A 55,854-nucleotide genomic window follows, 5' to 3' on the forward strand; every position below is an offset into this window, starting at 1 on the left:
AAACACAGCTGCGCCGATGGTAGTGTGGCTCTAGCCATGCAAGAGTAGGTCATCGCCAGGGTCTTTATCCCGCAAAACCCCGGACCTTCTGGTCCGGGGTTTTGTCTTTGTCGGATCGTGGTTCGCGATGGCGGGGGGTAGCCGGGTTTTTATGCCGTGCGGCTTTCGCACAGGCTAGAATCCATGCCTTCCACCCAAGGGTCCGAATATGTCCGCAGCGTTGCACGTGGTGATCCTGGCTGCCGGGGAAGGCAAGCGCATGCGGTCTTCGCTGCCCAAGGTGCTGCAGCGGATCGCCGGCAAACCCATGCTGGCGCATGTCATTGCGGCATCCCGCGTCCTGTCCCCCGCCGGCATCCACGTGGTGTACGGCCATGGCGGCGCGCAGGTGCGGGCCGCGTTCGTCGACGAGGGCGACGTGCACTGGGCCGAGCAGGCGCAGCAGCTGGGGACCGGGCACGCGGTGCAGCAGGCGATGCCCGCGATTCCGGGTGATGCCCGCGTGCTGGTGCTGTATGGCGACGTGCCGCTGATCCAGCCGCAGACCTTGCAGCGGCTGTTGGAGTCCCGCCGGTCGCTGGCGGTGTTGGCGGCCGAGCTGAAAGACCCGACCGGCTATGGGCGCATCGTGCGGGATGCCGAGGGGCATGTCGCGGCGATCGTCGAGCAGAAGGATGCCGATGAGGCGCAGCGACGGATCGGCCTGGTCAACACCGGGGTGATCGCGGCCGATGCCGCTGAGCTGCGGCGCTGGCTGGAGCAACTGCGCAACGACAATGCGCAGGGCGAGTACTACCTCACCGACGTGTTCGCCTCCGCTGCGCGGGAATTTGCCGCCGCCGCGGTGGTGACGGTGGTGGATGCGGTTGAAACGGAAGGGGCCAACGACCCTTGGCAGCTTGCGCAACTGGAGCGTGCTTACCAGCTGCGGCAGGCCCGGGCGCTGTGCATGCAAGGTGCACGGATCATGGACCCGCAGCGCATCGACATCCGTGGATGCGTGCGGGTGGGCCGGGATGTCGAGATCGATGCGGATGTCGTGTTCGAAGGCGAGGTCGTGCTGGGTGATGGCGTGCGTGTCGGGCCGTTCTGCCGCATCAAGGATGCCCGGATCGGGGCCGGTACGCAGGTATTGGCGCATTGCGACATCGATGGCGCGCACATCGAGGACGATGTGCACGTCGGCCCCTATGCGCGCCTGCGTCCCGGGACGGTGTTGGCGCAGGGCGCACACGTCGGCAATTTCGTGGAAACCAAGAAGGCCACGCTGGGACGTGGCAGCAAGGCCAATCACCTGAGCTATCTGGGGGATGCGGTGATCGGCAGCGGCGTCAACATCGGTGCCGGCACCATCACCTGCAACTACGATGGGGTGAACAAGTCCACCACCACGATTGGCGATGGCGCCTTCATCGGTTCCAACAGCGCCTTGGTGGCACCGGTCACGATCGGCGCCGGGGCGACGATCGGTGCCGGCTCCACCATCGGCAAGCCGGCACCCGAGGGAAAGCTGACCTTGACGCGCGCACCGCAGGTCACGCTGGACGGCTGGAAGCGTCCGTTGAAGAAGCTGCCATGAATCCGGCACGCGTACGCCGCGCCACCGTGCGCACGCTGACCGACCTGCCCAATGTGGGGACGGCAACGGCGGCGGATCTGCGTTTGCTGGGGATCAACGAACCGCGGCAGCTGGCCGGGCGCGATGCGTGGGAAATGTATGAGGCATTGTGCCGGCTGACGGGCGCGCGGCATGACCCCTGCGTCATCGACGTGTTCCTGTCGCTGGTGGATTTCGCCAAGGGTGGCGAACCACGGCCGTGGTGGTATTACACGGGCCGGCGCAAGGCCGAGCAGGCGCACAGGTCGGCGGCAGAAAGATGAATGGATTGGTGATGTTCCGGCACGCGCCGGAGCATCACGCAGGGCGGTGGGCAGCACGCTGCAAGGCGGTCATCCCGGCAGCACCATCGCCACACACAGCCCGCCGCCATCGCGGTTGAGCAAGGCGATGCGCCCGCCGTGGGCTTCCGTGATTTCGCGTGCCAGCGCCAGCCCCAGGCCGGTGCCGTGGCGTTTGGTGGAATAGAACGGCAGCAGTGCGTTGGCCAGCACCGCTTCGTTCATGCCGCTGCCGCGGTCGAGCACTTCGATGCGCCAGCCTTCCGGGAGTTTGCGCACGGTGAGCCGGACATCCCCCGGTGCGGAGCCGGATTCGTGTGCATTCTTGAGCAGATTGATCAATGTTTGCTCCATCTGCGCGGCGTCGAAGCGGGCGATGCCATCCTGCGGATGCAACTCGCCGATGAACTCCACTTGCGTGCGCAGCTGAGCAAGGAACCGTTGCCAGTTCACCGGTTCCAGCCGGGGCGCCGGCAATTTCGCGAAGCGGGCGTAGTCGCGGATGAAGCCTTCCAGGTGGCGTGCACGCTCTTCGATCGTGGCCAGCGCCGTCGGCAGGCGCTCGTGCTGGCCACGGCGCAACAGTTCGCTGCCGGAATGGGCAAGCGAGGCGATGGGGGCCAGTGAATTGTTGAGCTCGTGGCTGATGACGCGAATGACTTTTTTCCAGGTCTGCACTTCCTGCCGCCGCAACTCGGCGGTGAGTTGGCGCAGCATCACCAGTTCGTGCACGCGGCCGTTGAGATGGAAGCTGCGGCGCGACAGATGGTAGATGTCCTCGTCGTCCTCGCTGCCAACGCTGAACATGCCATCGCCGCCACGTGCAAAGGCATCACGCAGGGCCGGATCGGCGTTGGCCAGAACCTCGTCGAAGGCGCGACCTTCCAAACGTCGCCCGTCGCCGAGCATGCGGCGTGCCGACAGGTTGCCCAGCACCACGCGGCGCACGGGATCCACCAGCAGCATGGCCACCGGCGTGTTCTGCACCATCGTGTCCAGCAACAGTTCGCGCTGCACCAGCGCAAGCCGCTGGTCGCGCAGGGTGTCGCCCAAGGCATTGTGCGCGGCCACCAGGTCGCCCAGGTCGCCGCCGCCTTCCCAGGCGATGCCGAAGCTGTAGTCGCCATCGCGGTAACTGCCCACGGTGCCGGCCAGGGCCCGGAACAGGGCGCGCACCGGGGACAACGCTTGGCGAACCAGCAGGAGCGTGAGCATGCTGGCGGCCAGTGCGGCGATGCCGGCCGCAGGCCATGGCAACAGCCAGCGCGACAGCAGCAGCTGGGTGATGACCGCCAGCACGATGCCGCAGACGGCCATTCCGCCGATGCGTACCACGACCGGAAGGCGGCGCAGCCAGTGCATCTCAGCTCCGCGCGATGCCGAGCCGGTCCAGCCGGCGATACAGGGCTTGGCGCGACATGCCCAGCTCGGATGCGGCCTGTGCAAGCACGCCACCGCTGCGTGCGAGCGCGGCTTCGATGGCGGCGCGGTCCGGTTCATCGCCAACGGGAGGGGCGGTGTCTGCGGTGACGGGCAGGGCAAGGTGGGCGCTGCCGATGACATCCCCCGGCGCCAGCAACGCCGCCCGCTGCATCACGTTGCGCAACTCGCGCACATTGCCCGGCCACGGATGGCGCAGCAGCGTGCGTTCGGCATCTTCATCCAGGCGTTTGCCAGCGGGAAGGAAGTGCCGCGCCAGTGGCAGGATGTCGCGCGGGCGTGCCGCCAGTGCCGGCACTTTCAGTTCGATGCCATTGAGCCGGTAGAACAAATCTTCGCGGAACCTGCCACCGGCGATCAACGCGGGAAGATCGGCATTGGTGGCACTGACCACGCGCACCTTGACGCTGCGTTCGCGGTTGCCGCCAAGGCGCTGGAAGCGCCCGGTTTCCAGTACCCGCAGCAGCTTCACCTGCCCGGCCAGCGGCAGGGTGCCGATTTCATCGAGGAACAAGGTGCCGCCATCGGCCACCTCGAACTTGCCCTCGCGGGATTTGACGGCACCGGTGTAGGCGCCGGCGTCCGCACCGAACAATTCCGCCTCGATCAACTCGCTGGGCAACGCCCCGCAATTGAGCGCCACGAACGGCCCCGCCTTCACCGGTGAATTGGCGTGCAGGATGTCCGCATAACGCTCCTTGCCGGCACCGTTGGGGCCGGTGATCAGCACGGGGATGTCGGCGCGTGCGATTTGGCAGGCCAGCGCGAGCGTGGCCTCGCTGGCGGGGTCGGCATAGACCAGGCCACGCAGGTCGAAATCGCGTTGCAGCGTGCTGCGGCGCTGACGTTCGCTGGAGCGTGTCTGCGCCAGTTGGCGGCGCGACTCGCCCAGCTCCAGCAGGTTGTTGACCGTGGCCAGCAGCTTGCGGTCGTCCCACGGCTTGGCCAGATAGTCGGCGGCACCGGCCTTGACCAGCTCCACGGCGGCCTCCAGGTGCGTCCATGCGGTCAGCAGGATCACCGGCAAGTCGGGATGGGCTTGCCGGATCTGGTGGAACAAAGCCACGCCCTCCTCGCCGGAGGTGGTGTCGGCGACGAAGTTCATGTCCTGGATCACCAGGTCCACCGGCTCGCGCGCAAGCACCGCCAGTCCGTCCTCGGGCGACGTGGCATGCAGGGTGCGCAGGTCGTGCAGCGAGAACAGCAGTTCCAGTGCGGTGCCGACCGCGAGGTTGTCGTCGATGATCAGGAGGGTGGACATGCGCTGATTGTAGTGGCGGGCTCAGGCCGAGCGCGTGGCGATGGCAGGCGAGACACGGGCGGCACGGCGGGCGGGGCCCAGCACCGCGAGTTGCCCCAGCAACCACAGCGCCAGCGCGCCCACCGGCAGGTATTGCCACGGCAGCCGCGGCAACTCGTACTTGCCCATCAGCAGTTGGTTGATGGCGTAGGCCAGCAACATCCCCAAGCCGATGCCGATGCTGGCCAGCAGGAAATTTTCCAGCTGGAAGTAGCGCAGGATCTGGCCACGGGTGGCCCCCAGCGCGCGACGGATGCCGATCTGCTTGGTGCGTTGTTGCACCCAGAAGCTGGCCAGGCCGACGATGCCCAGGGCGGTGACCAGCAGCAACAGCACGCTGACGATCAACAGCAGGCCGATCATGTCGCGGTCGGTGGCGAAGTATTCGTTGCGGCTGTCCTCGTAGGTGATGGCGGGCTGGATGACGCGATTGGCATCCACCTTGGCCAGCGTGCTTTCAATCGCCTTGGCCACGTCGGTGCGGCGGGCTGGATCGGACACGCGCACCAGATACCTGCCGCCATTGGCGAAATTCATGGCGGCGGGAAACACCACGGAATAGGTGCGATTACCGTTCATCTGGCCCGGGCGCATCAGGGTCTGCACCACGCCCACCACGGTCAGCTGGACGTCGGCCATGTAGATGGTCTTGCCGATGGGGCTGCTGCCGGGAAACAGCTTGCTGGCGGCGGGGGCGCTGAGGATGACCGAGGATTTCAATGCCGACATGTCGTTGGCCTTGTTGATGGCATCCACGCTCTTGAATTCGGTCGGCAGGAAATCACGCCCGGCCACCAGCTTCAGGCCCATGGTCTTCAGGGCACCCTCGCCGACCATGTACTGGGCGGCGGTCAGGGTGGGGACATCCTGGTCCGGTCGGGTGGACAGCGATGTATTCCACGAGTTGTTGCGGAATGGCACCTGGTTGACCACCGCCGCGGCGGTGACGCCGGGAATCGCGCGCAGGGCCACCAGGTCATCGCGGGTGCGCGCATCGCCATCGGCGGGCGTGCCGATGGCGCCGACTTGCGCGAGCAGCAGGTTGCGCTCGTCGATGCCGCTGGGCAGGTGCAGGGTGTCCAGCCGTTGCATGACCAGGAACATGGCGTTGCAGAGGATGGCGCAACTGAGCGCGATCTCCAGTGCGATCAGTGCGGCGGCGGTCTTGTGGCGCGCCAGCGTGGACAGGATCGGGCGGATTTCCATGGTGTGCTCCGGGAGATGAGGGGGCCCCTCCTTCCGCACGGTGCGCGGCAAGGAGGGGCAAAGCGCTCATTGCGATTTGAGTTGGATGGCCGGTGGTACGCGCATCGCGCGCCAGGCAGGCAGCAGGCCGGCCAGCAGGCTGGCGGCGATGGCCAGCGCGAAGGTGAGCAGCAGCATGCTGCCGTCCAGGTGCGCCAACGCGGCGTATTCATTCGGGCGATGGCGTACCGCCCACAGCCCCAACAGGGCCAGCAGCAGGCCGATGCCGCCACCGGCCAGGCCCACCACGCCGGATTCGATCATGCACTGCTTGAAGATGTCCATGCGCGATGCGCCCAGCGCGCGGCGCACGCCGATTTCGCCGCTGCGGCGCAGGAACTTCGCCAGCAGCAGGCCCACGGTATTGACCAGGCACACCGCCAGGAAGCCCAGTGCCAGCCACAGCTGCAAGCGCACGTCATTGGGCATCACCTGGCGGAACGCCATCAGTTCCGGCACGTTGCGCAGGCGCGTGTTGGCGGGGCGCTCGAAGCGGCCGGCGCGGCGTTGCTGCTCGGAATAGTTGTCCAGGTAACGCTTGTAGGCGGGGGCATCGCCGGCGCTGTCCAGCTCCACCCAATATTGGATCCATGCGCATGGCACGTTCTCGGCTTCGGGATCGTTGACCAGGGTGCGGCCGAAGCAGTTCATGTTGCCATTGCGCCCCAACTTCAACTCCAGCGCCGTGGCCATCGGCACGAAGGCTTGTTCGTCACTGTCATAGCTGCCGGTGTAGAGATCGTAGAAATGCGGAGTGGGCTTCCAGTGGTCGAGGACGCCGACGATACGCAGGTCGTGGCCGTCGATGCGCAGGTTGCGGCCCATCGGATTGGTGTTTCCGAACAGCTTTTCCCCCAGCGCGCGGGTGACGACCGCCACGCGTGCATGTGCCTGGTCGTCGCCTGCGGTCCATGGCCGCCCGTGCCGGAAGGGGACGTCGAACATGGGGAAGAAGTCGGATGAGGTATAGCGCAGCCCGGCGGCAAACGGCTTGAGCGTGCTGCCTTCCGGCTCGATGATGCCGCCGCCGCCGGTCATCATCGCTTGCCGCTTGGCCTGCTTCTGGCGCAGCAGTTCCTCGGCATCGAAGCGGGTGAGCTGGTCTTGCGGTTCACGGCCCGACTTGTAGCCTTCGCGCGTTTCCGGGTCCAACTGGACGTAGAACAGCCGATCGCTCTTCTGCGGGATGGGGTCGCCGGACAGCACGTGGAACACGGTCAGCGTGGTCATCGATGCGCCGATGCCCAGCGCGATCGCCAGCACCATCAGTGCGGTCAGCGCCTTGTTGCGCTTGAAACTGCGCAGGGCGAGGTTGAAGTAATACCCGAACATGGCGTGGCCTCAGGCGGTGGCGGGGCTGGTTGGGGTGGCGTGCAGCGCGCGGGTGAGCGGCACCGCCACGCGGATATCGGTGGCCACGCCGTCGACGATGTGCACGTTGCGCTGCGCGCGCGCGGCCAGCTCGGGGTCGTGGGTGACCATGACGATCGTGGTGCCTTGTTCGTTGATGTCCTCCAGCAGCTCCATCACGCTGCGCGCCATCTGCGAATCGAGGTTGCCGGTGGGTTCGTCCGCCAGCAGCAGGCGCGGGCTGCCGGCCAGCGCGCGGGCGATCGCGGCGCGCTGCTGCTGGCCGCCGGAGAGCTCGGCCGGGTAGTGCTTCATGCGCGAGCCCAGGCCCACCATGCCCAGCGCGTCCTCGATGCGCAGCTTGCGTTCGCCCGCCGACATGCCGCGGTAGCGCAGCGGCACGTCGCAGTTGTCGAACAGGTTGAGGTCGGGGATCAGGTTGAAGCCCTGGAAGATGAAGCCGATCTTCTCGTTGCGCAGCCTGCTGCGGGCGTTGTCGGACAAGCCTTTCACGTTGACGCCGTCGAGCATGTAATCGCCGCCGGTGAATTCCTCCAGCAGGCCGGCGATGTTGAGGAAGGTGGTCTTGCCCGAACCCGACGGGCCGGTGACGGCGACGAATTCGCCCTCCGCAACCTGCAAGTCGAGCGAGCGCAGGGCATGGGTTTCCACCAGCTCGGTGCGGTAGACCTTGGTGACTTGGTGCATGTTCAACATGGCGGGGTGTCCTTGGGAGTCGCTGGTCGGAAGTGCGGAGGCGGGTCGCCGGAGGCGCGCGGTGGCGCGGCCTCAGTTGCCGGAGATGCGGACGCGGTCCGCGTTGTTGAAGAGGTCGGTGCCGGAGACCACGATGCGGTCGCCCGCTTGCAGGCCGGACACGATTTCGACCGAGGCCAGGCTGGAGGCGCCGGTGCGGATGGCGCGGCGCACCGCGCTGCTGCCCGTCACCACGTAGGCCACGTTGCCGCCGTCCTGCTCGACGAACGGGCCACGCTCCACCATCAGCACGTCGTGGCGGGTGTCCATCACGATGCGCACGGACAGCCGCTGGTTCTGGCGCAGGCCCGGCGGCTGCCTGCCCTTGGCAAACCGCACGCGGGCGGTGACCTCGCCATTGACCACCTCCGGCGATACCGCCGCGATCTCGCCGGCGTATTGCGCGTTGTTGGCGGTGATCTGCGCCGGCATGCCCAGGCCAAGGTCACGGGCGAAGCTTTCCGGTACCTTGATCTCGACCTCGAAGCGGCTCAGGTCCACCACGCTGAGCACCGGCCCGTTGGCGATGACCTGGGTGCCCTGCGGCACCTGCACCTGCCCCACCTGGCCATCGAATGGCGCGCGCAGGGTCAGGGCGTCCACCTGCCGACGGGCTTCGTCCACCACCGCGCGCTGGCGTTGTGCCTGCAATTGCTTGTTGCGCGCATCCAGCCCGGCCCCGGCGCTTTGCAATTGGAAATCCCGCTGCGCGGCGAGCAGGCCGATCTCGGCCTTCTTCAGCATGTCCTGCGCGCGGTTCAAATCGTTCTTCGGCACCGCGCCGCCCTCGAACGCGCGCTGGTAACGCTCCAGATCCCGCGCCGCCGCAGTGCGGTCCACGGTGGCCTGGTCCAGCGCACGCTGGGCATTGGCGCGGGTGATCTGCGCATCCAGCTGGGCGCGGCTGGCGGCGGCATCGAAACTTGCCAACGTGGATTCTTCCTGCACCAGTTTGCTGCGCAGTTCGGGGCTGTCGATGCTGGCCAGCGGTTGGCCCTGCGCGACCTTGTCGCCGGCGACCACGGTGAGGTGCACGGTACCGGCAGCCACGGCATACAGGGTGGGGCTGTTGGCAGCGATCACCCGGCCTTCGGCGTTGAGGTCGCGCACCAGGTCGCCACGGGTGACGGTGGCGATGCGCAGACGCGCGGCGTCATAGGAGTTCGCGCCGCCCAGCCAGCCGCTGGCCACCCAGCCGACCAGCGCCAGCACGGCGATGCCGGTGGCCGCCAGGCCCAGTTGGCGGCCACGGTGCTTGCCGGTACCGACCGGCGTGCTCATGCGCAGGTCTTGCCCGGCGGTATCGCGGATGCGGCCACGGGTGGGGCTGGAAGTGTTGGGCGATGAGGTGTCCATGCCGGTGCATAAGCAACCGGCGTGCCAACTCGCAACATGTTGATTTTGAAGTGAAAAAATATCTTGCGGCAGTGTCCGTCCGGACGGTTGCGATGTCCGCCCGGACACGCCGGCCTGCGGCCCCGTTACACTTCCACCCTCGAGTCAGGAGGTGGGTTGCATGTGTGGAATCGTCGGTGCCATTGCCCAGCGTGATGTCGTTCCCTTGTTGGTGGATGGCCTGAAGCGGCTGGAATACCGTGGCTACGATTCGGCCGGCATCGCGGTGCTGTCCGGTGGGGACGTGCGCCGGGTGCGCCGCACCGGCCGCGTCGCCGAGATGGAGGCCGCCGCGCAAGCGGAAGGCTTCGACGCCAACCTCGGCATCGGCCACACCCGCTGGGCCACCCACGGCGGTGTTACCGAGTCCAACGCGCATCCGCACATCAGCCACGGCGAGCTGGCGCTGGTGCACAACGGCATCATCGAGAACCACGAAGCGCAGCGGCAGCGCCTGCAGGCGCTGGGCTACGAATTCACCTCGCAGACCGATACCGAAGTGGTCGCCCACCTGATCCACCATCATCGTGCGCAGGGCAAATCGCTGTTGGCGGCATTGCAGGCGGCGGTGAAGGAACTGCACGGCGCCTATGCGCTGGCGGTGATCGACAAGCGCGATCCGTCCACGCTGGTGGCCGCGCGCATGGGCTGCCCGCTGCTGGTCGGCCTGGGCGAAGGCGAGAATTTCGTCGCCTCCGACGTGTCCGCGATCGTCTCCGCCACCCGCCGGGTGATCTTCCTCGAAGAGGGCGATACCGCCGAACTCACCCGCGATGGCGTGCAGGTGTTCGACGCCAGCGATGCGCCGGTGGCGCGCGAAGTGCACGTGTCCGACGTGTCGCTGGCCTCGCTGGAATTGGGGCCGTACCGCCACTTCATGCAGAAGGAAATCCACGAGCAGCCGCGCGCGATCGGCGATACCGTGGAAGGCATCCTCGATGCCGGTGGCTTCGACCCCGCGCTGTTCGGCAAGGACGCGGCCAGCGTGCTGGCGGACGTCGAGTCGGTACAGATCCTCGCCTGCGGCACCAGCTACTACGCCGGGTTGACCGCGCGCTACTGGATCGAGGAACTCGCCGGCCTGCCCTGCGCGGTCGATATCGCCAGCGAGTACCGCTACCGCACCGTGGTGGGCAACCCGAAGCAGTTGGTCGTCACCATCTCCCAGTCCGGCGAAACCCTGGACACGATGGAAGCGCTGAAGTACGCCAAGGCGCAGGAACAAGACAAGACACTTTCCATTTGCAACGTGCCGGAGTCGGCCATCCCGCGCGCCAGCAAGCTGGTGTTCCTGACCCGCGCCGGCGCCGAGATCGGGGTGGCGTCGACCAAGGCCTTCACCACCCAGCTGGTGGCGCTGTTCGCGCTGGCGGTCACGTTGGGCAAGTTGCGCGGAAAGATGGGCGAGGCACGCGAAGGCGAGCTGCTGGAGGCCCTGCGCCACCTGCCCGGCAGCGTGCAGCACGCACTCAACCTGGAACCGCAGGTGGCCTCGTGGGCCGAGAAGTTCGCGCCGCGCCAGCACGCGCTGTTCCTCGGTCGCGGCACCCACTATCCGATCGCGCTGGAAGGCGCGCTCAAGCTCAAGGAAATCTCCTACATCCACGCCGAGGGCTACCCGGCCGGCGAGCTCAAGCACGGCCCGCTGGCGCTGGTGGACACGCAGATGCCGGTGGTGGTGATCGCGCCCAACGACGCGCTGCTGGAGAAGGTGAAGTCGAACATTCAGGAAGTGCGCGCGCGCGGCGGCGAGATGTTCGTGTTCGCCGACGCCGACAGCAGCTTCAGCGAATCCGAAGGCGTGCACGTGATCCGCACGCCGCGCCACGTCGGCATCCTCTCGCCGATCGTGCATGCCATCCCGGTGCAGTTGCTGGCCTACCACACCGCGCTGGCACGCGGCACCGACGTCGACAAGCCGCGCAACCTGGCCAAGTCGGTCACGGTGGAATAAGCGGCGATCAAAGATTGTCCTGGATCAAGGCCGCCGCGCGCCGCCGCGCCTAGGCTGGCGTCGCCGGTCGTCGGCTGCCTGCGGTGATTCCGATGTCGCTTCGCCTTCTTTCGCGCGGCCCGCACCGCGCGCGCTCCGCATGAACACCTGGCCCGCCACCGCGCTGATCCGCGCCAAGCGCGAGGGGCGCAGGCTCGACGCCGCGCAGTGGCAGGCGCTGGCCGAGGGCATCGCCAGTGAGGCGTGGAGCGAGGGGCAGGTCGGCGCGTTCGCGATGGCGGTGGCATGGCGTGGGCTGGATGCCGGCGAGTGCCGCGCCTTCACCTTCGCGCTGCGCGATTCCGGCCGCCGGCTGGACTGGCGCGACCTGCCCGGCCCGGTGCTGGACAAGCATTCCACCGGCGGCGTCGGCGACTGCGTGAGCCTGGCGCTGGCGCCGCTGCTGGCGGCCTGCGGCGGCTTCGTGCCGATGATCTCCGGGCGCGGCCTGGGCCATACCGGCGGCACCTTGGACAAGCTGGAAAGCCTGCCGGGCTATGACGTGAATCCCGACCCCACGCGGCTGGCGTGGGTGGTGCGCGAGGCCGGCTGCGCCATCGTCGGCCAGAGCGCCGACCTGGTGCCGGCCGACCGCCGCCTGTACGCGGTGCGTGACGTCACCGCCACGGTCGACGTGCCCGAGTTGATCGTGGCCTCGATCCTGTCGAAAAAGCTGGCCGGCGGCGCGCAGGCGCTGGTGTTGGACATCAAGACCGGCAGTGGCGCGCAGACGCCCGCCGAAGCCGATGCGCAGGCGCTGGCCGCGCGCATGCAGGCAGTGGCCGCCGGCAGCGGCCTGCAATTGGCGGCGATGCTCAGCGACATGGGGCAGGTGCTGGGGCGCACCGCGGGCAACGCGCTGGAGGTGCAGGGCGTGCTGGACCTGCTGGCGGGCCGGCCGCATTGCCTGCGCCTGCAGGCGCTGGTACTCGCGCAGGCGGCGCGCCTGCTGCACATGGCGGGGCTGGCGGAGAGCGAGGACGCGGCATTGTTGCGCGCGCACCAGGCGCTGGACAGCGGCGCGGCGGCGGAGCGCTTCGCGCGGATGGTGGCGGCGCTGGGTGGGCCGGCCGACGTGTTCACGCACGCGCTGCCGCAGGCGCCGGTGCAGCGGGAGGTCACTGTGCAGGCCGCCGGCGTGGTGCAGGCCATCGACGTGCGCGCGCTGGGCGAATGCGTGGTCGATTTGGGCGGCGGGCGGCGCGTGCCCGGCGCGGCCATCGACCCGGCGGTGGGGCTGTCCGAGGTGGCCGAACGCGGCCAGTGGCTGGAAGCTGGCGCGGCCTTGGCCATCGTGCATGCGCGCACCGCCGCTGCTGCCGAACGTGCGGCGGCACAGGTGCGCGCGGCATTCACGCTGGGCGAGGATGCACCGGCAGCAGTGCCGGCGTGGCGCTGGCTTTAGCCGGCGGGAAAGCTGAAGCGGTGCGGCAGTAGCTGGCTTGCGGTCACCTCCAGCCAGTGCCCATCCGGTTGCCGGAAACTCACCGTCGCCTCTTCGCCGAATTCCACCAGGGCTTGCCGGCAGGCGCCGCACGGAGTCACCGGAAGCGGCTCACCGGCGCGATTGAACGCCGCCACCGCGATGGCCACCAATGCGAACTGCGCGCCTTCGCCCTGCACGGCCGTGGCAATGGCCCCGCGTTCGGCGCAGCTGCCGATGGGGAACGAGGCGTTTTCGACATTGCAGCCGGTGTAGATCTTGCCGCTGGCGGCGCGCAACGCGGTACCGACCAGCAGGTTGGAATAGGGCGCATAGGCGTGCCGGGCGGCGTGCACGGCCAGCGTGCGCAGGGCGTCGATCTCGTGCATCGCGGGAATTCCGTGGCGGCGGGCGGGCATGGTGGCATGGTGGGTGCCGGTCCGCATAGGCCGGAGGTTGCAACGTCCGTGGCAGGTTTCCGTTATAGGATGCAGGCGCCTGCCGACGATCCGGCCCATCAGCGGAGGGGAACGATGCCGAAGCCAGCCCCGCACCGTGCCGTCGGCTACCTGTTGCTGGCACTCGCACTGCCCTTGCTGGCCTGGCAGGTGTTGCCGGTCCATCAGTGGGTGCTGCCGCAGGCGGATTTCCTGGCCCTGCATTCGTTGCTGGAAGTGTTCACCGTGGTGGTGTCGGCGCTGGTGTTCTTCACTGGGCTGGGGGCGGTGGAGGCCGCGCGTTCCAGCCGCACCATGGAACTGGGCGGCGCGTTCCTGGCGGTGGGATTGTTCGACATGCTGCATCTGCTGGCCTATGCCGGCATGCCGGACCTGATCAGCCCCAATACCCCGCACAAGGCGATCCTGTTCTGGCTGTTGGCGCGGGCGGTGGCCGGCATCGGCCTGCTGGCGTACGTGCTGCTGGCCGATCGCCCGGTCAGCAACGTGCCGATGGTGCGTCGGCTGTGGTTCCTGGCGGTGCTGCTGCTGGTGCTGGCGGTGGCGTGGCTGCCGTTGACCGCGCCGGAACGCATCCTGCCGATGTACCACGAAGGCGTGGGCCTGACCCGGTTGAAGGTGGCGCTGGAATGGGGCATCTGCGGGCTCTACCTGCTGGCGGCGCTGGTGGCGGTGTGGCGACGGCGACGGATCTCCGAATGCGAGTTCGGCAGCCTGCTGCTGGCGCTGCTGCTGATGGCGGCCAGCGAGGTGTTCCTTGCCATCTACGTGCAAGTGTCCAGCACCGCCAACCTGCTGGGCCACGTCTACAAGCTGGTGGCCTATTACTTCCTGTACCGCGCGATCTATGCCGAGGCGGTGAACCGGCCGTTCCGGCAGATGCGGCACGTGCTCACCCACGATGCCCTGACCGGGTTGCCCAATCGTGCCGCCTTCGGCGAGGCATTGGGCCGGGTGCTGGCGCGCGGCGGTGCCACCCGCGCGCCATGCGCGGTGCTGCTGCTGGACCTGGATCACTTCCAGAACGTCAACGACACCCTGGGCCATGAACAGGGCGACCGCTTGCTGGTGGCCATCGTCGCGCGCCTGCGCGAGAACCTGCCCGCCGCCAGCGACGTGGCCCGCTTCAGTGGCGACGAGTTCGTGATCCTGCTCGAGGATGCGCAGCCGGCGCAGGCCCGGCAACTGGGCGACACCCTGCTGCTGGCGCTGGCGCGCGAATTCGAGATCGGCGAAGACCGCGTGGGCATCAGTGCCAGCATCGGCATGGCCACCTTTCCGCAGGATGGCGATACGGTCAGCGCGCTGCTACGCCACGCCGACCTGGCCCTGCACCAGGCCAAGCTGGCCGGACGCAACTGCGTGGTGGGCTTCAGCACCGAACTCGATCGTGGATTCCAGCGCCGCATGCAACTGGAAGCGGGGCTCCGGCACGCACTGGAGCGTGGCGAGCTGGCATTGCACTACCAGCCGAAATGGGAGATCGAATCCGGTCGCCTGGCCGGTTGGGAAGCGCTGCTGCGCTGGCATTCGCCGGAGCTGGGGCAGGTGCGGCCCGATGAGTTCATCCCGCTGGCCGAGCGCACCGGGCTGATCCTGCAAGTGGGCGATTGGGTGCTGCGCGAAGCCTGTCGGCAGTTGCGGGAGTGGCGTGCCCAGGGGCTGCCCACGGGCACCATGGCGGTGAATTTGTCGGCACGCCAGTTCCGCCAGCGCGACATCGCCGAGGAAGTCAGCAAGGTGCTGCGCGAAACCGGCCTTGCGCCGGCCGACCTGGAGCTGGAGATCACCGAATCGGTGCTGATGGACGACATCGCCGCCGCCACCGTGGTGCTGACCGACCTCGAACGGCTGGGCGTGCGCATCGCCATCGACGATTTCGGTACCGGCTACTCATCGCTGGCCTACCTGAAATCCTTCCCCATCCATTGCCTGAAGATCGACCGATCCTTCATCACCGACATCCCGCGTGGCGGCAACGACGCGGTGATCGTGCGCTCCATCATCGCGCTGTCGCGCAGCCTTGGCTTGCAGGTGGTGGCCGAGGGCGTGGAGACGCAGGAGCAGTTCACCTACCTGCGCAACAATGCGTGCGACCAGGCGCAGGGCTATTTGTTCTTCCCGCCGCTGCCGCCGGCGGACTGCCACGACCTGCTGCGTGCCTGCCGGCGACTGGCGGAGGGCAACCTGCCCGGACAGGCGGCCGGTGCCGCCTGAGGGCGATGCCGTGCATCAGCCGAAGGCCCGGCCTTCGCCGGCCTCCTCGAAGGTCACGCCGTCGCGGATGTGGTAGATGCGCTTGAAGGTGGGGATGATCTTCTCGTCGTGAGTCACCACGATGACCGCGGTCTGGAAGCGCTGGGCCATGTCGTTGAGCAGCCGGATCACCGCCAGCGCGCGCTCCGAATCCAGCGGCGCGGTGGGTTCGTCGGCGAGGATCACCGGCGGCCGGTTGACCAGCCCGCGTGCAATGGCGACGCGTTGCTGCTCGCCGCCGGACAGCTGCGCCGGCATCGCCCTGGCACGATGCTGCACGTCCAGCGCGGTGAGCAGTTCCAGCGCGCGCGCGCGCGCCTCGGCGTTGCGCGCGCCGGCCAGCATCGGCAGCAGGGCGACGTTGTCGATGACGTCGAGGAACGGGATCAGGTAGGGCGCCTGGAACACGAAGCCGATCTTGTCGCGGCGCAGCGCGCGCAGGTCGCGCACCTTCCAGCCGTCGTCGAAGATCACCTCATCGCCCAGCTGCATGCGCCCGGCGGTGGGGTCGATCACCGCGCCCAGGCATTTCAGCAGGGTGCTCTTGCCGGAGCCAGAGGGGCCGATCAGCCCGACCACTTCGCCGGGTGCGACCTGCATGTTGACGTCCTTCAGCGCCAGCACCGCGGTGTCGCCGCTGCCGTAGCGCTTGCTCAATCCTTCGATGCGGATGCCGGTGGCGGCCATGTTCAACCCCCGATCGCTTCGGCCGGATCGACCTTCAGCGCCATCCGGATGGCGACCACGCTGGACGCCACGCACAGCAGCAGCACCGCGAAGAAGCCCAGCACCGAATCGCCGGGCACCAGCAGCACGTACTTGGGGAACAGCGGCGCGGCGAAGGTGGCGCTGATCTTGCCGACCACGAAGCCGATCACGCCCAGCACCAGCGCCTGCTGCAGGATCATCCACGCGATCGTGCGGTTGCGGGTGCCGATCAGCTTGAGCACGGCGATCTCGCGGATCTTGTCCATGGTCAGGGTGTAGATGATGAACGCCACGATGGCGGCGCTGACCGCGGCCAGGATCACCAGGAACATGCCGATCTGGCGCGCCGAGGTGGCGATCAGCTTGCCGATCAGGATCGCCTCCATCTGCGGGCGGTCGTACACGGTCAGCCGCTTCCAGCGCCGGATCGGTTCGGCCACCTCGCTGGCGGCGTGGCCGTGCGCCAGCCGCACCAGCACCGCGTTGACCGCGCTGTTGCTGCTTTGCGAAGCGGTCACTGCCTCCAGCAGGCCGGGCACGCCGGGGCGGTTGAAGGCGGGGTTGTCGGCGGTGCGCCGGCGCTGCATCAAGATCGCGTCGTTGTCCTTGAGGAACTGCGCCTGCTGCGCGTCCTTCAGCGGGATGAACACCATCGGGTCGCCGCTGGACGACACCATGCGGCGGGTCAGCCCGACCACGGTGTAGCGATGGCGGCGGATGCCGAGCGTGTCGCCGAGGCGGAACCCGCCGGCGACGTCGGCCACCGCCTCGTAATGGCCGCGGGTGATCTGCCGGCCCGCCACCAGCTGCGGCGGCCAGCCGGGCGTGCCGGGGCTGCCTGCGGCGATGCCGACCACCATCGCGCGCACATCGCGCTCGCCCTGCCGCACCTGCATGGTGAGGTAGGTGACGTTGGCGGCCTGCGCCACCCCGGGCAGCACGTGGATGTCGCGCCACAGGTCGTCCGGCACGCTGGAGGATTCCGCATACGGGCCGAGGGTGCCGCGCTGCACCACCCACAGGTCGGCGCCGCTGTTGTCCAGCAGCACCTTGCCGTCATCGACCATGCCGCGGTACACCCCGGCCATGGTCAGGGTGACCCCGATCAGCAGGCCCAGCCCGATCCCGGTGAACAGGAACTTGCCCCAGGCGTGCAGGATGTCGCGGCCAGCCAGGCTGATCACTTTGCTGTGCCCCGGATTCGCTCGACCACGTGGATACGGCTGTTGGCGGTCAGCGACTTTTCGCTGTAGAGCACGATCTGCTCGCCGCCGGCCAGGCCCTTGCGCACCTGCACGTTGCCGTCCAGATCGCTGCGGCCAAGCGCCAGCGGCGCGAACTCCAGTGCGCCATCGACCAGTTTCCACGCGCCGCGCTGGCCGCCCACGGTGCGGATGGCGGCATTCGGGATGACGGGCATGGCAGCTTCGCGCGGCAGTTGCACCGTGACTTCCGCCAGTTCGCCCAGCGGCGGCAGCGGCGCTGGCAATCCGGCGAACACGAGCTTGGCCCGCGTTTCCTCGGTCACGGTGTCCGCGACCGGCTCGATGCGCAGCACATGGCCGGCGTGCGCGTGGTCCTGGCCGGAACGCAGGATGATCTGCGCCGGCAGGCCGGCGGCCAGCCCGCCGGCGGCGATCTGGTCGAAGCGGGCGTCGATCCACAGGCTGGACGGGTCGATGACTTCCACCACCGCCTGCCCCGCCACCAGGGTGGTGCCGGGGTCGGCGTTGCGCGCCACCACCAGCCCGTCCACCGGCGCCACCAGCGCCAGGTTGCCGCGCTGGGCCTGCACCGCGTCGCGTTCGGCCTGCAGGCGGCGGATGTCGTCGCGCGCGGCGGCCAGGCCGGCGTTGGCCACGTCCAGCTCCTGCCGGCGCGCGGACGCGGTTTCCACGCTGACCAGCTGCTGCTGCGCCAATTGACCGTAGCGCTGGGCCTGCGCCTGTGCATAGCGCTGGCGGGCCTGCGCCTGCTGCAGCGCCGCCTGTGCGCTGGCAATGGCGGCCTGCTGTGCGCCGATGCGGTCGTCCAGGTCCACCGGCGCCATCGCGCCCAGCACCTGCCCGGCCTTGACCGCATCGCCCACGTGCACGTCCAGCCGCTGCAGCCGCCCGGCGTAGGTCGGGCCGATCCTGTAGCTGTAGCGCGCCTGCACGGTGCCGATGCCATACAGCGCTGGCGCGATGCCGCGCTTGGCGACGCCAAGGGTGGTGACTTCGGTGGGCGCCAGCGGGCCGGAGCGCACCGCGACCCAGGCGAACAGCGCCAGCAGCGGGACGATGGCCGCGGCCAGCATCAGCGTGCGGCGGGAAATGGCGGGCAGGCTCATGGCTGGCTCCGGATGCCGCGGCGGTAGATGGCGAACACGCCGGGCGCGTCGCGGCGCATGCGCGCCACGTCGCCGGCGATCAGCGATTGCATCACCAGCCCCTGCACGGTGCCGATGAAGAGGGTGGCGGCGGCGTCCAGGTCCAGACCCGGATCGAGTTCCCGGCAGGCGATGCCAGCCGCCAGATACCCGCGCAGACGCTGCGCGTAGCCCTGAGTCAGGGTCTGCGCCATGCGCTTGGGGAGGGTGTCACCGGGGCGCTGCAGTTCGCCGAACAGCATCCGCGGCACGCCCGGATGGCGGGCGACGAAGTCGACATGGGCCATGAACATCGCTTCCAGTGCGTCCAGCGGCGTCGCGGCCGAAGCCGCCGCAGCGTCCAGTTGCGCCAGCAGGCGTTCACTGACCCACCCCATCACCGTTTCCAGGATGGCATCCTTGCTCGGGAAATGCCGGAACAGTGCGCCCTGGGTCAGGCCCATGTGCTGGGCGATGGCGGCGGTGGTGATGTCGCCGGGGTTCTGCTCGGCAGCCAGTGCAATCACGGCGTCCACCGTGGCGGCGCGACGTTCGTCGGCAGGCAGCGGGCGGGAGCGGAGGGCCATCGGAAATCCATTGGTGAGTAATCAATTACTCGCAATAGTGTGCGCATCCCGCCGGCTTCGCAAGAGGGGCGGCCAACCCGCTATCCAAACCCTGACAACGGACACAAAAAGGCCCGGCATCCCTGCCGGGCCTTATCGCGTCCTTGCGCGCATCCTTGCGGTGCGCCTCCTTCAACTCATTGCGGCTGCCAGCGCAGGCTCAGGGTGTATTCGCGGCCCGGCTGCGCGTACCACGCGCTGGTTTGGTAGTGCTTGTTGAAGGCGTTGACCAAATTGGCTTGCAGCGTCCAGCCGGGGGCGAAGCGCCAGGACACGCGGCCATCCAGCGTGCTGTAGCCGCCCACGCGCAGGCTGTTGGCCACATCGTCCCAGCGGGCGGCTTCGGCAATGCCGCTCAGGCCAAAACCCCAATCGCCGATGTTGCGGTCCAGATCCAGCCGCGCGCTGCGGGTGGGCCGGCGTGCCAGCTGCTTGCCGTGCAGGAAGCCATTGCTCAGATTGCGTGCCTGCAACCAGCCCAGTTGGGCTTGCACCTCCCATTCGCCCAGGCGCGCATTGCCGGTCAATTCCAGCCCGCGAATGCGCGCCAGTTCCACGTTGCCGGGTTTGCCTTTGCTGGCATCGTAAGCAATCAAATTATCCACGTGGGTTTCATAGGCGTGGGCCTGCCAACGCCATGCATTGCCGTGTTGGCCCAGCGACACTTCACTGCTGCGTGAGGCTTCCGGCAGCAGCAGCGGATTGCTGAAGCCGGGGTAGTACAGCTCATTGAAGCTGGGGGCCTTGAACGCGGTGCCGACGCTGGCGGTGGCGCGCCAATTGCCGGCAAACTCCACGCCCCAGGCAATGCCGCCGGTGGTCTTGCCGCCGAATTGGTCGTTGTTGTCGTGGCGCAGGCTCAGCTGCACGTCCTGCGTACCGAAATCACCTTGATACTGCACGAAGCCCGCGCGGTTACCGCGTGCGGCGCGGAACGGCGACCACTTGTCACTGACGTTGGCGCGGTCGCGCAGGAAATCGTAACCGGCGGTCAGCACCTGGCCTTGGGCCACGGTGAAATCACCTTGCAGGCTGGCGCTGTCACGGGTGGTGACGAAGCGGTTGCTGAAGACTTTGCCCAGGTAATTGCTGGAATCATCGGTGTTGCGGCCCACGGTCAGCTTCACCTGCACGGCTTGCGAGGGCGCATAGCGCAGGCTGCCCCCCACCGTCTGCTGCACGATGTCGGAGTTATCGACGTAATCACCGTCGTAATCGTTGTGGCCGGTGGCGCGGAAAGCGCGGGCATCCAGTTGCCATGCTTCGGACGGGGCGAAATCGGCGCGCAGGCTGGCGTTGTTATTGCGGTAGCCGTCGCGGTCCAGATGGGTGCCCGGCACGATAAAGCAGCCCGCACCGGCCCAAGTGGCGGGGTTGTAATAACCCAGGCATGCATTGATGCCGTTGGTGCTCTGGTGGCCCACATCCACGCCCACGCCGCCACGCGCACCGCGCAGACTCACGCCGGCCGAGGCTTCGCGCAGGGCATGGCTGCCGACGGCAATGCGGCCATGGCCGTGCACGCCTTGTGCATCGCTGCGGCGGGTGAAGATCTGGATCACCCCGCCGATGGCGTCGGCGCCGTACAGCGACGAACGCGGGCCGCGCACGATTTCGATATGGTCGATCTGCGACAGCGGGATGTCCTGCAACGAGGTCAGGCCCGAGGTGGGCGAACCCACGCGCACGCCGTCGATCAAAAAGAGCGTGTGGTCGGATTCGGTGCCACGCAGGAACAGTGTGGACAGTTTGCCCAGCCCGCCTTGGTTGACGATGCTGATGCCGGCGCGGCCGCGCAGCAGTTCCGGCAACGAACGCGCGCTGCTGGCGTCGATCTGCGCGCGGTCGATCACTTCCACGGCTGCCAGCGAGGCGTCCACGGTGGTGGCGGTACGGGTGGCGGTGACGACGACCTTGTCGAGGTCCTTGGCGTCCTCCGGCGCGGCATGCGCAAGCGCGGGCAAGCCCAATGCCAGGACAAGGGGGGACAGGCGTAGCGGGTTGTGGCGGGAAAACATCGTTTGCATCTCCGGCGCGCGCGCCCGCGCACCCTGGGGGGAAGGGAGGCTGCAAGCAGGCGGGAATGGCAGACGATGGCGATGCACGCAGACAACGGGCAGGCCGGCGTCACGCAATGCCCGCCGCATCGCAACCTGACTGTTCCGGGCCGGTCTCCGGGCTGGCGAGCGGACATCGCGTGATGTCCCGTCTGGCGCCTTCCCATGCCGGCATCTGTCGATGCGTACACAGTGGCCGATGCCAGCCTTGTCTCGCTTACCGTTGCGGGGGCAGCGCCGGACTGGATGCAAGCATCGTCACCGGCTTCCCGTTTCAATCCGCAGGCAAATGCCGTTGGATCACCTTGAACCCGCTCATTCTAGCGCAGTCACGCCGCCGGCTGGCGGCTCAGTCGTCGGCAGGGGATTCCGAACCGGCATGACGGTCGTCATCGAACAGGGCAAATGCCGGTGCGATGGTGGTCTCGTGATGGGTGGTGGTGACCGGTGCCGCCGCCGGCCGGTAACGTGGCGGTGGCAGCAGCGCGGTGGCCGCTTCGGCGGCCTGCACCAGCTCGCTGCGGCGCGCTTCGGGCACGTCTTGCCAGTGGCAATCCAGCAATGCGCCTTCCAGCGCGTACAGCAAATTCAAGCCCGGTTTGAAGCCGGCCCGGCGCACCTTCATGAAGGCTTCCACGGTGCCAATCGCGGCGATGTCTTGCAGCGAACGCAGCCCCACCTGGCGCAGCCAAGCGGCCGATTTCGGGCCGATATTGCGCATCTTCACGGTCATGCCAGCGATTCCAGATAAGCGTGCGCGATAGCTTCCAGCCCGGCTTTGTCGTTCGCATCGAAACGCGCGGGCAGGGGGCTGTCGAGGTCGAACACGCCCAGCAGGGCATCGCCTTGGTACAGCGGCACCACCAGCTCGGAACGCGATGCCGAATCGCAGGCGATATGGCCGGGGAACGCGTTCACGTCTTCCACGCGCTGGGTGGTGCGGGTGCTGGCGGCAGCGCCGCACACGCCCTTGGACAGCGGGATGCGCACGCAAGCCGGCAGTCCCTGGAACGGGCCCACCACCAGCTCGTTGCCGTCGAAGAAATAGAAACCCACCCAGTTGAGGTCCGGCAGCGCGTGGTACACCAGCGCCGACAGGTTCGCGGCATTCGCAATCCGGTCGCGCTCGCCATGCAGCAACGCTTGCGCCTGCTCCAGCAGTTGCGTGTATTGCTCGGGTTTGGTGCCGGCAAGGGCCTGGGTCTTGAAGCTCATGCGGCGAGTGTAGCAACTCGCCGCGCCGGGCTTACCATGGGGGCTTTCCACGGCAGGCAGCGGGCGCATGTTCTCGGTTTACGTCACCGGCACCGACACCGGCATCGGCAAGACGCTGGCCAGTTGCGCGCTGCTGCACGCCTTGCGTGGACATGGCTTGCGCGCGGCGGGGATGAAGCCGGTCGCCAGCGGCTGTGAACGCATCGACGGGCAATGGCGCAACGAGGACGCGCTGGCCCTGCAGGCCGCGGGCGCGCCCGGACTCGCTTACGCGGACATCAATCCGTTCGCGCTGGAACATCCGTTGGCACCCGAACTCGCCGCGCGCGATGCCGGCGTCGCGGTGGAGTTGCTGCCCATTCTCGCCGCGCATGCGCGGCTGGCGACGGAGGTCGACGCCCTGGTGGTCGAGGGCGTGGGCGGCTGGGCCGCGCCGCTGTCGGCCTCGATGATGCAGCTCGACGTGGTGCGCGCGCTGCGGCTGCCGGTGGTGCTGGTGGTGGGGTTGCGGCTGGGCTGCCTCAACCACGCGCTGCTGAGTGCGCGGGCGATCGTGGAGGACGGCGCGCATCTGGCGGGCTGGATCGCCTCGCACATCGACCCGACGATGGCACGCGTCGAAGACAACCTTGCGATGCTGCGCGAACGCCTGCCGGCCCCGTGCTGGGGCGTGCTGCCGCATGCGCCGGGCGCAGCCCCGGCGCTGCTTGCGCGGCATCTGCGGCTGCCGGTGTTGGCTTGAAGCCAGGGAATGGGGTCAGAGTGGACTTTGCGGCGGTGGAAGTCGGCCAGCTAAAGCTGCTCGCCCGCAAAACTCCACTCTGACCCCATTTCCGGACCCCATTTCCGCCCTTCCCATCAAGTGGAGGGCTGGATGGGTTCCTGCGGCGCATCCGCATCCGTCTGCGGGGCATGCGCGTGGTCGCGGGCCAGGTACAGGTAGAACGCCGGCAGCACGAACAGGGTGAACATGGTGCCGATGGTCATGCCGGAGGCGATCACCACGCCCATCGAGAAGCGCGAGGCGGCACCGGGGCCCTTGGCCAGCAGCAGCGGGATCATCGCGAACACCAGTGCGGCGGTGGTCATCAGCACCGGGCGCAGGCGGATGCTGGTGGCTTCCTCGATCGCCGCGCGCTTGCTCAGGCCTTTCTCGATCTGCAACTTGTTGGCGAACTCCACGATCAGGATGCCGTGCTTGGAGATCACGCCCACCAGCGTCACCAGGCCCACCTGCGTGTAGATGTTGATGCTCATGCCGGGGAAGGCTTCGACGCCCATCGCCTGCAGGATGCCGCCCACCAGCGCCAGCACGTTCAGCGCCAGCAATGCACCGCAAATGGCCATCGGCACGGTGAGCAGCATGATCAATGCGTCACGGAAGCTTTCGAACTGCGCCGACAGCACCAGGAAAATCACGATCAGCGCCAGCGCCAGCGTCATCAACATCGCCGCGCCCTCCTGCTTGAATTGCCGCGACTCGCCGGCGTAGTCCACGCTGTAGCCCTGCGGCAGCACCTCCTTGGCGGCCAGGTCGAGAATGGCCAATGCCTCGCCCTTGCTCACGCCAGGGCGCGGGGCAAACATGATCGACACCGCGTTGAGCTGCTGGAAGCGCTTGAGTGATTGCGGCTGCGCGCTTTCCTTCAGGGTCACGATGGTGGACAGCGGGATCAGTTTCCCGTCGCGGGTACGGGTGTAGTAGTTCTCGAGGTCGCTGGCATTCAGGCGATCCTTGCGCTGCACCTGCGGGATGACGCGGTACGAGCGGTTCTGCATCGAGAACAGGTTGCTGTAGCCACCCGCCAGCATCGCCGACATGTCGGCCGCCAGCGTGCGCATGTCGATGCCCAGCGTGGCCGCCTTGTCGCGGTCGATGTTGACCTCGATGCGCGGCTTGTCGATCTTCAGGTCCTTGTCGAGGAAGATGAAACGCTTGCTGGCATAGGCCTTGGCGAGGATCGCGTCGGACAGGTCGGACAGCTGCTGCAGGCTGCCCACGCCGCCGATGATGAATTCACCGCCACCTTCGCCGCCCGCGCTGGGCAGCGACGGCGGCACCATCGCGAACATCTTCAGGCCGGTGATCTCGTTCAACTTAGGCTGCAACGCCTGTTGCAGCACCTGGTTGGTGGAGCGCGTGCGCTGGCTCCAGGGCTTGAGCACGAAGCCGGCCATCGCGCTGGGGCTGGCGCCGCCGCCGCCGCCCATGCCGCCATTGATCAGGAAGGTTTCCTTGATCTCCGGAATGCCGCGCGTGAATCCGGAAATCGCGGCGGTATAGCGTTCCACGTAATCCAGCGTGGCCACCGGATCGGCGCTGGCCACCGAGAAGATGAAGCCTTCGTCCTCGATCGGTGCCGGTTCCTTGGGCGCGCCCATGTACAGGAACGCGCAGCTGGCCAGCACGATCAGGCCGAACACCGCGATCACCGACCTGGTTTCCAGCGCGCTGTGCAGGCGGCGCTGGTAGGCGTGGTGCAGCTTGTCGAAACGGGTGTCCAGCCACAGCTCGAACCTGCCCTTGGGGTGGTCCGGGTCGTGCGCCTTGAGGATGCGCGAGCTCATCATCGGCGTCAGCGTCAGCGCGATCACGCCCGACAGCAGCACCGCGCCGGCCAGGGTGAAGGCGAATTCGGTGAACAGCACGCCGGTCATGCCGCCCTGGAAGCCGATCGGCAGGTACACCGCGATCAGGGTGGTGGTCATCGCCACCACCGGCCACGCCAGCTCGCGCGCGCCGCGCAGCGCGGCGTCCATCGGCGTCATGCCTTCTTCGATGTGGCGATGGATGTTCTCCAGCACGATGATCGCGTCGTCCACCACGATCCCGATCGCCAGCACCATCGCCAACAGGGTCAGCAGGTTGATGGTGAAGCCCATCAACAGCATCAGGAACATGCCGCCCACCAGCGACAGCGGGATGGCAATCGCCGGGATCAGCACGCTGCGCAGCGAGCCCAGGAACAGGTAGATCACCACGATCACGATCAGCAGTGCTTCCACGATCGTGCGGATCACTTCTTTGATCGAGTCTTGAATGGCCTCGGTGCTGTCGTACGGGATGCTGGCCTGCATGCCCTGCGGCAGCTGCGGGATGATCTCGTTGTCCCAGACCTTGCGCACCGCCTTGATCACGTCCAGCGCATTGGCGTCCGGCGAGACGTTGATCGCCATGAAGGTGGCGGTGTCGCCGCCATTGATGCGCACCGAGGTGCCGTAGCTGTCGGAGCCCAGCACCACGTCGGCGATGTCGCCCAGCCGCACGATCGCGCCGTCCTGCTCACGCACCACCAGCTTGCGGAACTCGTCGGCGTTGCGCAGGTCGGTGCGCGCGGTCATGTCGATGGCCACCATCTGGCCCTTGGTGGAACCCACTGCGGCCAGCACGTTGTTGGATTGCAGTGCGGCACTGACATCGCTGGCGGTCACTTTCAGCGCCGCCATTTTTTCCGGCTTCAGCCAGATGCGCATGGCGAAGTTGCCCGCGCCCATGATCTCGGCGCTCTGCACGCCGGGCACGGTGACCAGTTTCGGCTGGATGACGCGGGTCAGGTAGTCGCCGATCTGGTTGCCATCGAGGCGGTCGCTGGCAAACGACAGGTACATGCCGGCGATGCTCTCGCCCTGCTTCAGGTCGATCACCGGGTCTTCCGACTGCGGCGGCAATTGCCCGCGCATCTTGTTGACCTTGGCGCTGATCTGGGTGAGCGCCTCGCTGGGATTCTTGTCCAGCCGGATGTAGGCCTGGATGTTGCTCATCCCCGCCGCGCTGGTCGAGGTCATGTAGTCGATGCCCTCGGCGCTGGCGATCTCGCGCTCCAGCGGGGTGGTGATGAAGCCCTGGATCAGGTCGGCATCGGCACCGAAATAGGTCGTGCTGACGCTGATCACCGCGTTGCGCATCTCCGGATACTTGCGCACGTTCATTTCGCTGAAGGCGCGCAGGCCGAACAGCAGGATGAACAGGCTGACGACCATCGCCAGCACCGGCTTCCTGATGAAGAGGTCGGTAAATTTCATCGTTTGTTCTCCCGCTTCCCCGCTGCCGGGAAAGGGTGGATGTCGGGGCGGGGCGCGCGTGCGGCGCTCAGCGGTTCTGGACCTGCGGCTTGCTGTCGCTGGCGGGCTGGATCTGGTTGTCGATGGTCACTTCGCTGCCATTGCGCAGCTTCAGCAGGCCGGCCGTGACCACGCGCTCGCCGGGCTTGAGGCCGTCGGTGACCGCGATCAGGTCGCCCCGGGTGGCACCGGTCTTGATGAAGCGCTGGTTCACCACCAGTTTCTCGCCGGTCAGCGGCTTGCCGGTGGCGTCGGTCTCGCCCGGCTTGCGCTTCTCGCTGGTGATCACGAACACCGCATTGCCATACGGGTTGAAGCTGACCGCGGTTTGCGGAATCACCACCACGTCACGGGCCGCGCCCAGCCCGAAGCCCAGCTTGGCGAAGCTGCCCGGGCGCAACGTGCCATCGGGGTTGCGCAGGGTGGCGCGCGCCTTGAAGTTGCGCGTGCTGACATCCACTTGCGGCTCCACTGCCGTGACCGTGCCTTCGAAGGTCTGCCCCGGCACGGCGTCCACCGTGGCTTGCACGGTGCTGCCGGTGGCCAGCGTGCCGATCATCTGCTCGGGCAGGGTGAAATCCACGTACACCGGGTCCAGTTGCTGCAGCGACACGATCGCAGCGCCTGGCGCGATGTATTGGCCCAGGTTGATCTGGCGAATGCCCAGCACGCCCGTGAACGGTGCGCGAATGGTCTTCTGTGCGATCAGCGCGCGCTGCGCTTCCACCTGCGCGCGCGCGTTGGCGGCGGCGGCGGTGCGCGTCTGCACCTCATCCAGCGAGACCAGCTTGTCCTTGCCCAGTTGCTGCCAGCGCTGTGCCTGCACGTCCGCCAGCCGCGCCGAGGTTTCCAGCGCTTTCAGCGTGGCCTCTTCGTTGGCGGTGTTCAGCCGCACCAGCACGGTGCCGGCACTGACCGGCTGCCCGGATTCGAAACTGATCTGGCGCACCACGCCACCGGCTTCGGTGGTGACATTGGTGCCGTTGATCGCCACCAGCGTACCCACCGCTTCCCCGCCGGTGCTCCAGTGTTGGGTCTTGGCGGTATCGGCCGACACCGCCACCGCCGGCTGTGGCATGTTGTCGAAGAAGTTGTTGGTCTGCTTGGCGAAGAACGCCTTGAGGGCGAACACGCCGCCGAAGACGACGATGACGCCGGCCAGCATCAGGGCCCAGCGCAGGGCCGGCTTGGGGGGGCGGTGGGAGGTGGCGGCGGGCATGGGTTTTCCGGGGATGCGACAGAGAAGAATTCGCGATTGTATTCGAATAGTGAACTTGCTGGTGCAGCATTGTCGGAATTAGGCCGGCATTCCGCATCTGCCAGAAGGCAGGGGGCGGGCGGCGGGCACAAAAAAACCCGGCAGCCGAAGCTGCCGGGTCATGGTTGCGCCGAATCGGGGGGAGCGAATCGGCGACTGTCCCAGGGGGAGGGATTACTTGGCGGCCTTCGAGGCGGCCTTGGTGGCCTTCTCGACTTCGGCCTTGACCTGCGCGCCGGCCTGCTCGAACTGTGCCTTGGCCAGCGAACCGATCGCTTCGTTGGTCTTCACGGTGTTGGCGAACACTTCCTGCACGGCACCGAAGTTGCGCTCGGCATTGGCACGGGCCACCTGCACGCCCTTCGGCCACACGGCCTTCAGGCTGTCGGCGTCGCGCACCTGCAGCAGTTCGCCGGTGAAGGCGAAGCTGGCGTTGACGGTTTCCTCGATGGCAGCCAGGTGCAGGCCGAACGCCTTCTCGGCGTTTTCCAGCGCCAAGCGGTTGACGTTGGCGGCGACGTCGGCGAACTGGGTCGCGGCTTTGCTGAACTGGTCGTTGAACTGGTACATGGCGGTCTCCTGCATGGTGATCCGGCAGGGTTTGCCGGTTTGTGCGATGCAGCATAAATCGTCGGATGTTGCGATGCAACATTTCCCCGACGGGCGGTATCCCGCCATTCAGGCAGGCAGCCCGGGAGTCAGGGTCAGCGCCAGCGCGAGGGGCTGGTGCGTGCCAAAGGCAGCAAGGTGGCCGTCGGTTCCGGCACGGCCTGGGTGCCGGCCACGGCGCGGGCCAGCGGGGCGAGGTGGTCCAGCGCGCGGGTATAGACCCCGCGCTTGAAGGTGACCACATGCTGCAGGGGGTACCAGAAATCCACCCAGCGCCAGGCATCGAATTCCGGCACGTCGGTGGCATCCAGCCGCAAGTCGCTGTCCAGGCCGCGGAACCGCAGCAGGAACCAGACCTGTTTCTGGCCGATGCACACCAGCCGGTCGCGGTGGCGGATGGCGTGCGCGGGCAGGCGATAGCGCAACCAGCCGGGGGTGGCCCCCAGCACGTCGACATGCTCCGGCTGCAGCCCGGTTTCTTCGTGCAGTTCGCGGTACATCGCCTCCAGCGGGGTTTCGTCGCTGTTGATGCCGCCCTGCGGGAACTGCCAACCGTCCCGGCGCACGCGCCGTGCCCAGAACACCCGGCCATCCTCGTGCATCAGCACGATGCCCACGTTGGGGCGAAAACCGTCCGGATCGATCACGATGCGGACCCCGAAAATTTGTCTGCCCCGACTGTGCCAGCCGAATGCGGGACGGGCAAGCCTCATCGACGGCGAATTGACGACGGCATCGACAACCCGGATAATGACCGGCTCTGCGTTGGCTATGTAGCTCAGCCGGTTAGAGCACAGCACTCATAATGCTGGGGTCGGTGGTTCGAGTCCACCCATAGCCACCAACGCGAAGCGCATCGAACCCCGCGGCCTTGCGGGGTTCTTTGTTTCTGCCGCAGCGTGACGCCAAGCCCATGGACATCTTCAAGTCATTCACCCTCGAAGCCGCGCACCGCCTGCCGAACGTTCCGGACGGGCACAAGTGCGCGCGCCTGCATGGGCATTCGTTCAAGGTCGAGTTGCAGGTGTCCGGCGAGCCCGACCCGCAGCTGGGCTGGGTGATGGATTTCGCCGATCTGAAGGCCGCGTTCCAGCCGATCTACGAGCAGTTGGACCACCATTACCTCAACGACATCGCCGGGCTGGAAAACCCCACCAGCGAACAGTTGGCGATGTGGATCTGGGCGCGGTTGAAACCGCAGGTGCCGTTGCTGTCGGAAGTGGTGGTGCACGAAACCTGCACCTCCGGGTGCCGCTACCGCGGCTGAGCCGGCGCGGCGTTCAGTGCGGGTCGGCTTGCGCCAGCAACGCCGTCTTCACCTGCGCGAACTCGCTGACGATCCGCGCCACCGCGATGCCGGGTTGCTCCAGGGTGCCGTCACGGGCGGCATGCTCCAGGTCGCGGGCGGCGGCGGACAGGGTGATGGCACCCACATTGGCGCTGGAGGACTTCAGCGTGTGTGCGGCCACCCGCAGGGCGATCGGGTCGTTGGAGACCGCCGCGCGTTCGAGTTGGGCGATCAGGCGCGGGGCGTCCTCCAGATAGACCGCCACGATCTTGTCGACCTCCGCACCCAGCACCTCGCGCAGCTCGCCCAGCACGCCGGCATCGATCACCGGGGGCAGGCGTTCGGCCAGTTGCGGCGCCGTTGGCGTGGTTTCCGGCACCGGCATGTGGGTCCCCTTCCAGCGCGTCACGCACTGTTCCAGTTCGCTGCGGGTGACCGGCTTGGCCAGGTAGTCGTCCATGCCGGCGTCGAGGCATTTCTGCCGGTCCCCGGCCATCGCGTTGGCGGTCATCGCCACGATCGGCAGACGCCGGCTGGCGTGGTTCTGCTGCTCCAGTTCACGCCAGCGGCGGGTGGCGCTGTAGCCGTCCAGAACCGGCATCTGGCAGTCCATCAGCACCAGGTCGAAGTGTTCGGCCTGCATTTTTTCCAGTGCGGCTTGGCCGTTGCCGGCAGCCTCGCACTCGGCTCCCAGCACCTGCAGCAGGCGCTGCGCCACCATCAGGTTGACCGGGTTGTCCTCCACCAGCAGGATGCGCGGCTTTTCCACCGGGGTGGTGGTGGGCGGGGGAGACGCCGGGGCCGGGTGTTGGTCGTGCTGGCCCCAGTCCACCCCGGAGGCGGACAGCGCGGCACGCAGGTCGGCATCCTCGACGTTGCGCGGGATCAGGGTGGCCGAGACCGGCAAATCCAGCGAAGTGATGTCGTCGCCGCGCAGGTAGACCAGCCGCACGTCGCCGAACTGCTGGCGGCGCTCCATGTTGCGGGCCAGCGACAGCGCGGTGCTGCGGATGCTGGAGAGGTCGGCCAGCACCACCGAATAGGTCCACGGCTCGCCCTGGGTGTGCGCATGGCGCAGGCGTTCCAGGGCGTCGTGGGTATTTTCCACCGTGGTCACGCGCAACCCCCAGTTGGGCAGCAGCATGGTCAGGCGCATGCGCAGGCGCGCGTCGGTGGTCACCAGCAGCACGCGGCCACCGTGCAGGTCCTCGCGCTGCACCGGCATGTCGCCCTGCACCTTGAGCAGCGGGATTTCGAACCAGAAGCTGGAGCCGCGCCCGGGCTCGGATTCCACCCCGATGCGGCCGCCCATCAGCGAGACGATGCGCTGCGAAATCACCAGCCCGAGGCCGGTGCCACCGTAGATGCGGGTGGTGGAGGCGTCGGCCTGGCTGAACGGCTGGAACAGCTTGGCCTGGGTGGCCGGGTCGATGCCGATGCCGGTGTCCTGCACCTCGAAGCGCAGCAAATGCTGGGCCGGGGTTTCGCCCATGCGCTTGACGTTGATGGTGACGTTGCCGCGCTCGGTGAACTTGATCGCGTTGCTGATGAGGTTGCTGAGGATCTGCCGCAGCCGCACCGGGTCGCCGCGGACCGGCAGGCGCACGGCGGGGTCGAGGTTGAGCAGCAGGTGCAGGCCCTTGGCTTCGGCCGGGCGCTCCATCAGCGTGATGACGCTGTGCAGCAGTTCGCGCAGGTTGAAGCCGGTGGTTTCCAGTTCGAGGCGGTCGGCTTCCAGCTTCGAGTAGTCGAGGATGTCGTCGACGATCCGCAACAACTGCTGCGCCGAAGCGGTGGCGGTCTTGAGGATTTCCAGTTGATCGAGCGACAGCCGCGAGGTCGAGAGCAGGTCCAGCATCGGGATGATGCCGTTGAGCGGGGTGCGGATCTCGTGGCTCATGGTGGCCAGGAACTCGCCCTTGGCCATCACCGCCGATTCGGCGGTGTGCTTGGCGCGGGTCAGCTCCGCTTCCAGCTGGGTGTGACGGTCGATCTCGCGTTGCAGGGCGCTGATTTCCTCGGCATTGCGACGGTTCTGGTCGATGTGCTCCTGCTGCCGATGCTCGCGGTTGTGCGCGGCGAGGGCGAAGGTGGTGGTGGCGAACAGCGCCAGCAGTGCCATCACCAGTGCGATGATCTGCCACGGGCCCTGCACGCCGAGCTGGTCCACCACCAGCGCCAGGGCGGCACCTGCCGCCGCGCCAAGGGCCATCCAGCGGGTGGTCAGCAGGAGCGTTCCGCGATCGGTCCCGGTGTCGGCTGCATTGCTCACAACGTGGCGCTCCGGAAGTCGAAGTCGAGCGCCTGGTCGGGGCGTTGCACCAGGTTGCCCTGGATGAAGTCGATCCCGCCCACCCACAGTGCAGCCGCGGCCTGCGGGTCTTCCACCGCCTGGCCGATGACTTGCAGGCCCAGGCGATGGGCGCGTTCGATGGTGGTGCGCATCTCGTCCTGCAGTTCGCGCGGCAGCGGGTGCTGGGCGAAGGCGGCGGACAGGCGCAGGTAGCCCAGCGGCAATTCCTGCAACAGCTGGTTGGCATCCTCGTTGCTGCGGAACTGGCTGAGGCAGAATTGCACGCCGGCCGGCACCAGTTGCTCGCAGAACTGGTGCAGCAGCACCACGTGCACCACCGCGTCCTCCAGCCGCAGGTCGATCACCAGCGACGGGCCGTCGACGCCGGCGCGTTCCAGGGCCTGTTGCAGCCAGCCGGCGTAATTGTCCTGTGCCAGCGTGATGGGGGATTGCGAGACGAACAGCCGCATCGGCTGGCCCTGCGCGCGGCGTTTTTGCAGCAGCTCCAGCGCGCGCTCCATGACCCAGCGATCCAGTTGCGGCATCAGCCCGCTGCCCTGCGCCGCCGCCAGGAACTCGCCGGCCTTGCGCACGCTGCCGTCCGGCCCGCGCATCCGCACCAGCACCTGGAACTGGGACTCGTCGCCACCGGCCACCGCCACCACCGGCTGGAAGGCCAGGTACAGCGCATCGCTGCCGCTGGCCAGGGCGGCGCGCAGTTCGTCCACGATGTCGCCGGATGCCACCACGTTCGCCGGCGCGTACACCGCCACGCCGATGGGCGAGGCCTGTGCTTCGCGCGCGGCTTCCTCGGCGGCGGCCAGGGCCGCGCCGGCATCGCTGAAACCACGTTCGAAGCCGGCATAGCCCACCGCGCAGCGCAGGCGCAGGGTTTCGTTTTCGATCGGGAAGTCGTGATAGCCGATGCCATCGCGCAGGTTGCGCGCCAACTGGTCGAGCGCGCCCGGCGTCAGGCCGCGCGCCAGCACCAGGAAGGCGTTGTCGCTCAGGCGCGCGCAGGCGTGTTCGCCGGCCAGTTCGCCGAGAAAGCGGCCGGCGCCGTTGATCAGGGCTTCGAAGGCCGCGTAGCCGTAGCGCTTGCGCAGCGCCCCGGCATTGCCCAGTTCCAGCATCAGCGCGCCACCGGGCACCCGGCTGGCCAGTTGTGCGGCCATCGCCTTCATCAGCGCGGGGCGGGTGAACAGCCCCGTCACCGGGTGGCGATCCGGTTCGGCGGTGGCCTGGCGGCCACGGCTGAGCGCGCGGGCGCGGCGGATGCGGTTTTGCACCGCCACGATCAGGTGTCGCGGGCGCACCGGCTTGACGATGTAGTCGTCGCCACCGTGCTCCAGCACTTCCAGCTCGCGGTCGGGGTCCTGGTCGCCGGTGAGGAAGACCACCGGGATGTGCGCGAAGCGGGGGTGTTCGCGGATCTGCTCGGTCAGGGCGGTGCCGCTGGAGCCGGGGATGTGCAGGTCCATCAGCACCAGATCGGGCTCGAACCGTTCCAGCGTTTCCATCATCCGTTCGGGGATGGCGACCACCTCCGCCTGCATGCCGGCACCGCGCAGGATGGCCTCGGCGAAGATCGCCTGGCTGCGGTCATCCTCCACGATCATCACGCGGTAGGGGGATTCTTCCGGCTTGGGGTCGAGCAGCGCGTCGTTCATGCGGGCTCCCGTGCTTGCCGGAACACCTGCGCATCCACAGCCGGGGCTGCCGGGACGGACGCGGGGTGGACTTCCATGGTGTGCGGGTGGCTATCCATTCTTTGGAGTCTGACGCAATTCGGCCCGGGATTCGGCCCGTGCGGGCCGGGCCTGACAGGGTGCACCGCCACGTCGGGCAAGTCCATAGCGGTGTGCTGCTTGACGCCGGCACGCCTGCGGTGCGATATCGCCAGCGATGCCCCATCTCCCGCCCCTCGCCCGCCCACAGGGTGCCGGCCAGCCCCGGCTGGCGCTGGCCGTGCTGGTGCTGGCGGCTGCGTGGCTGGGGCTGTGGGGGGCGTGGCGCAGTTTCGTGCCCACCCCGGCCAATGCCCGCGAGCGATTGCAGCAACAGGCGCAGCGGATCGACGCGCTGGAGCAACGGGTGGCCACCCTGGCGCGCTCCGACCAGATCAGCCGGCAAGCCAACGCCGGGCTGCAAGCCACCCTCGCCGATCGCGACGAGGAAATCGCCGGCCTGCGTGCCGACGTGGCCTTCTACGAGCGTTTCGTTGGTGCCACCGCGCAGCGCCACGGCCTGGCCGTGCACGAACTGCACCTGCAACCGCAGCAGGACCCGCAGCTTTGGCATTTCGTCGCCACCCTCACCCAGAACATCAATCGTGACACCGTCAACAGCGGGCATCTGCAACTGGCGCTGGAAGTCACGGATGGACGCACCATGCGCAGGTTGGACTGGCCCGTGCTGCGGCAGCAGGCCGGGGCCCCCGGGGTGGCGTATTCGTTCAAGTATTTCCAGCAGGTGGAAGGCGACGTGGTGCTGCCGCGCGGGGCCCGGCCGGTGCGGGTGATCGCGCGCCTGCTGCCGGAGGGGAGCGTGCCGCTGGAACAGTCGTTCACCTGGGCCGCGGCCGCGCAGCCGCGTGGCGGCGGTTGAATCGCGGGCCGCCGCCCCCCATGCTGTGGGCATGGACATCGTCACGCTTGAACAGCCTGCGGGCGGGCCGCCGACCGCCCCGCTGCAATTCACCGCCGCCGCCGCCGCCAAGGTGCGCGAGCTGGTGGCCGAGGAAGGCAATGTCGCGCTCAGCCTGCGCGCCTACATCCAGGGCGGCGGCTGTTCCGGGTTCCAGTACGGCTTCGAGTTTGATGAGGGCCGCAACGAGGACGACATCGCCATCGTGACCGATGGCGCCACCTTGCTGATCGACCCCCTCAGCCTGCAATACCTGCTGGGTGCGCAGGTGGATTACGTGGAGTCGCTGTCCGGCGCGCAGTTCGTGATCCGCAACCCCAACGCCAAGACCACCTGCGGCTGCGGCAGCAGTTTCACCGTGTGAGCCGGGCGGGCATGCCGGCCGTGTCGCCGTTTGCCTTCGTCGATGGCGCGCTGGACCGCGCCGACCACCTGCGCGACGATCCCGCCGCACTGGATGCCGCGTGGCCGCAGGCGGGCATCCTGGCCCTGCATCCGGATGGCCGCGCCGTGGTGGATGCCACCGGCGCGCTGTACCAGATCGCCGCACCGGCCGACGCCGGGCGGTTGCCCGCGGCGACCTTCCTGGGCCTGCGCGACGGGCGCGCGTGGTTTCTGGCCGATGCCGCAGATCTGGGGCTGGCCGCCGCACCCGCCATCGACTTGCGCAAGGCCGCCGCACACTGGCCGGCGTGGCAAGCCACCTTGTTCGCGCAGGCGCGCGCGCTGCAACACTGGCATCACCAGCACCGGTTCTGTCCGGCCTGCGGCGGCGGCCTGCGCTATCGCCGCGCCGGTTGGTTGGGCCAGTGCGAGGCCTGCGGCAGCGAACATTACCCGCGCACCGACCAGGCCATCATCGCCGCCATCACCGACGGCCAGCGCCTGCTGCTGGGCCGGCAAGCAGGTTGGCCGGCGCGGCGCTGGTCGGTGGTGGCCGGCTTCGTCGAGCCCGGCGAGACGCTCGAACAAACCGTGGCCCGCGAGGTGCTGGAAGAAACCGGCGTGCGCGTGCTCCCGCATACCGCGCGCTACCTCGCCTCGCAGCCGTGGCCGTTCCCCGGCTCGCTGATGCTGGGCTTCATTGCCCACGCACGGCCCGATGTGCCGCACGCCAGCGAGGAGCTGGAAGACGCGCGCTGGTTCGGCGCGGAAGACGTGCGCGCCGGCTTGGCGCGCGACTGGAAGACCGCCGAGGACGCAGGCGAAGGCATCGTGCTGTCCTCGCCGATCTCCATCGCCCGCCACGTGATCGCCTGCTGGCTGGACGAACACGACGCACGCAAGCGCTAGACTGCCGTCCATGGCCGCCACCCTGCTTGCCGTCGTGATCGCGCTCGTCCTGGGCCACCTGCTGCCGGCGCTGGCCGCGCGGGTGCGGCGCTTCGACGGCTATCGGCGCGCGCTGGCATCGGCCCAGGCCCGGGCCGGCGACTGGGCGGTGGTCGCATTGCTGGCGACACCGCTGTTGCTGGCGGCGGCGGCCCAATGGGGCCTGCGGCAACTGCCGCTGGGATGGCCCGCGCTGCTGCTGGGCATCGGTGTGCTGTACGCATGCTGGGGGCCGCGCGACCTGGATGTGGACGTGGACGCCGTGGTGCAGGCGCCGGATGCCGCTGCCCGGCGCACCGCCGCGGCACGCTTGTGGCCGGCGGGCACCCCCGTGCAGATGGAGGGGCCGGCACTGGCCGAGGCCGTGTTCGACAGCGCCTTGCGGCGCTGGTTCGCGGTGCTGTTCTGGTTCTGCCTGCTGGGCCCGGTGGGCGCCGTGCTGTATCGGCTGCTGGCGGAGGCGGCCACACCCGCAGCGGATGCCGCCGCCGCCCCCTGGCAGGCCACGCTGCGGCACGGGCAAGCCGTGCTGGAATGGCCGGTGGTGCAGGTGATGGCGCTGTCGCTGGCGGTGGTGGGCAGCCTGGGCAGCGTGGCGGCCGCCTGGCGTGAGCCGGGCGCGTTCGGCCTGCGTTCCCCCCTGCTGGCGCACGCCGCCCGCGCCAGCGTGCGCAACGAAATCGACGAGGAAGTGGCCGACTACACCGACGCCGGCATCCCCGCCGCCACCGCCCTCATCGAGGCCTTCGGCGAACTTCCGGAACTCCGCGACGCCATGCGCCTGGTCTGGCGCATCCTGCTGCTGTGGCTGACCTGGCTGGCGCTGTTCGTGGTGGCGGGATGGGTGGGGTGAAATGGCGACTGCGTTGGTGGTGGGGGGAAGAGGTTTCATCGGTGGCTTCATCGTCAGTGCGCTGAAGCAGCGTGGTTGGCAGGTTCGCGTGTTGGCCCGGCCGCATGGGCGGATGTTGGCGGAAGGGGAGGTGGCCGGCGACCTGTTGCGGATGCTGGATGCGGAGGATTGGGCGCAGGCGCTGCAGGGGGTGTCGGTGGTCGTCAACGCTGCCGGCATTCTGCGTGAAGAGGGTCGGCAGCAGTTCGAAGCCATCCATGTGCGGGCACCCCTGGCGCTTGCGCAGGCGTGCGTGTCGCGTGGTGTTCGCTTCGTGCAGATATCCGCACTGGGAGATCCGCGGGACGGTGGGTTCATCGCGTCCAAGCATCGCTTCGATTCGGCATTGTTGGCGTTGCCGCTGGAGGCCATCGTGTTGCGTCCATCGGTGGTGTACTCGCACCGGGGCTCCTATGGCGGCACATCGCTGCTGCGTGCGCTGGCCGCGTTCCCGTGGCGGCAACTGCTGCCGGGAACGGGCGATTGGCAGTTCCAGCCGGTATGCGCCGAAGACTTGGCGCAGGTCGCTGCCGTCGCCTGCACGCAGGGGACGGCGGGGATTTATGACATCGGCTGTGCAATACCGCTGTCGCTGCATGATTACCAGGCGCAATGGCGGCGCTGGTTGCGGATTCCCGGGCGGCGCAGCTGGCGGGTGCCGTTGCCGTTGGTGCGGGCGCAGGTCTGGTTGGGGCAGTGGCTGGGGCGCGGGCCGGTCAACCGCACCATCTGGAACATGCTGCTGCGCGGCAACCTCACGGCGGCGGAGTCGCACCAACGCGTGCAAGCGGAATTCGGCGTGCAGGTGCGTGACTTGGGCGAGGTGCTGGACGCCGAGCCAAGCCAGATGCAGGATCGTTGGGCAGCACTGTTGTATTTCCTCGTGCCGTGGTTGAAATGGAGCGTGGTGCTGCTGTGGCTGTGGTCCGGCATCGTCGGCCTGGTGACCGATGCCGCCGTCATCGAGGCGATGGCGCGAGGCAGCTACCTGCAGGCCATGCAGCCGGTCCTGTTGGCACGTGGCGCCGGCGTACTGGATCTCCTGCTGGGCGCGGGTCTTGCGTGGGCGCCGCGTCCGCGCCCGGTCGTGCTTGCGATGTTGATCAGCGTGGCGGCCTACGCGCTCGTGTTCGGTGCGCTGTTGCCGCAGCAGTTTCTGGAACCTCTGGGGGGGCTGGCAAAGAGCGTTGCATTGCTTCCCGCCTTGGGGGTGCTGTGGGTGTTGGTGGACAGGAGATAACGACGGTGCCGTATCTCGCCCTGAAGTGGGTCCATGTCCTGTCATCCACGCTGCTGCTGGGTACCGGCCTTGGCATTGCATTCTTCATGTGGATGGCACACCTGACCCGCGATGCGCGCACGATTGCCGCGACTGCGCGCGTGGTGGTGATCGCCGATGGTGTTTTCACCGCACCGGCGGTGGTGGTGCAGCTTGTCACCGGGCTCTGGCTGGCGCAGGTGTTGCACCTGCCACTGACCACGTTCTGGGTGAAGACGGCGTTGCTGCTGTTCTTCCTCGTGGGAGCCTGCTGGTTGCCGGTCGTGTGGATGCAGGTGCAAGCGCGCAACCACGCGCGCGCCGCCGCGGCGGCAGGGGGTGCGTTGCCCGTCGCCTACTGGCGGGTGATGCGCTGGTGGTTCTGGCTGGGCTGGCCGGCTTTCATCAGCGTGATCGTCATTTTCTGGCTGATGGTGGCCAAGCCGCTGTGAGCACGACGGTCGCAGTCCTCAACCCGGTGCCAGCAGGGTGAAGGGGTAAAGCGGGAGGTTGCGCAGGACGGCGAAGCCCACCAGCACCACCAGCCATGGCTTGGGCCGGGCCAGCTGCCGCATCAGTGGTGACAGCCAGGCCGGACGCCAGCCGGCGGCGTTGAGGGCCATCAATCCGAGCAATGGCAGGCTGAGCGCCAGCAACGGGTTCATCGACAGCGCCAACGCCGGGTCCGCGTGCAGCAATGCGTACAGGCAGCGGGTGCTGCCGCAGCCGGGGCAATACAGGCCGGTCAGCGCGCGGATCGGGCAGGGCGGCAGCACGCTGTGGTTGGCGAACGGGTTCAGCCGCGACAGCACCAGTGCGGCGCCGGCTGCCCCCAGTGCCAGCACGGCGGTGGGCAGCGCGCGCCGCCATGCCGGCCATGTGCCGGTAGTGCCGGGATTGGAAGGAGCAGGCATCGGTCAGTGATTGCCGAACAACGCCCCCAGCATGGCCAGCCCGCCGAAGAACAGGAACCAGATCACGATCAGGATCGGGCCGGAAAGTGCCGACCAGAGCGCCCAGCTCTTGGCCTTGCGCGAAGCCTCCCACGCACCGGCCACGTTGCCTGCGGCGCGCAGGCCATCGACCTTCGAAGCGTAGACGATCGAGACGATGCCCAGCGGCAGGCAGCAGAACAGTGTCGCCAGGATGGCCCAGACAAGGTTGTTGGGCACGACGTCTTGCGAAGTATTCATGGGGTTCCCCTGGGAGAAATGAGAGTCAGGCACATGTTCGGGGACGGCGCCGCGTGCCCCGTTGGCATGCGGTACGCGATGGCCCACCCGGTGGTGGCGCAAGCAACTCCCCGCGACGGATGCTCGCCGCAGCGGCGATGCATGTCAATGCATGCATGGCCGCGCCCCGGCCCGCCCACTCACGCCGCATCCCCCCGCAGCGCCCGCACCTGCGCTTCCAGCAGTGCCGCGCTGGCCACCGCACCCGTCACCGGTGCGCCGGCATGCACCTCGATGTGCGCGCGCAGCCGGCGCGGCACGCGCATGCGGCCCAGCCGCCCGTTCTCGGCAGATGCGCTGCGCCTGCTCCACATGCTGCCCCACATGTTCTGCAAGGCCAGCGGCACCACCGGCACGTCCTGCCCGCGCGCCGCGGCGCGTTGCAGGATTTTTTCCATGCCCGACTTGAACGGCGCGATGTTGCCGTCTTTCGTCAGTGCGCCCTCGGGGAAGATGCACACCAGCTCGCCTTCGGCCAGCGCCGCATCCACCGCATCGAACGCGCGCTGCATCACCTCCGGGTTCTCGCGTGCGCCGGCAATCGGAACCGCCTTGGCGGTCTTGAAGATCCAGCGCAGCACCGGGATGTTGAAGATCCGGTAATACATCACGAAGCGCGCCGGGCGCGGGATGCAGGCCGACAGGATCAGCGCGTCCATGTAGCTCACGTGGTTGCACACCAGCAGCGCCGCGCCCTCGTCCGGCACGTGCCTTTCGATGCCGTGCAGCTTCAGCCGGTACAGCATGCGCACCAGCAGCCAGCTCACGAAGCGCATCAGGAACTCGGGCACGATGGTGAAGATCCACAGCGCCACCAGCGTGTTGGCAATCGCCAGCGCCAGGAACAACTGCGGGATCGTCCAGCCCAGGTAGCGCTGCACCGCGATGCCGATGAGCGCCGCCAGCACGATGAACATCGCATTCTGGATGTTCATGCCGGCGATCACCTGCGCCAGCTCGGCCTTCGGCGTGCGGCTCTGGATCAGCGCGAACAATGGCACCACGAAGAAGCCGGTGAACAGGCCCACGCCGCACAGGTCCAGCATGATCCGCAGGCTGCCCGGCGCCTGGATGAACTGCGCAACCTGCAAGCCAGCCGCCAGTGCCTGCCCGGGGCGGGCGAAATACAGGTCCAGCAGGAAGGCGCTGATGCCGAATGCACCCAGCGGCACCAGCCCGATTTCCACGGTGCGCCCCGACAGCTTCTCGCACGACATCGAGCCGATGCCGGCACCCACCGAAAACAGCGCCAGCGCGAAGATGTACAGATTCTGGGTGCCGCCCAGGTTGGCCTGCGCATACACCGGCAATTGTGCGGTGAGAATGGTGCCCACGAACCAGAACCAGCTGACCCCCAGCACCGCGTTGCGCACCGCCAGCCGCTGCCGGGTCAGCGCCCAGATGTGCAGCGACGCGCGCAGGATGTTCCAGTCCACCTTCAGCGAGGCATCGCCGGCGTCCACCTTGGGGATGCGCCGCGCCACCAGGTTGCCGGCCATGGCCATGGCGATCACCGCCACGGCCGCCACCTGCGGCCCGTGGCTGCCGGCCAGCTGGAAGATCAGCCCGCCGCAGACCATCCCCAGCAGGATCGCCAGCGACGTGCCCATTTCCACCAGCCCGTTGCCGCCGGTCAATTCTTCCGGCTTCAGCACCGACGGCAGGATCGAATACTTCACCGGCCCGAACAGGGTGGACTGCAAGCCGGTGCAGAACAGCGCCACCAGCAGCACCGTCATGTTCTGCAACAGGAAGCCCACCGCCGCCAGCGACATGATCGCGATCTCCATCGACGTGGTGATCACGATGAGTTTCTGTTTTTCCATCCGCGCCGCGATCTGCCCCGCGCTGGCGGAAAACAGGAAGAACGGCAGGATGAAAATCGCCGGTGCCAGATTGGCGTACAGCCCCATTTCGCTGCGGCTCACCGCCATGTACGCCAGCAGCCCGATGATCGCCTGCCGGTACACGTTGTCGTTGAACGCGCCCAGCGCCTGCACCGTGAAATAGGGCAGGAAGCGGCGTTGCGTGAGCAGGTTGAATTGGCTGTGGCCGGACATGCGCATCCCCATGCGTGGAAGGGGGAGGATAACCGCACTTGTCCCCGTGCTTGTACCGCCGGGGCAGGGTGTGCGCCGCCGGTTCCCCGCGCCGCGAAGTGGGGGCAGGGTCGATTCGGTATCCTGCCCGCACAAGGAGGACAGGATGCCGCTGAGTCTCAACGAAATCCGCGAGCGCGCCCGCGCGTTTGCCAGGGAATGGGCCGGGGAATCCAGCGAGCGCGCCGAGGCGCAGAGCTTCTGGAACGACTTTTTCGAGGTGTTCGGGGTCAAGCGCAAGCGCGTGGCGGTGTTCGAACAGAAGGCCGCGCGCTTCACCGGCAGCACCCACGGCCGCATCGACGTGTTCTGGCCCGGCGTGATGCTGGCCGAACACAAGAGCGAAGGCCGCGACCTCGATGCCGCGTTCGAGCAGGCCACCGACTACTTCGCCGGCCTGAAGGACGCCGAGCTGCCGCGCTTCGTGCTGGTGTCGGACTTCCAGCGCCTGCGCCTGCACGACCTGGACACCGGCGAGCGCACCGACTTCGCGCTGGCCGACCTGCACAGGCAGATCGGCCGCTTCGGCTTCATCAGCGGCTACCAGACCCGCAGCTACAAGGAAGAAGACCCCGTCAACGTGCAGGCGGCCGAGCGCATGGGCAAGCTGCACGATGCGCTGAAAGCCGCCGGCTTTGACGGCCACGCGCTGGAGCTGCTGCTGGTGCGGCTGCTGTTCTGCCTGTTCGCCGACGACACCGGCATCTTCCCGCGGCAGAGCTTCCACGACCTGATTTCCCAGCGCACCAGCGAAGACGGTGCCGACCTGGGCATGTGGATCGGGCGCGCGTTCCAGGTGCTCAACACCGCGCCGGAGAAGCGCCAGAGCACGCTGGACGAACAACTGGCGGAACTGCCCTACGTCAACGGCAAATTGTTCGAGGAAATCCTGCCGCTGGCGGATTTCAACGCGCAGATGCGCGGCCTGCTGCTGGATGCCAGCGCGCTGGACTGGAGCCGCATCAGCCCGGCCATCTTCGGCTCGATGTTCCAGTCGGTGATGGACACCAAGGCCCGCCGCAACCTGGGCGCGCACTACACCAGCGAGAAGAACATCCTCAAATTGATCGGCCCGCTGTTCCTGGACGGGTTGAAGGCGGAGCTGGACAAGGCCGGCCACGACGAGCGCAAGCTGGCGCAGTTGCACCGCAAGCTGGCCACGCTGACCTTCCTGGATCCGGCCTGCGGCTGCGGCAACTTCCTGGTGATCGCCTACCGCGAGCTGCGCGCGCTGGAGCTGGAGATCCTGCGCCGCCAGTTCGCCACCCAGCAGTCGGTGCTGGCGCACGTGCAGGACCACGTGCTGGTGGACGTGGACCAGTTCCACGGCATCGAGATCGAGGAGTTCCCGGCGCAGATCGCGCAGGTGGCGATGTGGCTGATGGACCACCAGATGAACTCGCGGATGCACGGCGAATTCGGCGAGCCGATCAACCGTATCCCGCTGAAGAAATCCGCCACGATTGTCCACGGCAACGCGCTGCGGATGGACTGGAACGCCGTGGTGCCGGCGGAGCGGCTGAGTTTTATCTTGGGGAATCCGCCGTTCGTCGGGAAGAAGGAGCAGAACGCGGACCAGAAGGCCGATATGGCCGCCGTCTTCGCCGGTGTGAAAGGCGCGGGCGTGCTGGATTTCGTCTGCGCGTGGTATTTGAAGGCAGCCGACTACATGCAACGCGCTCTTGCCCGTCATTCCCGCGCAGGCGGGAATCCAAGGACTTCGGCGTCTGATACCACAACGTCCATGGATTCCCGCCTGCGCGGGAATGACGGGCTAAGGGCAGCCTTCGTCTCCACCAACTCCATCACCCAAGGCGAGCAGGTCGGCATCCTGTGGTCGGAGCTGTACCAGCTCGGCATGCACATCCAGTTTGCACATCGCACGTTCAAGTGGAGCAACGAGGCGCGCGGCAAGGCGGCGGTGCATTGCGTGATTGTTGGTTTTGGCGGTAATCCTTCGGACGTGCCTGCGCTCCATGACTACGAGCGGGCCGACGGGGAGTCGCAACTTGTCGAAGCAAGGCGAATCAATCCGTATTTGGTGGATGCGCCGGAAGTATTCCTGACCAAGCGGAGTGTGCCGCTTTCCGCTGCGGTTCCAGCGATGAACTACGGCAGCATGCCGATTGATGAAGGTCATTTGATCCTCAGCGATGAGGAGCGTGAGACTGCTCTTGCCGACGAGCCGGGGATCGAGCCTTGGATTCGCCCTTATTTCGGCGGCGATGAGTTCATCAATGCTGGCTCGCGCTGGTGCTTGTGGCTGCTGGATGCCCCGCCCAGCGTCATCAAACAATCGCCGTTCCTTCGCCTTCGAATCGAGGCATGCCGCGCGTTTCGTGCCGGTAGCGGCAGGGCGACCACGCGTGAACTTTCGAAAACGCCGGGGCTGTTTGGTGAAATTCGCCAGCCGACCACGCGCTATCTGCTGTTGCCGAAAGTGTCTTCGGAGAACCGCGCCTACATCCCCTGCGGCTTCCTTGACCCGGAAGCGATTGCCAGCGGCACGGGCTTGGTCGTGGCCGGCGCTGGCCTGTACGACTTCGGCATCATCACTTCGCAGATGCACATGGCATGGATGCGGGCGGTTGCCGGTAGATTAGAAAGTCGTTATCAGTACTCCGCCGGCATCGTCTACAACAACTTCCCCTGGCCGGAGCCGCTCGACGACAAGGCCCGCGCCGGCATCGAAGCCGCCGCCCAAGCCATCCTCGACGCCCGCGCCCAATTCCCCGGCTCGACCCTGGCCGACCTCTACGACCCGCTGACCATGCCGCCCGCACTGGTGAAAGCCCACGCCGCACTGGACAAGGCGGTGGACGCCGCCTACCTGACCGCCGAAAAAGCCGCCGGCCGCAAGCCGCCGAAGCTCACCACCGACGCCGAGCGCGTGGCCTTCCTGTTCGAACGCTACCAGGCCCTCACCAGGCTGCTGCCGGCGGACAAGCCGAAGCGTGCGCGCAAGCCGCAGGTGCCGGCATGAAGACCGCGCCGGCATGGATTCTGCTGGGCGTGCTGTTGCTGGCAGCGTGCACGGATCACCCTGCACCGGCACCCGCGGAATCTGCGTCACGGCCGCGGCAGGCCGGTCAGCCGCTGGACCCGCTGGCCACCGCTGCGCGCATGGCGGCGATCCGGGGGGCCGCCGCGCGTGGGGACCAGCAGGCCGTGCGCCAGCAGATGGATGCGATGAGCGATGATGTGCGGCGCACCATGCGCATGCCCGATCCGGCGCGGCGCATACCTGCCGAAGCGGCACGGGAGCAGGCCAGAACGGTTGCCGGCGTCAGTTCCGTGGCATGGGTGGACGCCACCAACTTGCTGGTGATGGTGGATGGTGCGCAGTTTCGCGATTACGCCACCATCGACCGCATCTGCATGGCGCTGGAGCCATTGGGTGACACGCTTTGGGTCAACATCCATTTGCAGAATCGGCGAGCAGACACCGGGGATGCGTTGGAAATCCTCAGCCGCAATTGCCAGTTGCCGCCGGGCCAGCGCGCCTTCATGCAGCAACAGCGGCGGCTCGACGTGGTGGACCCGGCCATTCGCGCGCAGCAACGCGCGGTGCAGGTTCGGATGCGTGATGCGCAGGCACGCAAGGCAGCGGATGATCGTGCCAATGCCGAGGCGCTGCGCAACATTCCCGAAATGTAGTGCGCGGTAGAAACGAGCGATGACGAAGACAGGAGACAGCCCATGAAAACCCGCACCCACGTGCCCCACGACGACGGCCAGCGCCGGCTGGCGGTGTTGATCGATGCCGACAACGCGCAGGCCTCGGTGATCGAGGGCCTGCTGGCGGAGGTGGCCAAGTACGGGCTGGCCAGCGTCAAGCGCATCTACGGCGACTTCACCACCCAGCAGCAGGGGCAGTGGAAGAAGGTGCTGCTGAAGCATTCGATCAGCCCGGTGCAGCAGTTCGCCTACACCAGCGGCAAGAACGCCACCGACAGCGCGCTGATCATCGATGCGATGGACCTGATGTACACGGGCCGCTTCGACGGCATGTGCCTGGTCTCCAGCGACAGCGATTTCACCCGGCTGGCACAGCGCCTGCGCGAGGAAGGGCTGACCGTGTACGGCTTCGGCGAGCACAAGACGCCGGACCCGTTCGTGCAGGCCTGCGACAAGTTCATCTACACCGAGGTGCTGCGCGCCGAAGTGCCGGAGCCGGCAACGCCCGCCGTCCCGGTGAAGCCCGCGCGCAAGCAGCCGGTGAAGAAGCCGGCTGCGGCCAAGGCACCCGCACCCGTGCAGGAAGCCCCGCCGCCGGTGGTGCCGGTGCCGCCGCCCGCAAAAGCCGCCCCGCTGCCGCTGCCGCTGGGCCTGCTGCGGCAGGCCATCGAGGAGGCATCCGACGAGGAGGGCTGGGCGCATCTGGGCGCGATGGGCGCCTACCTCAACAAGATCAAGCCGAACTTCGACCCGCGCCTGTACGGGCAGAAGAAACTCAGCGACCTGCTGCGCAAGCAGCCCAAGCATTTCAGCGTGGTCGAACGGGAAACCAGCGCCGGGGTGAAGGCGCTGTTCGTGAAAGCGCTGGCGGGCTGAGTGGCAGCGCCGTTTGGCGCACCTGCAAGGCAGTGTTCCGCTGGTGCGGTTGATGGGCCGCGCGGGTGGCGCGGATAGTGGCCCACCCTTTGCCGGAAGCGTGCCATGTCGCGACTGTTTGCTCCCATCTCGTTCGGCCCGCTGACGCTGGCCAACCGCATCGTGGTGGCACCGATGTGCCAGTACGCCAGCAGCGAAGGGCTGGCCAACGACTGGCACGTGCAGCACTGGGGCACGCTGGCGCAGTCCGGTGCGGGCCTGCTGCTGACGGAGGCCACCGCTGTGCTGCCCGAGGGACGCATCAGCTGGGCCGACCTGGGCCTGTACGACGATGCCTGCGAGGCCGCGTTCGCACAGGCGCTGGCGGGGGTGCGGCGCTGGTCGCAAATGCCGGTGGGCGTGCAACTGGCGCATGCGGGGCGCAAGGCCTCCACCCATCGCCCGTGGGAGCAAGGCGGTGCGGCCATCGCGCCGGGGGCGGCGCACGGCTGGCAGACGCTCGCGCCGTCCGCGCTGCCCTATGCGGACACGGATCCATTGCCCGAGGCGCTGGACGCCGCCGGCATCGCCCGCGTGGTGCAGGCGTTCGCGCAGGCGGCGCGCCGCGCTACCCGGCTGGGCCTGGATGCCATCGAAATCCATGCCGCGCACGGCTACCTGCTGCACCAGTTCCTGTCGCCGCTCAGCAACCACCGCGACGATGCTTATGGCGGCGCGCTGGAACATCGCATGCGGCTGGTGCTGGAGGTATTCGACGCGATCCGCGCCGAGGTGCCGGTGACGATGGCGGTGGGCGTGCGCATTTCCGCCACCGACTGGGTGGACGGCGGCTGGGATCTGCCCCAGAGCATCGCGCTGGCGCGGGCGCTGGATGCGCGCGACTGCCATTACCTGCATGTGTCCAGCGGCGGGCTGCATCCGTCCCAGCGCATCGCCGCCGGGCCTGGCTACCAGTTGCCGTTTGCGGAGGCGCTGCGTCGCGAGGTCGCCATGCCGGTGATCGGCGTGGGTCTGATCACCACCGCGGAGCAGGCGGAGGCCGCGCTGGTACAGGGCCGCGCCGACGCCATCGCGCTGGGGCGGGCGCTCCTCTACGACCCGCGCTGGCCGTGGCATGCGGCCGCCGCGCTGGGCGCGACCGTCGCCACTTCGCCGCGCTTCGCGCGCGCGGTGCCGCACGGCCTGCCGCCGCTGCTGGTGCCGGCCACCGGCACGGCCGGCTGATTTCTTGGACCCGGAGGTCCCGCCATGCCCACGCTGATGCCCGCCGCGTTCCTCGGCCACGGCAGCCCCATGAATGCGCTGGAGCGCAACCGCTTCAGCGAGGCGTGGCGCGCGTTCGGTGCGGCGGTGCCCAAGCCGCGCGCGATCCTGGCGATTTCCGCGCACTGGCATGTGGATGCGCTGGCGGTGACCGCGATGCCACACCCGCGCACCATCCACGACTTCTACGGCTTCCCGCAGGCGCTGTTCGACGTGCAGTACCCGGCACCGGGGCTGCCGGCGCTGGCGGAGGAAATTGCCGATGTGGTGTCGCCGGACTTCGTGGTGGCCGCCGACCACGAGGCGTGGGGGCTGGATCACGGCACCTGGTCGGTGCTGGTGCATGCGTTTCCGCAGGCCGACATCCCGGTGGTGCAACTCTCGCTGGACGCCCGCAAGCCATTGGACTGGCACCTGGCGCTGGGCGCGAAGTTGGCGGCGCTGCGCCAGCGCGGGGTGTTGATCGTGGGCAGCGGCAACGTGGTGCATAACCTGCGCGCACTGGATTGGCACAACCCCGAGGGCGGCTTCGACTGGGCGCGGCGGTTCGACGATGCCGCGCGCGTGCTGATGGCCGAGCGCCCGCACGCCATCGCCACGTTGGCATCGCATCCCGATTACCGGCTGGCGGTGCCCACCGACGAACACTTCCTGCCGCTGCTCTATCTCGCGGGCTTGTCCGCCGCGGTGGGCCGCCCCGCCGACGTGCTGGTGGACGGCTACAGCTACGGCGCGCTGTCGATGACCGCGTTCACGCTGGATGCCGATGGCCCGGGGCAGGCCGGCGCTGCCGCGCCGCTGGACGCCCGCGCGATGCCGGGCCACGCCAACCTCTAGCGATAGCGCCGCTGCGGCTCGTGCACCGCGTCGCGCGGGTGCAGGCGCAGGCGCGGGCGCAGCCAATCGGCGAATTCGGTTTCGCCGAGGCTGCCTTCGGCCAGCAGCAGCATCTGCGTGTATTTCTCTTCGCTGCTGGCAAGCAGCTCGGCGTCGTTGAGGGCTAGGAACACGCGGTAGCAGACGTGCGCGGTGCGTTTGTTGCCATCGACGAAGGGGTGGTTCTTCGCCAGTCCGAAAGCCAGACTCGCGGCAAGTGCCGCCAAGTCCGGGGGCGGGTCGCCGTAGGCGAACAACTGCTGCGGACGCCCCACTGCCGATTGCAGCAACGCTTCGTCGCGCACGCCTTCGCCGCCGCCGTGTTCGGACAGCTGGCGCTCATGGATGGCCAACGCCAGCGTGCGGTCGATCCAGATAATCACGGCGGCTTACTGCGCCAGCTTGCGCAGCAGCTCGCGGTCTTCGCGCATGACCCGCTCTGCCACTTCCATCTGCGCGGCGAAGTCCGGGTCGTAGGTGGTCAGGCGGATGCCGTCCGGTGTTTCCAGCGCGTACAACGCGTCGCCCTTGTCCAGCCGCAGACGCGCCAGCAGCTCCTTGGGCAGGATGACGCCGGCGGAATTGCCGATGGCGGTGATCTTGAGCTTCATGACGCGGCCCCGGTGCGAGTTATAACGGATGTTATATCGCGGCCGACGTGCGCGCAACGGTGCGCCTGGCCGGCCGTCACCGGACGGTCAGGGTGTTCTCACGCCTGCTCGCGCGTGATCGCGCGCCAGCCGATGTCGCTGCGGTGGAACGCGTGCGTCCAGCGAATGGCATCGACGCCCGCGTAGGCATTGCGCTGGGCTTCCGACACGCTTGCGCCCAGCGCGGTCACGCACAGCACGCGGCCACCGGCGCTGACCACGTTGCCGTCACTGTCCAGCGCGGTACCGGCGTGGAAGACCTTGGCGCTGGCGGGCACGGCGTCGAGACCTGAAATCACCTCGCCGCTGACCGGCGTGTCCGGGTACGGCTTCGAGGCCATCACCACGCCCAGCGCCGGACGCGGGTCCCATTGCGCTTCGACGGCATCGAGCCTGCCGTCGATCGCGGCCTCCAGCAGTTCGACCAGGTCCGATTGCAGGCGCAGCATGACCGGCTGGGTTTCGGGATCGCCGAAGCGGACGTTGAATTCGATGACCTTGGGCGCGCCGCTGGCGTCGATCATCAGCCCGGCATACAGGAAACCGGTGAACGGGATGCCGTCCGCCAGCATGCCCTGCACGGTGGGGTTCACCACCTCCCGCATCACCCGCGCATGCACCGCGGGCGTGACCACCGGTGCGGGCGAATACGCGCCCATGCCGCCGGTATTGGGGCCGGTGTCGCCATCGCCCACGCGCTTGTGGTCCTGCGACGTCGCCATCGGCAGCGCGGCATGGCCGTCCACCATCGAGATGAAGCTGGCTTCCTCGCCGTCGAGGAACTCCTCGATGACCACGCGCGCGCCGGCATCGCCGAACGCGTTGCCGCTGAGCATGTCGCGCACCGCCGCTTCGGCCTCGTCCAGCGACATCGCCACGATCACGCCCTTGCCGGCGGCCAGGCCATCGGCCTTGATGACGATGGGTGCGCCCTTGGCGCGCACGTACGCCAGCGCGGCATCGACTTCGACGTGGACCTCGTAGAACGCGGTGGGAATGCCGTGGCGGGCCAGGAAATCCTTGGCGAAGGCCTTGCTGCCTTCCAGCTGCGCGGCAGCGGCGGTGGGCCCGAAGATGCGCAGACCGGCAGCGCGGAAGCGATCCACCACGCCCGCCACCAGCGGCACTTCCGGCCCGACCACGGTCAGCGCCACGGCTTCGTGCTGCGCCAGCGCCAGCAGGCCGTCGAGGTCGGCCACCTTGACCGCGACGTTGCGGCACTTCGCCTCGGTCGCGGTGCCGGCATTGCCCGGCGCGACGATGACTTCGGTGACGCGCGTGGACTGCGCCAGCTTCCAGGCCAGCGCGTGCTCACGACCGCCGGAACCGATGACGAGGACCTTCATGCGTATTTACCTGTCAGATGTCGGAGGAACATGGCCCCGGGTTTGTGCAGCAAACTTCGGGATGGATGCCTGCACCGCAGGCATCAATGCCGGAAGTGGCGAACGCCGGTGAACACCATTGCGATCCCGTGTTCGTCCGCCGCCGCGATCACTTCCGCATCGCGCATCGAGCCGCCTGGCTGGATCACCGCCTTGATGCCGGCTTCGGCGGCGGCGTCGATGCCGTCGCGGAACGGGAAGAAGGCATCCGACGCCATCACCGAGCCGGGCACGACCAGGCCCGCGTCGGTCGCCTTGATGCCGGCGATGCGCGCCGAATACACGCGGCTCATCTGGCCGGCGCCCACGCCAATCGTGCGGCTGTCCTTCGCATAGACAATCGCGTTGGACTTGACGAACTTCGCCACCTTCCACGCGAACAGCAGATCATTGAACTGCGCATCGGTCGGCGCCAGCTGCGACACCACCTTGAGTTCGTCGCGGGTGACTACGCGGTCGTCGGCGGTCTGCATCAGCAGGCCCGAGTTGACCCGCTTGGTGTCGATGAAGTACTTCGACGGCGCAGCCAGCGGAATGCGCAGCACGCGCACGTTGGCCTTCCTCGAAGCGTAGGCCAGCGCCTCTTCGTCGTACTCGGGTGCGATCAGCACTTCGACGAACTGGCGGTCGAGGATGGTCTTGCAGGTGGCGCCATCGAGCTTCGTGTTGAAGGCGAGGATGCCGCCGAACGCGCTGGTGGGGTCGGTGGCGTAGGCGGCTTCGTAGGCATCCAGGCAGCCGCTGCCGACGGCCACGCCGCAGGGGTTGGCGTGCTTGACGATCACGCAGGCAGGCAGGTCGAACTGGCGCACGCATTCCCACGCGGCATCGCTGTCGGCGATGTTGTTGTAGCTCAGCTCCTTGCCCTGCAGCTGGGTGAAGGTGGCCAGCGAACCGGGGGCCGGCCACAGGTCGCGGTAGAACGCGGCCTGCTGGTGCGGGTTCTCGCCGTAGCGCAGGTCCATCACCTTGACGAAGTTGCCGTTGGCCTGCGCCGGGAACTGCATCGGTGCACCATCCTCGCCGAGCGAGGACAGGTAGCTGCTGATGCAGGCGTCGTACACGGCGACGTCGTTGAACGCGGCCACTGCCAGCTGCCAGCGGGTCTTCGCCGAGAGCGCGCCGGCGTTGTTGGCGAGTTCCTCGACCAGGCCGGCGTACTGCGCCGGCGCGGTGGCCACGGCAACGCGGGCGAAGTTCTTGGCCGCGCTGCGCAGCATCGCCGGCCCGCCGATGTCGATGTTCTCGATGATGTCTTCGAAACTGCTGTCCGGGTTGGCCGACACCCGCGCGAACGGGTACAGGTTCAGCACCAGCAGGTCGATCGCGCCGATGCCGTGCTCGGCCATCACCGCATCGTCGATGCCGGCGCGGCCCAGCAGGCCGCCGTGCACCTTCGGGTGCAGGGTCTTCACGCGGCCGTCCATCATTTCCGGAAAGCCGGTCACCTCGCTGACGTCCTGCACCGCAAGCCCGGCCTCGCGCAGCGCCTTGGCGGTGCCGCCGGTGGACAGCAGTTCCACGCCGTGGGCGGCCAGCGCCGTGGCGAATTCAAGCAGGCCGGTCTTGTCGGAAACGGAGAGCAGGGCGCGGCGGATGGTGACCGGCGCGCCGGAAAGGAAGTCGGCGGACATGCGGGGAGGGGGGGCGGTGGGGAAGCGGCAATTATAGCGGCCGACCCCGGCCTGGCCCGGCTCAGGCCGACAGGCCGTAGTCCTTGAGCTTCTTGCGCAGGGTGGCGCGATGGATGCCCAGCATGGTGGCGGCGCGGCTCTGGTTGCCGTCGCAGTGTTTCAGCACTTCCGCGAACAGCGGGATTTCCAGCTCGCGCAGGGCGATGTTGTAGAGGTCGTCGGTGTCGCAGCCGTCCAGGTCGCGCAGGTAGCGGCGCACCGACGTGGCGACATGTTCGCGCAAGGGTGTGCGGCTGGCATCGGGGCGCGTGCTGGAAAGGCTCAACGGGAATCCTCGCGGGAACTTGCACCGGAAACCTGCGCACGGTGCAAGGGCGCGAGTCTAGCGCGATGCATCGTGCGCTGTTGGGGTGCAATCGTATTCATGTTCGAAAAACTTGACGGCCTGCACGGCAGGCGCGGACGGGTTATTCGAAACGGAAATCGAACGCCACCGTGCCGGGCGCGGGTTCGAGGATGTCGAAGGCGATCTGGCTGGCTTGCCCGGGGGCCAGCGGGGTGGCGGGCGCGGTCTTGCCGAGGTAGTCGGCGGGCAGGAAACGGCGGCTGCCCAGCGTGCGCCCGTTGACGTCGGCCAGGGTCAGCACCAGCACCGGCCAGGCCTGTGCCCAGCGCGCGTCGTTGCGGAAACTGGCCTGCACGCGCAACACGCGCGGGCGGTTGGGCGGGGCGATCACGTCGCGCGACAGCAGGGTGAAGGCCGCCGGCTCGTGCCACGCCGGCAGCGGGCAATGCAGCATGCCGCAGGCGGTTTCCAGTGCTGGCCGCAGGTGCGGATTGGCGGCCAGTGGCGCGCGTTGCAGCCAGCCCAGTTGCGCCAGCAGCGCCAGCGCCAGCACGGCCACGGCCCAGCGTTCGCCGCGTGGATGGATGACGGCGCGCGGGTTGCCGGACAGGAACTGCGGGGCGTGGTTCATGCCGCCACCGCGATGGCGTTGCGCACGCCATCGATGCGCACCCAGTCGTCTTCGCGTGCCACCTGCAAGTCTTCGAACCACGGTGCGAAGCGCAGCAGCAGCGCGTCTTCCTGCCCGCCCAGAATGCCCGACATCGCCAGCTGCCCGCCCGGCGCGGTGCGCGCGGCCAGCGTTTCCGCCAGTGCGTCCAGGGCGGTGGCCAGGATGTTGGCGACCACCAACGGATAGGTGGCGGCGGGGGCCGCGTGCGGCAGGAACGTGGCGATGTGCTCGCCGTTGCGCTGGGCGTTGTCGGCGGTGGCGAGGATGGCTTGCGGGTCGTTGTCGATGCCGGTTGCCTGGCGGGCCCCCAGCTTCAACGCTGCCAGCGCGAGGATGCCGCTGCCGCAGCCGAAATCCAGCACGGCCTTGCCCTGCAATTCGCCGGACGCCGCCAGGGCATCCAGCCAGCGCAGGCACAGTGCGGTGGTGGGATGGGTGCCGGAGCCGAACGCCAGGCCAGGGTCCAGCCGCACGATGGCGGCCTCGGGTGCGGTGGCCGCCTCCGGCAGCGGGTGGTCCCATGGCACGATCCAGCAGCGCGCACCGAAGGACATCGGCTGGAACATGTCCAGCCACGCGCGTTCCCAATCCTGATCCTCGACTTTCTCGAACCGCGCCTGGGTCCAGTCCAGCTCCGGGTCGAACGCCTCCAGCGCCGCCAGCAGCAGCAATGCGTCGGCGTCGTGCGGAAACAGCGCGGTCAGCGTCATCTCGTCCCACAACGGCAGCTCGCCCACCCCAGGCTCGAAGATCGCCTGTTCATCAGCGGCATCCAGGTGCGCGTCCTGCAAGGTCACGGCCAGTGCACCCACGTCCTCCAGCGCACGTTCGGCGCGGGGTTGCAGGGCTTCGGTGCAGGGCAGGCGCAATTGCAGGTAAGGCATGGCGGGAACGGCACGGGGTGAGCGCGCCATTCTCGCAGGTTCCGCCGTACCGCGCGGCTCAGCCGCCGCCGAGGATTCCGTGCAGCAAGCCTTTCATGCCCGGCCGTTTCTGCGCCGGCCGGGACGGCTGGCCGTCGCCGTCATCGCCTTGCTGCATGCTGCCGAAATCCAGCCCCAACATGGCGGTGGCGGTGGACTTGGCGCGCAGGCGCACGCTCCATTCCGGCTTCCAAGGTTGTTTGGGGTCGGCAGGCCTGGGCGGGTAGGTGATCCAGTTCTCCGGCCCGTAGGCGGTCATCATCAGCATGGCCGGCACCATGTCGCCCTCGCCGCCACTGCCACCGCTGCCGCCACCGGCGAAGATGCCCTTGGGAATGAGGCAGCTGGTGGCGGTGGAGGGCAACAGCACTTTCAGCTTCAACCATTTGTCGAGGGTGCTGCCGGCGAGGTAGCTGTGCACGCCGCTGCCGGCACCGGGCACCTCGGCGCTGCTCCAGATCACCAGCTGGAACGCGTTCTGCCCCAGCATCCGCATCTTCATGCCGGTGATGAAATAGGCGCGCGCGCGCTCCACCGATGGCCAGTTCAGATAGACCGCTTCGGTGGCTTCACCTTGCGAGTGCAGGGCCAGCCGGGGCATGAAGTCGGCGGCTTGCTGCACCTCGAACTGCATCGAGGCGGGGATGCCGTCGCCGCTGATCTGGTGGTTGCCGGCCAGTCGCGCGCCGTTGGGCACCTGCTTGCCGTACTGGCGGTTGGGCCAGTAGACGTAGCCGGGCTGGAGGTCGATGTCGCGATCCGGTGCGTACAGCCCGCGCGAGAGGCTGCCGGAGCTTTCGACGTCGATGCCCTGCATGCCGCCCATCGGGTTGCGTGGATCGACCGGCTTGTTGCTGCCCTTGACCTTGAAGCTGGCCACCTTGGGCTGGCCGGGGCGGATGGCGGCACCGCAGCCCCAGTATTCGGTGATCTTCACTTCCACGTCCGGCACCTTGCCGGGCGCGCTGTCGCCGCTGGAACGGGGGCTGGGCTCGATGGGGATCAGGGTCAGCGATTTGCCCAGATTCAGCCCGGCGGGGATGCTTTCCTGTGCCTGCACGCCCGGCTTGAGCGCGTTGTGCAGGGCGATGTCGAGGTATTGCCCGCTCATTCCCCCGTTGCGGGTGGTGGGGTAGGTGGGTTTGGCGGCCTCGCCGCCGCCCATCCGCCGGGCCATGAAGCCGCCCATCATGCCCCCCATCATCCCGCCCATGTCCGGCATCCCGGCCATGTTGTGGGTGGCGACGTCGATATAGAGGTTGACCGGTGGGGTCTTGCCCTGCTGGCTGGCGGCCGGCAGGGCCAGCAGCGTGGTGGCGAGGGCAAGGGGCAGGGCGAGGCGACGCATGGGAACTCCGGAAACGGTGGCGGATTCCGGATACAGCGGAAAAAGCCGGCACAAGCGGCCATCGGCCGCCCTGCGCCGGCGACATGCGGGCGCTCAGAGCAGCGAGAGCGCCTTTTCCTTGCGCTCGGCCAGCCGCTTTTCCAGGTAGTGGATGTTCTGGCCGCCCTGCGTGAAGCCCCCGTCGGCCAGGATGCGCTGCTGCAGCGGGATGTTGGTCTTGATGCCGTCCACCACCATTTCACTCAGCGCCACCCGCATCCGCGCGATCGCCTGGGCGCGGTCGGCGCCGTGCACGATGAGCTTGCCGATCATCGAGTCGTAGTTCGGCGGGACGCGGTAGCCCTCGTAGATGTGCGAGTCCACGCGCACGCCCGGGCCGCCCGGGGCATGGAAGTGCTGGATCAGGCCGGGGCAGGGGAAGAACGTGTCCGGGTCCTCGGCGTTGATGCGGCACTCGATGGCGTGGCCGTTCAGCACCACGTCGCTCTGCTTGATCGACAGCTTGTGGCCGGCGGCGATCAGCAACTGTTCGCGCACCAGGTCGATGCCGGTGACCAGCTCGGTCACCGGATGCTCCACCTGCACGCGGGTGTTCATCTCGATGAAGTAGAAGCGGCCGTTCTCGTACAGGAATTCGAACGTGCCCGCGCCGCGGTAGCCGATACGCAGGCAGGCTTCCACGCAGACCTTGCCGATCTGTGCGCGCTGCTCCGGGGTGATGCCCGGCGCCGGTGCTTCCTCCACCACCTTCTGGTGGCGGCG

At 67.9% G+C, this 55,854-nt stretch carries 49 protein-coding genes, 1 tRNA gene, 1 pseudogene and 1 riboswitch (1 of these 52 only partly in view); of the genes and pseudogenes, 19 read left to right on the plus strand and 32 right to left on the minus strand.

Annotated elements, in window-relative coordinates; translation table 11 throughout:
- The first annotated feature begins 208 nt into the window (after positions 1-208).
- Positions 209-1,579: a bifunctional UDP-N-acetylglucosamine diphosphorylase/glucosamine-1-phosphate N-acetyltransferase GlmU gene (gene glmU / locus ACE3OK_RS10150; RefSeq protein ID WP_374249426.1), complete on the plus strand. Its 1,371-nt coding sequence runs from the start codon at positions 209-211 to the stop codon at positions 1,577-1,579.
- Entirely contained in the window at positions 1,576-1,881 is a 306-nt protein-coding gene (locus tag ACE3OK_RS10155; RefSeq protein ID WP_374249427.1) for a helix-hairpin-helix domain-containing protein, read from the plus strand. Before glmU ends, ACE3OK_RS10155 begins: the two co-directional genes overlap by 4 nt.
- Positions 1,882-1,950: 69 nt before the next feature.
- Here ACE3OK_RS10155 and ACE3OK_RS10160 read toward each other — a convergent pair whose 3' ends face one another.
- From ACE3OK_RS10160 to ACE3OK_RS10185, 6 genes are all read right to left on the minus strand, one after another.
- On the minus strand, positions 1,951-3,261 hold the full coding sequence (locus ACE3OK_RS10160; protein WP_374249428.1) for a PAS domain-containing sensor histidine kinase: 1,311 nt from the start codon (positions 3,259-3,261) through the stop codon (positions 1,951-1,953).
- Position 3,262: 1 nt separating this feature from the next.
- Positions 3,263-4,600: a sigma-54-dependent transcriptional regulator gene (locus ACE3OK_RS10165; protein ID WP_374249429.1), complete on the minus strand. Its 1,338-nt coding sequence runs from the start codon at positions 4,598-4,600 to the stop codon at positions 3,263-3,265.
- 21 nt (positions 4,601-4,621) lie between these two features.
- On the minus strand, positions 4,622-5,845 hold the full coding sequence (locus tag ACE3OK_RS10170; RefSeq protein ID WP_374249430.1) for an ABC transporter permease: 1,224 nt from the start codon (positions 5,843-5,845) through the stop codon (positions 4,622-4,624).
- A gap of 66 nt (positions 5,846-5,911) precedes the next feature.
- Positions 5,912-7,216 carry an ABC transporter permease gene (locus tag ACE3OK_RS10175; RefSeq protein WP_374249431.1) on the minus strand — a complete coding sequence of 435 codons (1,305 nt, stop codon included), beginning with the start codon at positions 7,214-7,216 and terminating at the stop codon, positions 5,912-5,914.
- Positions 7,217-7,225: 9 nt separating this feature from the next.
- Complete coding sequence (locus ACE3OK_RS10180; RefSeq protein WP_374249432.1) at positions 7,226-7,951, minus strand: ABC transporter ATP-binding protein; 726 nt, start codon at positions 7,949-7,951, stop codon at positions 7,226-7,228.
- Between the two features lie 72 nt (positions 7,952-8,023).
- The gene (locus ACE3OK_RS10185; RefSeq protein ID WP_374249433.1) at positions 8,024-9,346 is read right to left on the minus strand and encodes an efflux RND transporter periplasmic adaptor subunit; all 1,323 of its coding nucleotides are present in this window, start codon (positions 9,344-9,346) and stop codon (positions 8,024-8,026) included.
- Between the two features lie 160 nt (positions 9,347-9,506).
- Between ACE3OK_RS10185 and glmS the strand changes: the two genes are divergently transcribed.
- Together glmS and ACE3OK_RS10195 are read left to right on the plus strand one after the other, a co-directional pair.
- Positions 9,507-11,339 carry a glutamine--fructose-6-phosphate transaminase (isomerizing) gene (gene glmS, locus ACE3OK_RS10190; protein WP_374249434.1) on the plus strand — a complete coding sequence of 611 codons (1,833 nt, stop codon included), beginning with the start codon at positions 9,507-9,509 and terminating at the stop codon, positions 11,337-11,339.
- A gap of 139 nt (positions 11,340-11,478) precedes the next feature.
- Positions 11,479-12,783, plus strand: coding sequence for a thymidine phosphorylase (locus ACE3OK_RS10195; protein WP_374249435.1), 1,305 nt, complete (start codon positions 11,479-11,481; stop codon positions 12,781-12,783).
- Here ACE3OK_RS10195 and ACE3OK_RS10200 read toward each other — a convergent pair.
- Positions 12,780-13,190, minus strand: a complete 411-nt coding sequence (locus ACE3OK_RS10200) for a cytidine deaminase (RefSeq protein WP_374249436.1) — start codon at positions 13,188-13,190, stop codon at positions 12,780-12,782. The two genes, ACE3OK_RS10195 and ACE3OK_RS10200, sit on opposite strands and share 4 nt — an antisense overlap.
- 144 nt (positions 13,191-13,334) lie before the next feature.
- On the opposite strand from ACE3OK_RS10200, the gene ACE3OK_RS10205 reads away from it, so the two are divergent.
- Positions 13,335-15,476: a putative bifunctional diguanylate cyclase/phosphodiesterase gene (locus ACE3OK_RS10205; RefSeq protein ID WP_374249437.1), complete on the plus strand. Its 2,142-nt coding sequence runs from the start codon at positions 13,335-13,337 to the stop codon at positions 15,474-15,476.
- Positions 15,477-15,491: 15 nt separating this feature from the next.
- Here the strand turns inward: ACE3OK_RS10205 and ACE3OK_RS10210 are convergent, their stop codons facing one another.
- The 7 genes from ACE3OK_RS10210 to ACE3OK_RS10240 form a co-directional block, all read right to left on the minus strand.
- Positions 15,492-16,202 carry an ABC transporter ATP-binding protein gene (locus tag ACE3OK_RS10210; RefSeq protein ID WP_374249438.1) on the minus strand — a complete coding sequence of 237 codons (711 nt, stop codon included), beginning with the start codon at positions 16,200-16,202 and terminating at the stop codon, positions 15,492-15,494.
- Positions 16,203-16,204: 2 nt separating this feature from the next.
- Entirely contained in the window at positions 16,205-17,407 is a 1,203-nt protein-coding gene (locus ACE3OK_RS10215) for an ABC transporter permease (RefSeq protein ID WP_374249439.1), read from the minus strand.
- Positions 17,404-18,555, minus strand: a complete 1,152-nt coding sequence (locus ACE3OK_RS10220; RefSeq protein WP_374249440.1) for an efflux RND transporter periplasmic adaptor subunit — start codon at positions 18,553-18,555, stop codon at positions 17,404-17,406. Before ACE3OK_RS10220 ends, ACE3OK_RS10215 begins: the two co-directional genes overlap by 4 nt.
- Positions 18,552-19,160, minus strand: a complete 609-nt coding sequence (locus ACE3OK_RS10225) for a TetR/AcrR family transcriptional regulator (protein ID WP_374249441.1) — start codon at positions 19,158-19,160, stop codon at positions 18,552-18,554. Before ACE3OK_RS10225 ends, ACE3OK_RS10220 begins: the two co-directional genes overlap by 4 nt.
- Positions 19,161-19,336: 176 nt before the next feature.
- Positions 19,337-21,217, minus strand: a complete 1,881-nt coding sequence (locus ACE3OK_RS10230) for a TonB-dependent receptor domain-containing protein (protein WP_374249442.1) — start codon at positions 21,215-21,217, stop codon at positions 19,337-19,339.
- Positions 21,218-21,346: 129 nt separating this feature from the next.
- Positions 21,347-21,579, minus strand: a riboswitch (cobalamin riboswitch).
- Positions 21,580-21,605: 26 nt separating this feature from the next.
- Positions 21,606-21,989: a TfoX/Sxy family protein gene (locus ACE3OK_RS10235; protein ID WP_374249443.1), complete on the minus strand. Its 384-nt coding sequence runs from the start codon at positions 21,987-21,989 to the stop codon at positions 21,606-21,608.
- Positions 21,986-22,471: a GAF domain-containing protein gene (locus ACE3OK_RS10240; RefSeq protein WP_374249444.1), complete on the minus strand. Its 486-nt coding sequence runs from the start codon at positions 22,469-22,471 to the stop codon at positions 21,986-21,988. Before ACE3OK_RS10240 ends, ACE3OK_RS10235 begins: the two co-directional genes overlap by 4 nt.
- 67 nt (positions 22,472-22,538) lie before the next feature.
- On the opposite strand from ACE3OK_RS10240, the gene bioD reads away from it, so the two are divergent.
- Entirely contained in the window at positions 22,539-23,213 is a 675-nt protein-coding gene (gene bioD, locus ACE3OK_RS10245) for a dethiobiotin synthase (RefSeq protein WP_374249445.1), read from the plus strand.
- Between the two features lie 116 nt (positions 23,214-23,329).
- Here bioD and ACE3OK_RS10250 read toward each other — a convergent pair whose 3' ends face one another.
- From ACE3OK_RS10250 to ACE3OK_RS10265, 4 genes and pseudogenes are all read right to left on the minus strand, one after another.
- Entirely contained in the window at positions 23,330-26,494 is a 3,165-nt protein-coding gene (locus ACE3OK_RS10250) for an efflux RND transporter permease subunit (RefSeq protein ID WP_374249446.1), read from the minus strand.
- A gap of 67 nt (positions 26,495-26,561) precedes the next feature.
- Positions 26,562-27,752, minus strand: coding sequence for an efflux RND transporter periplasmic adaptor subunit (locus ACE3OK_RS10255; RefSeq protein WP_374249447.1), 1,191 nt, complete (start codon positions 27,750-27,752; stop codon positions 26,562-26,564).
- 213 nt (positions 27,753-27,965) lie between these two features.
- Complete coding sequence (locus tag ACE3OK_RS10260) at positions 27,966-28,376, minus strand: phasin family protein (protein ID WP_374249448.1); 411 nt, start codon at positions 28,374-28,376, stop codon at positions 27,966-27,968.
- A gap of 179 nt (positions 28,377-28,555) precedes the next feature.
- Positions 28,556-29,047 (minus strand): annotated as a pseudogene (locus ACE3OK_RS10265) (RNA pyrophosphohydrolase); the annotation flags it as partial.
- Between the two features lie 120 nt (positions 29,048-29,167).
- On the opposite strand from ACE3OK_RS10265, the gene ACE3OK_RS10270 reads away from it, so the two are divergent.
- Both ACE3OK_RS10270 and queD read left to right on the plus strand, forming a co-directional pair.
- Positions 29,168-29,244 (plus strand) — tRNA-Met (locus ACE3OK_RS10270).
- A gap of 69 nt (positions 29,245-29,313) precedes the next feature.
- The gene (gene queD, locus ACE3OK_RS10275; RefSeq protein ID WP_374249449.1) at positions 29,314-29,667 is read left to right on the plus strand and encodes a 6-carboxytetrahydropterin synthase QueD; all 354 of its coding nucleotides are present in this window, start codon (positions 29,314-29,316) and stop codon (positions 29,665-29,667) included.
- 13 nt (positions 29,668-29,680) lie between these two features.
- Here queD and ACE3OK_RS10280 read toward each other — a convergent pair whose 3' ends face one another.
- Positions 29,681-31,900 (minus strand): ATP-binding protein, encoded by a 2,220-nt coding sequence (locus ACE3OK_RS10280; RefSeq protein WP_374249494.1) that lies wholly within the window; start codon positions 31,898-31,900, stop codon positions 29,681-29,683.
- A gap of 56 nt (positions 31,901-31,956) precedes the next feature.
- Entirely contained in the window at positions 31,957-33,651 is a 1,695-nt protein-coding gene (locus ACE3OK_RS10285) for an EAL domain-containing protein (protein ID WP_374249450.1), read from the minus strand.
- 235 nt (positions 33,652-33,886) lie between these two features.
- Here ACE3OK_RS10285 and ACE3OK_RS10290 point away from each other — a divergent pair, with 235 nt between their 5' ends.
- From ACE3OK_RS10290 to ACE3OK_RS10315, 6 genes are read left to right on the plus strand one after another with little or no spacing between them, the layout of a single operon-like run.
- Positions 33,887-34,588, plus strand: a complete 702-nt coding sequence (locus ACE3OK_RS10290) for a DUF6776 family protein (RefSeq protein WP_374249451.1) — start codon at positions 33,887-33,889, stop codon at positions 34,586-34,588.
- Positions 34,589-34,619: 31 nt separating this feature from the next.
- The gene (gene erpA, locus ACE3OK_RS10295) at positions 34,620-34,991 is read left to right on the plus strand and encodes an iron-sulfur cluster insertion protein ErpA (protein WP_374249452.1); all 372 of its coding nucleotides are present in this window, start codon (positions 34,620-34,622) and stop codon (positions 34,989-34,991) included.
- Positions 34,992-35,002: 11 nt separating this feature from the next.
- Positions 35,003-35,920, plus strand: coding sequence for an NAD(+) diphosphatase (nudC, locus tag ACE3OK_RS10300; RefSeq protein WP_374249453.1), 918 nt, complete (start codon positions 35,003-35,005; stop codon positions 35,918-35,920).
- A 10-nt stretch (positions 35,921-35,930) separates the two neighbouring features.
- Positions 35,931-36,812, plus strand: coding sequence for a hypothetical protein (locus tag ACE3OK_RS10305; RefSeq protein WP_374249454.1), 882 nt, complete (start codon positions 35,931-35,933; stop codon positions 36,810-36,812).
- 1 nt (position 36,813) lies between these two features.
- Complete coding sequence (locus ACE3OK_RS10310) at positions 36,814-38,091, plus strand: NAD-dependent epimerase/dehydratase family protein (RefSeq protein ID WP_374249455.1); 1,278 nt, start codon at positions 36,814-36,816, stop codon at positions 38,089-38,091.
- A 5-nt stretch (positions 38,092-38,096) separates the two neighbouring features.
- Positions 38,097-38,561 carry a DUF2269 family protein gene (locus tag ACE3OK_RS10315; RefSeq protein WP_374249456.1) on the plus strand — a complete coding sequence of 155 codons (465 nt, stop codon included), beginning with the start codon at positions 38,097-38,099 and terminating at the stop codon, positions 38,559-38,561.
- An 18-nt stretch (positions 38,562-38,579) separates the two neighbouring features.
- Here the strand turns inward: ACE3OK_RS10315 and ACE3OK_RS10320 are convergent, their stop codons facing one another.
- From ACE3OK_RS10320 to ACE3OK_RS10330, 3 genes are all read right to left on the minus strand, one after another.
- Positions 38,580-39,023, minus strand: a complete 444-nt coding sequence (locus ACE3OK_RS10320) for a DUF2752 domain-containing protein (RefSeq protein ID WP_374249457.1) — start codon at positions 39,021-39,023, stop codon at positions 38,580-38,582.
- A gap of 3 nt (positions 39,024-39,026) precedes the next feature.
- Positions 39,027-39,302, minus strand: coding sequence for a CD225/dispanin family protein (locus ACE3OK_RS10325; protein WP_374249458.1), 276 nt, complete (start codon positions 39,300-39,302; stop codon positions 39,027-39,029).
- Between the two features lie 179 nt (positions 39,303-39,481).
- On the minus strand, positions 39,482-41,401 hold the full coding sequence (locus tag ACE3OK_RS10330; protein WP_374249459.1) for an MFS transporter: 1,920 nt from the start codon (positions 41,399-41,401) through the stop codon (positions 39,482-39,484).
- Between the two features lie 145 nt (positions 41,402-41,546).
- Between ACE3OK_RS10330 and ACE3OK_RS10335 the strand changes: the two genes are divergently transcribed.
- From ACE3OK_RS10335 to ygiD, 5 genes are all read left to right on the plus strand, one after another.
- A complete protein-coding gene (locus tag ACE3OK_RS10335; RefSeq protein WP_374249460.1) occupies positions 41,547-44,423 on the plus strand; it encodes a DNA methyltransferase in 2,877 nt (958 codons plus the stop codon).
- The gene (locus ACE3OK_RS10340; protein WP_374249461.1) at positions 44,420-45,097 is read left to right on the plus strand and encodes a hypothetical protein; all 678 of its coding nucleotides are present in this window, start codon (positions 44,420-44,422) and stop codon (positions 45,095-45,097) included. The genes ACE3OK_RS10335 and ACE3OK_RS10340 overlap by 4 nt, the downstream gene beginning before the upstream one ends.
- A 42-nt stretch (positions 45,098-45,139) precedes the next feature.
- Positions 45,140-45,994, plus strand: coding sequence for an NYN domain-containing protein (locus tag ACE3OK_RS10345; RefSeq protein ID WP_374249462.1), 855 nt, complete (start codon positions 45,140-45,142; stop codon positions 45,992-45,994).
- A 105-nt stretch (positions 45,995-46,099) separates the two neighbouring features.
- Complete coding sequence (locus ACE3OK_RS10350; RefSeq protein WP_374249463.1) at positions 46,100-47,218, plus strand: NADH:flavin oxidoreductase/NADH oxidase; 1,119 nt, start codon at positions 46,100-46,102, stop codon at positions 47,216-47,218.
- A gap of 24 nt (positions 47,219-47,242) precedes the next feature.
- Positions 47,243-48,094, plus strand: coding sequence for a 4,5-DOPA dioxygenase extradiol (gene ygiD, locus ACE3OK_RS10355; protein WP_374249464.1), 852 nt, complete (start codon positions 47,243-47,245; stop codon positions 48,092-48,094).
- Here ygiD and ACE3OK_RS10360 read toward each other — a convergent pair.
- The 9 genes from ACE3OK_RS10360 to accC form a co-directional block, all read right to left on the minus strand.
- The gene (locus ACE3OK_RS10360; RefSeq protein ID WP_374249465.1) at positions 48,091-48,516 is read right to left on the minus strand and encodes a type II toxin-antitoxin system death-on-curing family toxin; all 426 of its coding nucleotides are present in this window, start codon (positions 48,514-48,516) and stop codon (positions 48,091-48,093) included. The genes ygiD and ACE3OK_RS10360 overlap by 4 nt on opposite strands.
- A gap of 6 nt (positions 48,517-48,522) precedes the next feature.
- A complete protein-coding gene (locus ACE3OK_RS10365; protein WP_374249466.1) occupies positions 48,523-48,744 on the minus strand; it encodes an AbrB/MazE/SpoVT family DNA-binding domain-containing protein in 222 nt (73 codons plus the stop codon).
- Positions 48,745-48,842: 98 nt separating this feature from the next.
- The gene (gene purD / locus ACE3OK_RS10370; RefSeq protein WP_374249467.1) at positions 48,843-50,129 is read right to left on the minus strand and encodes a phosphoribosylamine--glycine ligase; all 1,287 of its coding nucleotides are present in this window, start codon (positions 50,127-50,129) and stop codon (positions 48,843-48,845) included.
- Between the two features lie 83 nt (positions 50,130-50,212).
- Positions 50,213-51,802: a bifunctional phosphoribosylaminoimidazolecarboxamide formyltransferase/IMP cyclohydrolase gene (gene purH, locus ACE3OK_RS10375; protein ID WP_374249468.1), complete on the minus strand. Its 1,590-nt coding sequence runs from the start codon at positions 51,800-51,802 to the stop codon at positions 50,213-50,215.
- Between the two features lie 61 nt (positions 51,803-51,863).
- A complete protein-coding gene (gene fis / locus ACE3OK_RS10380; RefSeq protein ID WP_374249469.1) occupies positions 51,864-52,127 on the minus strand; it encodes a DNA-binding transcriptional regulator Fis in 264 nt (87 codons plus the stop codon).
- Positions 52,128-52,269: 142 nt separating this feature from the next.
- A complete protein-coding gene (locus tag ACE3OK_RS10385; RefSeq protein WP_374249470.1) occupies positions 52,270-52,779 on the minus strand; it encodes a DUF3426 domain-containing protein in 510 nt (169 codons plus the stop codon).
- Positions 52,776-53,705, minus strand: a complete 930-nt coding sequence (gene prmA / locus ACE3OK_RS10390; RefSeq protein WP_374249495.1) for a 50S ribosomal protein L11 methyltransferase — start codon at positions 53,703-53,705, stop codon at positions 52,776-52,778. Before prmA ends, ACE3OK_RS10385 begins: the two co-directional genes overlap by 4 nt.
- A 58-nt stretch (positions 53,706-53,763) precedes the next feature.
- Positions 53,764-55,092 carry a hypothetical protein gene (locus tag ACE3OK_RS10395; RefSeq protein ID WP_374249471.1) on the minus strand — a complete coding sequence of 443 codons (1,329 nt, stop codon included), beginning with the start codon at positions 55,090-55,092 and terminating at the stop codon, positions 53,764-53,766.
- A gap of 93 nt (positions 55,093-55,185) precedes the next feature.
- Positions 55,186-55,854, minus strand: partial view of an acetyl-CoA carboxylase biotin carboxylase subunit gene (gene accC / locus ACE3OK_RS10400; RefSeq protein WP_374249472.1) — the 3' portion only. The gene runs 699 nt beyond the window's last position; 669 of the gene's 1,368 nt are visible here — the last part of the coding sequence; its start codon lies beyond the right edge, outside the window; the stop codon is at positions 55,186-55,188.

The organism is Thermomonas sp., assembly GCF_041905325.1.
In the GTDB taxonomy this organism is placed as follows: Bacteria; Pseudomonadota; Gammaproteobacteria; order Xanthomonadales; family Xanthomonadaceae; genus Thermomonas.

What these genes read in the sequence shown, in the direction of transcription:
- ACE3OK_RS10165 (WP_374249429.1), bottom strand. Translation starts at nt 4,600, where the DNA reads ATGTCCACCCTCCTGATCATCGACGACAACCTCGCGGTCGGCACCGCA.
- ACE3OK_RS10250 (WP_374249446.1), bottom strand. Translation starts at nt 26,494, where the DNA reads ATGAAATTTACCGACCTCTTCATCAGGAAGCCGGTGCTGGCGATGGTC.
- ACE3OK_RS10365 (WP_374249466.1), bottom strand. Translation starts at nt 48,744, where the DNA reads ATGAAGCTCAAGATCACCGCCATCGGCAATTCCGCCGGCGTCATCCTG.
- glmS (WP_374249434.1), top strand. Translation starts at nt 9,507, where the DNA reads ATGTGTGGAATCGTCGGTGCCATTGCCCAGCGTGATGTCGTTCCCTTG.
- ACE3OK_RS10155 (WP_374249427.1), top strand. Translation starts at nt 1,576, where the DNA reads ATGAATCCGGCACGCGTACGCCGCGCCACCGTGCGCACGCTGACCGAC.
- ACE3OK_RS10340 (WP_374249461.1), top strand. Translation starts at nt 44,420, where the DNA reads ATGAAGACCGCGCCGGCATGGATTCTGCTGGGCGTGCTGTTGCTGGCA.
- ACE3OK_RS10230 (WP_374249442.1), bottom strand. Translation starts at nt 21,217, where the DNA reads ATGTTTTCCCGCCACAACCCGCTACGCCTGTCCCCCCTTGTCCTGGCA.
- ACE3OK_RS10200 (WP_374249436.1), bottom strand. Translation starts at nt 13,190, where the DNA reads ATGCACGAGATCGACGCCCTGCGCACGCTGGCCGTGCACGCCGCCCGG.
- glmU (WP_374249426.1), top strand. Translation starts at nt 209, where the DNA reads ATGTCCGCAGCGTTGCACGTGGTGATCCTGGCTGCCGGGGAAGGCAAG.
- ACE3OK_RS10220 (WP_374249440.1), bottom strand. Translation starts at nt 18,555, where the DNA reads ATGAGCCTGCCCGCCATTTCCCGCCGCACGCTGATGCTGGCCGCGGCC.
- ACE3OK_RS10225 (WP_374249441.1), bottom strand. Translation starts at nt 19,160, where the DNA reads ATGGCCCTCCGCTCCCGCCCGCTGCCTGCCGACGAACGTCGCGCCGCC.
- ACE3OK_RS10395 (WP_374249471.1), bottom strand. Translation starts at nt 55,092, where the DNA reads ATGCGTCGCCTCGCCCTGCCCCTTGCCCTCGCCACCACGCTGCTGGCC.
- ACE3OK_RS10305 (WP_374249454.1), top strand. Translation starts at nt 35,931, where the DNA reads ATGGCCGCCACCCTGCTTGCCGTCGTGATCGCGCTCGTCCTGGGCCAC.
- ACE3OK_RS10350 (WP_374249463.1), top strand. Translation starts at nt 46,100, where the DNA reads ATGTCGCGACTGTTTGCTCCCATCTCGTTCGGCCCGCTGACGCTGGCC.
- ACE3OK_RS10335 (WP_374249460.1), top strand. Translation starts at nt 41,547, where the DNA reads ATGCCGCTGAGTCTCAACGAAATCCGCGAGCGCGCCCGCGCGTTTGCC.
- ACE3OK_RS10330 (WP_374249459.1), bottom strand. Translation starts at nt 41,401, where the DNA reads ATGTCCGGCCACAGCCAATTCAACCTGCTCACGCAACGCCGCTTCCTG.
- ACE3OK_RS10385 (WP_374249470.1), bottom strand. Translation starts at nt 52,779, where the DNA reads ATGAACCACGCCCCGCAGTTCCTGTCCGGCAACCCGCGCGCCGTCATC.
- ACE3OK_RS10185 (WP_374249433.1), bottom strand. Translation starts at nt 9,346, where the DNA reads ATGGACACCTCATCGCCCAACACTTCCAGCCCCACCCGTGGCCGCATC.
- ACE3OK_RS10310 (WP_374249455.1), top strand. Translation starts at nt 36,814, where the DNA reads ATGGCGACTGCGTTGGTGGTGGGGGGAAGAGGTTTCATCGGTGGCTTC.
- ACE3OK_RS10290 (WP_374249451.1), top strand. Translation starts at nt 33,887, where the DNA reads ATGCCCCATCTCCCGCCCCTCGCCCGCCCACAGGGTGCCGGCCAGCCC.
- purD (WP_374249467.1), bottom strand. Translation starts at nt 50,129, where the DNA reads ATGAAGGTCCTCGTCATCGGTTCCGGCGGTCGTGAGCACGCGCTGGCC.
- ACE3OK_RS10175 (WP_374249431.1), bottom strand. Translation starts at nt 7,216, where the DNA reads ATGTTCGGGTATTACTTCAACCTCGCCCTGCGCAGTTTCAAGCGCAAC.
- ACE3OK_RS10205 (WP_374249437.1), top strand. Translation starts at nt 13,335, where the DNA reads ATGCCGAAGCCAGCCCCGCACCGTGCCGTCGGCTACCTGTTGCTGGCA.
- ACE3OK_RS10280 (WP_374249494.1), bottom strand. Translation starts at nt 31,900, where the DNA reads ATGGCCCTTGGCGCGGCGGCAGGTGCCGCCCTGGCGCTGGTGGTGGAC.
- ACE3OK_RS10255 (WP_374249447.1), bottom strand. Translation starts at nt 27,752, where the DNA reads ATGCCCGCCGCCACCTCCCACCGCCCCCCCAAGCCGGCCCTGCGCTGG.
- ACE3OK_RS10345 (WP_374249462.1), top strand. Translation starts at nt 45,140, where the DNA reads ATGAAAACCCGCACCCACGTGCCCCACGACGACGGCCAGCGCCGGCTG.
- ACE3OK_RS10285 (WP_374249450.1), bottom strand. Translation starts at nt 33,651, where the DNA reads ATGAACGACGCGCTGCTCGACCCCAAGCCGGAAGAATCCCCCTACCGC.
- ACE3OK_RS10210 (WP_374249438.1), bottom strand. Translation starts at nt 16,202, where the DNA reads ATGGCCGCCACCGGCATCCGCATCGAAGGATTGAGCAAGCGCTACGGC.
- queD (WP_374249449.1), top strand. Translation starts at nt 29,314, where the DNA reads ATGGACATCTTCAAGTCATTCACCCTCGAAGCCGCGCACCGCCTGCCG.
- erpA (WP_374249452.1), top strand. Translation starts at nt 34,620, where the DNA reads ATGGACATCGTCACGCTTGAACAGCCTGCGGGCGGGCCGCCGACCGCC.
- prmA (WP_374249495.1), bottom strand. Translation starts at nt 53,705, where the DNA reads ATGCCTTACCTGCAATTGCGCCTGCCCTGCACCGAAGCCCTGCAACCC.
- ACE3OK_RS10240 (WP_374249444.1), bottom strand. Translation starts at nt 22,471, where the DNA reads ATGAGCTTCAAGACCCAGGCCCTTGCCGGCACCAAACCCGAGCAATAC.
- purH (WP_374249468.1), bottom strand. Translation starts at nt 51,802, where the DNA reads ATGTCCGCCGACTTCCTTTCCGGCGCGCCGGTCACCATCCGCCGCGCC.
- ACE3OK_RS10195 (WP_374249435.1), top strand. Translation starts at nt 11,479, where the DNA reads ATGAACACCTGGCCCGCCACCGCGCTGATCCGCGCCAAGCGCGAGGGG.
- ACE3OK_RS10260 (WP_374249448.1), bottom strand. Translation starts at nt 28,376, where the DNA reads ATGCAGGAGACCGCCATGTACCAGTTCAACGACCAGTTCAGCAAAGCC.
- ACE3OK_RS10160 (WP_374249428.1), bottom strand. Translation starts at nt 3,261, where the DNA reads ATGCACTGGCTGCGCCGCCTTCCGGTCGTGGTACGCATCGGCGGAATG.
- ACE3OK_RS10320 (WP_374249457.1), bottom strand. Translation starts at nt 39,023, where the DNA reads ATGCCTGCTCCTTCCAATCCCGGCACTACCGGCACATGGCCGGCATGG.
- nudC (WP_374249453.1), top strand. Translation starts at nt 35,003, where the DNA reads ATGCCGGCCGTGTCGCCGTTTGCCTTCGTCGATGGCGCGCTGGACCGC.
- ygiD (WP_374249464.1), top strand. Translation starts at nt 47,243, where the DNA reads ATGCCCACGCTGATGCCCGCCGCGTTCCTCGGCCACGGCAGCCCCATG.
- bioD (WP_374249445.1), top strand. Translation starts at nt 22,539, where the DNA reads ATGTTCTCGGTTTACGTCACCGGCACCGACACCGGCATCGGCAAGACG.
- ACE3OK_RS10180 (WP_374249432.1), bottom strand. Translation starts at nt 7,951, where the DNA reads ATGTTGAACATGCACCAAGTCACCAAGGTCTACCGCACCGAGCTGGTG.
- ACE3OK_RS10235 (WP_374249443.1), bottom strand. Translation starts at nt 21,989, where the DNA reads ATGACCGTGAAGATGCGCAATATCGGCCCGAAATCGGCCGCTTGGCTG.
- ACE3OK_RS10170 (WP_374249430.1), bottom strand. Translation starts at nt 5,845, where the DNA reads ATGGAAATCCGCCCGATCCTGTCCACGCTGGCGCGCCACAAGACCGCC.
- ACE3OK_RS10325 (WP_374249458.1), bottom strand. Translation starts at nt 39,302, where the DNA reads ATGAATACTTCGCAAGACGTCGTGCCCAACAACCTTGTCTGGGCCATC.